Origin of the sequence: Qipengyuania sp. (genome assembly GCF_048550555.1) — a bacterium.
Classification (GTDB): Bacteria; Pseudomonadota; Alphaproteobacteria; order Sphingomonadales; family Sphingomonadaceae; genus Qipengyuania.
Window position 1 is genome coordinate 107,042 of the sequence record NZ_JBLYYF010000015.1, and the last position, 56,834, is coordinate 163,875.

A 56,834-nucleotide genomic window follows, 5' to 3' on the forward strand; every position below is an offset into this window, starting at 1 on the left:
CGCTGCTGTTCTCGGCCACCATGCCGCGCCCGATCGAGCGGCTGGCCGAACGCTACCAGCGCAATGCGCTGCGCCTCAGCCTCGTCGGCGAGACGCGGGGCCATGGCGACATCGCCTATCAGGCGATCACCGTCAGCCCGTCGGAAATCGAGAATGCGGTGGTCAACATGCTGCGCTTCCACGAGGCCGAGACCGCGATCTGCTTCTGCGCCACGCGCGAGAGCGTGCGGCGGCTGCACACCACGCTGCAGAACCGCGGCTTCGGCGTCGTGGCGCTGTCGGGCGAGCATTCGCAGAGCGAGCGCAACACCGCGCTGCAGGCGCTGCGTGACCGGCGCGCGCGCGTCTGTGTCGCCACCGATGTCGCCGCGCGCGGGATCGACCTGCCGACGCTGAGCCTCGTCATCCATGTCGAGATCCCGCGCGACGCCGAAACGCTGCAGCACCGGTCGGGCCGCACCGGGCGCGCGGGCAAGAAGGGCACCGCCGCGCTGGTGGTCCCCTACAACCGTCGTCGCCGGGTCGAGGGCATGCTGCGCGGCGCGCGGATCGAGGCCGAATGGCTCGATGCGCCGACCCCCGAGATGATCCGCGCCAAGGATCGCACGCGGCTGATCGAGAAGCTGACCGAGCCGCGCGAGATCGAGGATTACGACCGCGAGCTCGCCGCCGACATCATGGCGCGGATGGCGCCCGAGGATATCGCCGCCGCGCTGGTCCAGGCCTGCCGCGCCGAGATGCCCGAGCCCGAGGAACTGCTCGCCAACACGCCCGAGGCGCGCGAGCAGGCCAAGGCCGAGCGCCATCGTCCCGGCTTCGAGGACGTGGTGTGGTACAAGATGGACATCGGCCGCCGTCAGAATGCCGAACCGCGCTGGCTGCTGCCGCTGATCTGCCGTCGCGGGCACATCACCCGCAACGAGATCGGCGCGATCCGCATCGGCCAGCACGAGAGCTGGTTCCAGGTGCCGCGCGCGGTCGCCGCCAAGTTCGCCGATGCCGTGGCGCGCACCGCGAGTCCCGAGGACGAGCAGGACGCGATTGCCATCGTCGAGGCTCCCGAGGGCCCGCGCGTCGAGGCGCGCGAGAACCGCAAGCAAGGCGGCCCGCGCGTCCACGCCCGGCCGATGGGCAAGGGTCCCGGCGGCGGGTTCAAGGGCAAGGGCCCGGGCATGCGTCCCGGCGGCGACAAGCCGTTCAAGGGCAAGAAGTTCGCCGGCAAGCGCAAGCCGGGCGGGAAACCGCGCGACTGACAGCGCCCGCTTGGGTTTCCCCGCGAAAGCTTGCTAAGACGCGAGCCGAGAGGGGAAATCGGGCATGGCGAGAGAATTCGGCGCGCAGCGCGCGAGGTGGTGGCTTCTGGTAGCGGGACTGCTGCTGGCACTGGCGGGCGGCTTGCTGGCGCAGAGCGTGCGCACTGCGGGCGGGACCACCGTCACCGACGTGCGCTTCACCGGCGCGGGCGGCCAGCAGATGAGCGCGCTGCTCTACGTCCCCGCAGGCGCCACGCCCGAGACCAAGGCGCCGGGCATCCTCGCGGTCCACGGCTACATCAATTCGCGCGAGACGCAGGACGGCTTCGCGATCGAATTCGCGCGGCGCGGCTATGTCGTGCTCGCGCTCGACCAGACCGGGCACGGCTATAGCGACGGGCCGGCATTCGCGCATGGTTTCGGCGGGCCCGATGGCCTCGCCTACCTGCGTTCACTGCCGATGGTCGATACCGACAATATCGGGCTAGAGGGGCATTCGATGGGCGGCTGGACCGTCCTCGCGGCGGCCGCCGCCATGCCCGACGCCTACAAGGCTATGGTGCTCGAAGGCTCCTCCACCGGCGCGCCCTTCGCGCAGGAGGGCTCGCCCGAATGGCCGCGCAATCTCGGGCTCGTGTTCAGCACGCATGACGAATTCTCCGCGCTGATGTGGGGCACGCCCCGCGCGCTCGACGTGGCGCAAAGCACGAAGCTGCAGGCGGTCTTCGGCACCGACGAACCGGTGGTCGCGGGTCGGATCTATGGCGATATCGCCGCGGGCACCGCGCGGCGCCTCTACCAGCCGGTGACCACGCATCCGGGCGACCACTTCTCGCATGCCGCGATCGGCGATGCGACCGACTGGTTCGCGCGGACGCTGGAGGGCGGCAAGCCACGACCCGCCGGCGACCAGACCTGGCGGTGGAAGGAGATCGGCACCGGACTGGGCCTGGTCGGCTTCGTCATGGTGCTGCTCGGCGCCTTCGACCTGCTGCTCCGCCTGCAGACTTTCGCGGCATTGCGCGCTGCGCCCACCGCCGCCCGCGAGGTGCGCGACGGACGCTGGTGGCGCGATTTCGCGCTCGCCACGCTGGTCCCCGCGCTGCTGTTCTTTCCGGTCTTCGGCGCGGTCTACCTGCTCGTCCCCGTCTCCGCCGTGCTGCCGCAGCAGGTGACCACGCAGGTGGCCGCCTGGGCACTGCTGGTTGCTGCGATCGGGTTGGCCATCGCCCGCTTGACCGGCTCCAAACTCCCCGACAAGCGCCCCGACTGGCTGCGCGCGGCGCTGCTGGCGATCGCGAGCGTCGCGGCGGGCTACGCCGTGCTGTGGCTGGCCGATGCGCTGTTCCTCACCGACTTCCGCCTGTGGGTCGTGGCGATCAAGCTGCCCGCGGCGCACCACTGGGCCAGCGTGGCGATCTACCTCCTCCCGCTGACGCTCGCCATGCTCGCGATCATGCGCACGCTGGCGGGGCTGACGGTGGCGCGGGATGGGCCGGGCAAGCGGATGCTCGCCGCCGTGGGTGCGCTCGCCGGAGGAATGACGGCGATGCTCGCGGCGATCTATGGCATTTTCTTCGCCAGCGGCACGCTGGTCACCGCTTTCGACCCGCTGAGCACGGTGATCGCGATCCAGTTCGTACCCGTGCTGGCGGCGCTGGCGGTGATCGGTATCTTCGCCTGGCGGCGGACGGGCAGCTATCGCCCGGCGGGGCTGATGGCCGGGCTGCTGGTGACGCTCTATGTCGTGGCGGGGACCGCGACGCAGGCCTGAGTGGCGTAGCCGCCTCCTAATGCGTCATCAGCAGCGGCAGGCGGACATCGTTCAGCATGGCGCGCGTAACTCCGCCGAAGATCCGCTCGGCGAGGCGCGCGCGGCCATAGGCCCCCATCACCACCATGCCGCATTGGCGCAGTCCCGCGGCCTCGATGAGGGCGCCCGCGACGCCTTGCTTGCCCGGATCGGGAAGTTCGACCACTTCGCAGGCGATCCCGTGGCGCGCGAGATAGTCCGCCCCGTCCAGCGGGGGGAGATCGATGTGGATGGCTGCTTTCTCGGCCACGCTGGCGAGAAAGACGCTGTCCGCCCGCGCGAGGAAGGGGAGCGCGGCGCGCAGCGCATGGCTCGCCTCGGCCGATCCGTCCCACGCGACCAGCACGGGCGCCGCTACGTCGAACCGCTTGCAATTCTCGGGCAGGACCAGCACCGGGCAGCGCGCCGAGATGGCGAGTTCGCCGGCGGTCCACGAAGGCGCGCGGCCCAGATCGACGGGCTCGCGCGCGCCGAGCACGATCAAATCCATCAGCGAGGAATGCTGCAGGAGGCCGAGCGCGGGAGGGCCGAGCGCTTCCTGCCAGTCCCACGGCACGTCCTCGTTCGCCATGTCCGCCTCCACCTTGCTGCGTATCTCCGCAGCCTGCTCCTTCCAGACCGGTGCCATCGCGGCGAAGGCGGCGCCCTGGAGGTCGGTCATCGTCCCGACCGGATAGGCGAAGGTGTTAAGGATCGTCAGGTGCCCGTCGAAGGCTCGGGCGAGATCGAGCGCGACATCGAGCCGCCTGTCGAACGAGCCGTCGTCATCGGCGTGGAGGAGTATCGAGCGCATGGGGTCTCTCCTTGTAGGCAGGCCGCCGGGGCAGTTGCGGCCTTGCCGTATGGGAATCCGTAGCGCGGGCAATTGAGCGAGGTCATTGATCTGCGTCAATTCGCGGCAATTCTCGCCAGGCAGGTGCGGACCGTGTTCGGCGAGCGCGCGGAGCGAGGCAAGCCCCACCTTTGCAAGCACGGGCGCAGCCGGTTAGGGTCCCCCTCCCCCAACCGGAGATTTCCATGTTCCTTCGCAGCCTCGCCGCATCGACGGCGCTTTTCCTCGCGACATCCGCCATGGCGCAGGCGCAAGAGCCCGCGGATACGGCCATCGATACCGACCGGCTGGCGGAAACCGTGCGGACCATGGCATCGGACCAGTTCGAGGGCAGGGCGCCGGGGACGGTGGGCGAGGAGCGGACGATCGGCTACCTCATCGGACGCCTGCAGGGCCTCGGCCTCGAACCCGCCGGCGAGGACGGCACATGGACGCAGACGGTCCCGCTGCTCCACACGCGGATGGGCGAGCCGCAGACGCTCGCCTTCGCGCATGACGGTGCGACGACGACGCTGAGTTTTCCCGAGGACATTTATCTCTCGACGCTGCAGCCCTCAGACACCGCGCTGATCGACAAGGCGCCGCTGGTCTTCGTCGGCTACGGCGTCGATGCGCCCGAGCGCGGCTGGGACGATTTCAAGGGCGTCGACCTCAAGGGCAAGGTCGCGGTGTTCCTCGTCAACGATCCCGATTTCCACGCCGGCGATGACGAGCCGGTCGCCGGCAGTTTCGGCGGGCGCACGATGACCTATTACGGCCGCTGGACCTACAAGTTCGAGGAAGCCGCGCGGCAGGGCGCGGTGGGTGCGCTGATCGTCCACGAGACCGCGGGCGCGGGCTATGGCTGGAACGTGATCGAGAGCCCGGGAGGCGAGAATTACGACGTCGTCCGCCGACCCGAGGACATCACCAGCCTCGCGCTGCAGGGGTGGATTTCCGGCGCGACCGCGACGGCGCTGTTCGCCGCTGGCGGATACGACCTCGCCGAGCTGAGCAAGGCGGCGCGGCGCAAGGATTTCCAGCCGATCGACCTCGACACCACCCTCTCCGCCTCCTTCCCGGTGACGCAGGAAGTGGTCGACAGCCAGAATGTGCTGGCGAAGATACCGGGTAGAGAGCGCCCCGACGAGACCGTGATCTACGGCGCGCACTGGGATGCCTATGGCGAGGGCAAGCCCGATGAACAGGGCCGCATCTATCGCGCCGGCGCCAATGACGACGCGCTCGGCGTGGCCGGGCTGTTCGAGATCGCGCGCGCCTTCAAGGCGGCCCCCGCGCCCGAACGCAGCGTGGTCTTCGCCTTCTGGACCGCCGAGGAACGCGGGCTGCTCGGCTCCGAATATTACGCCGCCAATCCGCTCTTCCCGATCGAGAAGACCGTGGCCAATTTCGACCTCGACATCCTCCAGACCGCAGGGCTGGCGAAGGACGTGATCCTCGTCGGCAAGGGCCAGGGCACGCTCGAGGACGATCTCGCGCGCTTCGCCGCCGAGCAGGGCCGCACGGTGAGCGAGGAAAGCCTGCCCGAACGCGGGCTGTTCTTCCGCGCCGACCATTTCAGCCTCGCCAAGCGCGGCGTGCCGGTGATGCTGATGATGGGCATCGCGGGTGCCTCGGACCTGGTCGAGGGCGGCAAGGAGGCCGGGCAGGCCTGGGTCGATGCCTATACCGGCGATTGCTATCACGCCGCCTGCGACGCATGGAGCGAGGAGTGGAACCTCGCCGGCGCGGCGCAGGACATCGCCCTGTTCCGCGACATGGGCGCCGAACTGGCCAACAGCACCCGCTGGCCGGGATGGAAGGACGGCTCGGAATTCAAGGCTGTGCGCGAGGAGAGCGCGGCGGTGCGCAGCGGGCAGTGAACGCGGGGCCGGACGCAGCCCGCCCCGCCTTAGCCGACGAGTTCCATCAGCGCCGCGACCACATCGTCCGCGGGCCGCGGCTTGGCGATGATCCGCGCATCGATTTCGCGCAGATGCTCACCGACCCTGTTGAGGTCGCCCGTGTGGAGGATGAAGGGTATCGTCCTCTCCAGAAGCCTGTCAGCAGTCTCCCGGCAGGTCTCGCCGCCCCCCAGGCTCACGTCGAGGATGGCGCCCGCTATGGCGGAATTTTCGATCAGCGAGCGCGCCTCCCCGTTGTCGACGGCCGTGACCGCTTCGCAACCGGCATCTTCGAATGCGAATTTCAGATCCATCGCGATGAGCGGCTCGTCTTCGAGAATAAGGAACGTCTTCATGGGGCGACCTACTTGTTGGAAATCGGCACGGTGATCAGAGCGCGCAAGCCGTCGGGATGCCAGTCCCGCTCCAGTGTGCCGCGAGAATGAGCCAGCAACGTATCGGCGATGTCGAAGCCGGTGCCGGCGGACGCCGGCTCACCCGCGATCGCAGGCCCGCCCGACTCGATCCACTGGATCTGGAGGGAATTGCGGTCGAGCTTGTCCTTCTGGTGGGCCCAGGCCACCTCGACCGTCCCGCTATCATTGGACAGCGCACCGTATTTGGTCGCATTGGTCGCCAGTTCGTGAAGGGCGAGACCGATCGCGGAGATCGCGTTGGGTTCGGTGCGCGCGCCATTGCCGGTGAAGATGATCCGGTCTCCTTCCGGATCGTATGGCTCCAGGACCGAGCGAATGGCTTGCCCGACCTGGATCGTACCCAATACCGCATCGTCCAGCGTCGGCTCGTATGAACGGCCGAGCGCCTGCACGCGATCGTTGATCTTGCGCGCCACGTCTCTCGCATCCATCGACCGCCCGGTGATGTTCACGATGCCGCCGATCACGGCGAAGACGTTCTTCATCCGGTGCGATATCTCGCGCGCCAGGGCCTTGGCGTGGCTCTCTTCGGCGCGCGACTGGTGAATGTCGGTGACGTCCCACTGGCTGCCGAAGAAATAGGTCAACCGGCCATTCGCATCGTAGATCGGCCCGAGGTGGAGTGTGTTCCAGAAGCTCGACCCGTCTTTCCGGTAATTGAGGATCTCGACGACGACGACTTCCTCGGATTGGATCGCCTCGCGAATCCTGGCGACCTGTCGTTGATCGGTATCGGGTCCCTGAAGGAAACGGCAGTTGCGTCCGATTATCTGTTCCCTGCGATAGCCCGTGAGCTGTTCGAAGGCTTCGTTGCAGAAGATGATCGGGTCGTCCGGCTGGTGGGGATCGGTAAGACAGACCGCCATGCGTGTCTGTGCCATCGCCTGCTCGAAAAGGAGCCCGCTCGCCCCTTCGAAGCCCATTCTCGTGCTCTGGTTGGGATAGATCGGGCGGTGGGCCTGATCCGAGGATCGCAGACCCCGCCGTTCTTCGTCGCCCTTAGACATTGAGCCCCTTTCCTCGCAAATTCTATCGCAGGCAAGGTTCCAAACGAAAACAGCGCCAAGCGGGTCCGGAATTCCTTTTTGAACGGGTGTTTCCGGCATGATCGGGAGGGATTGGAGCTCGGCCTGACCGAGGCACCTGGATCATTTTGCGGTCCCGCAATCGCGGGTGGTCGGCGACGGCCTCGGCACCCTCACCCGCCCGCGTGGTAGAAGTCGTAGATCTGCTGCGCCACGCCCGCGCTGATGCCGGGCGCGCGCTTGAGGTCGTCGAGGGCCGCCGCCCGCACCTTCCCCGCGGTGCCGAAATGGAGCAACAGCGCGCGCTTGCGCGCCGGGCCGATGCCGGGGATTTCGTCCAGCGGCGAGGCGGTGATCGCGCGGCTGCGTTTCGCGCGGTGCGCGCCGATGGCGTAGCGGTGGACCTCGTCGCGCAGCGTCTGGAGGTAGAACAGCAGCGGCGAATTGACCGGCAGCGTCTTCTCGCGCCCGTCGGGGAAGTGGAACACCTCGCGCCCCTCGCGTCCGTGATGCGGGCCCTTGGCGATGGCGATGAGCGGGACATGCTCGATCCCCATCTCCTCGAGCGTGTCGCGCACCGACGACATCTGACCCTTGCCGCCGTCGATCAGGACGAGGTCGGGCCAGATATCGTGGTGGGTCTTGCCCACCCCGCTGCGACTAGGCTCGCTACGCTCGCCAAGTCTCGCCCCCCTCCCGCTTGCGGGAGGGGTCGGGGGTGGGTCTTCGCCATCGGGGTTCTCGGCGAGATTGCGGAAACGCCGCGCCATGACCTCGCGCATCATGCCGAAATCGTCGTTGGTCTGCGCGGTCTTGATGTTGAACTTGCGATACTGGCCCTTCTCGAAACCTTCGGGACTGGCGACGACCATCGCGCCGACCGCCTTGGTGCCCTGGATATGGCTGTTGTCGTAGACCTCGATCCGCTGCGGCGGCTCGTCGAGTTCGAGGAATTCGGCAAGCTCGCGCAGGATCTTCGCCTTGGTCCCGCTCTCGGCCAGCCGCCGGTCGAGCGCCTCCACCGCATTGCGCTGCGCCTGCTGCATCAGCTTGCGCCGCGCACCGCGCTGCGGGATCGAGATCGCGACCGCGTGCCCCGCCTTCTCCGCCAGCGCCTCGGCCACCAGCTCCTGCTCGGGCAATTCGCGATCGGTGAGAATGGTGCGCGGCGGCGGCACCTCCTCGTAGAATTGCAGCAGCACGTCGGACAGCACCTCGCCCAGCTCGAGATCGCCCGTGTTGCGCGGGTAGAAGGTGCGGTGGCCCCAGTTCTGCCCGCCGCGGATGAAGAAGGCCTGCACTCCGACCTGTCCTCCCTTGGCGGCCAGCGCGAAGACGTCGGCATCGCCCACGCCCTGCGCATTGATCGCCTGGCTGCCCTGGATGAAGGTCGCCGCGCGCAGCCGGTCGCGCAGGATCGCGGCGGTCTCGAAATCGAGATCCTCCGCCGCCTTCGCCATCTGCTTCTCGATCTGGGCCTGGACGGCGCCGGATTTGCCGCCGAGGAAATCCTGCGCCTCGCGCACCAGCGAGGCATAGCCCGCCTCGTCGATCCGCCCGACGCATGGGGCCGAGCAGCGCTTGATCTGGTAGAGCAGGCAGGGCCGGTCGCGATTGGCGAAGAAGCTGTCGGTGCAGCTGCGCAGCAGGAACAGTTTCTGCAGCGCGTTCAAGGTCTTGTTGACACTGCCCGCGCTCGCGAAGGGGCCGTAGTAATTGCCCTTCGCCCGCCGCGCGCCGCGATGCTTCTGGATGCGCGGGAAGGCGTGGTCGGCGCGCAGCAGGATGAAGGGGAAGCTCTTGTCGTCGCGCAGCAGCACGTTGAACGGCGGGCGATAGCGCTTGATCAGCTGCGCTTCGAGCAGCAGCGCCTCGGCCTCCGAATTGGTGGTGACGATCTCCAGCGCGCGGCACTGGCTAATCATCCGCTGAATGCGGTTCGAGAGCCCCTTGATCTGCGTGTAGTTCGCCACCCGCGCCTTGAGGCTCCGCGCCTTGCCGACATAGAGCACGTCGCCGCGCGTATCGAGCATGCGATAGACGCCGGGGCGCGGCTTGAGCGTCTTCACCGTTTCGCGGATCGCGGTGATCCCGGCTTCGAGATCGGGCTGCGCGCTGGCGACCGTGTAGGTCGCGCGTTCCTCGTGGAACCGCTCCTGGCCTCTCGGATCGTGCGGGGAACCTGCCTTGCTGCGCGACATGGCGGTGGAGATAGTGCGCCGCACCAGCTTGTGCAAAGCCGCGTTTGCCGCCATCCCCCGCACGATGGACGCAACCAAGATCGCGCCGCCGCGCACAGTCGGCTTCTGGGGCACATCGCTCTTTCCGCTCAACGGGATGATCGGCGCGGGGATTTTCGCGCTGCCCGCGGTCCTGGTGGCAGCCGTGGGCAGTTTCGCGCCGTGGATGATGCTGATCGGCGGGATCCTCTTCCTGCCGCTGGCGCTGTGCTACGCCTGGATGGCGAGCCGTTTCGAACACAGCGGCGGCTCGGTGCTCTATGGCGAGGCCGCCTTCGGGCGCTTCGTCGGCTTCCAGGCGGGCTGGGCGCGCTATGCCAGCGCGATCGTGACCGCGGCGGCGAACATGCATGTCATGGTCGCCTATCTCGCCGCGCTGTTCCCCGGGCTCGCCGGGCCGGTCGCCGCACCGGTGGCGGTGGCCATCGGCCTCGCGCTGATCACGCTGGTCAATCTCTACGGCATGCGCGCCTCGGTCGGCACTCTGGGGGTGATGACCGCGATCAAGCTGCTGCCGCTCGGCGCGCTGATCGTGGCCGCCCTCTTCGCCGATGGCGGGCTGGGCGCGGTCGCGCTGCCGCAGTTCAGCGCGGTCGAGAGCGTGGTGCTGCTGACCTTCTACGCCTTCATCGGCTTCGAGGGCGTGGTCGAGGCGGCGGGCGAGTTCAAGGACCCGAAGCGCGACGTACCGCTGTCGATCGTCACCATGGTGAGCGGGGTGACGCTGCTCTACATGGCGATCATCTGGGCCTTCATCGCCATCGGGCCGCAATTCGCGGGCGAGACCAATGCGCTGGCGGGCGTGGCCGAGGCTTCGATGGGCCAGCTCGGCTCGCTCGCCATCGTCGTTGCGGCGAGCTTCAGCATCGGGGCCAACAATTTCGCCAGCGGCGTCGCGCAGCCTAGGCTGATGTACGGCATGGCCGAGCGCGGCATGCTCCCGCGCTGGTTCGAATATGTCCACCCGCGTCTGCTCACCCCGTTCAACGCGATCCTGTTCTACGGCGTGGTCTCGATCCTGTTCGGCCTGTGGGAGGGCTTCGAGGTGTTGGCGATCGCGGGCACGCTGGTGAGGCTGGTGACCTATGTCGTGACCAGCTGCGCGCTGCCCGTCCTCGAGCATCGCGAGGGGCGGATCAATCCGTGGCACCTCGCCTGCGTGGTCTTCGCGGTGGCGAGTTCGCTCTACATCGCGCTGCAGGCGCAGGCGCAGGCCTGGCTGGTGCTGGCCGGCTTCGTCGCGGCGGGGACGCTGCTCTATTTCATCGCCGCGCGGCAGCCGCCCGAATACCCGCTCGACGAGGCGTAGATGTCCGACGGTTACGATGCGATCGTCCTCGGCGCCGGCGCCGCGGGCCTGATGTGCGCAGCACGTGCGGGCCAGCGCGGGCGGCGCGTGCTCGTGCTCGAAAGGGCCGAGAAGCCGGGCAAGAAGATCCTCATCTCGGGCGGCGGGCGCTGCAATTTCACCAATATCGGGGCCGGCCCGGCGAACTACCTCAGCGCCAATCCGCATTTCGCCAAATCCGCCCTCGCCCGTTACACGCCGCGCGATTTCCTCGAGCTGGTCGAGAGCTACGGCATCGCCTGGCACGAGAAGACGCTCGGCCAGCTGTTCTGCGACGGCTCGGCGAAGCAGATCGTCGACCTGCTGCTGGAGGAATGCGCGAAGGGCGATGTGACTTTGCGCTGCGGCGAAGAGATCGGCTCGGTCGAGCATGGCAAGGGTTTCACCGTCACGACGCAGTCGGGCAGCTACAGCGCCCCCGCCCTCGTTATCGCCACCGGCGGCCCCTCGATCCCCAAGATGGGCGCGACCGGTTTCGCCTACGAGCTCGCGCGGCAGTTCGGGCTCAAGCTGGTCGAGCCGCGCCCCGCGCTCGTACCGCTGACGCTGGGCGGCGAGGAAGTGCTGTTCCGCGAGATCTCGGGCGTCGCCGCCCCGGTGGTCGCCACCGCCGGCAAGACCGGCTTCGCCGAAGCCGCGCTGTTCACGCATCGCGGGCTCTCGGGTCCGGCGATCCTGCAGGCGAGTTCCTACTGGCGCCCGGGCGAGTCGCTGCTGGTCGATTTCGTGCCCCATCGCGATGGGGAGTGGCTGCTCGACGCCAAGCGCGACACGCCGCGCACGGGTTTCAGGGCGCTGCTTCGCGAGACGCTTCCAGCGCGCCTGGCCGACATTCTGGCGGAAAAGCTCGGTCTCGACGGCGACATGGGCAATCTGCCCGACAAGGCGCTGCGCGCCGCGGGCGAGCGGCTCAAGCGCTGGACCTTCCGGCCCAACGGAACCGAGGGCTTCGCCAAGGCGGAGGTCACGCTGGGCGGCATATCGACCGCCGGGCTTTCGTCCAAGACGATGGAAACCAAGCGTATTCCGGGCCTCTATGCCATTGGCGAGGCGGTCGACGTGACCGGCTGGCTGGGCGGCTACAACTTCCAGTGGGCCTGGGCGAGCGGCGTGGCTGCGGGCGAAGCGGTCTGACGAACGTGTCCTATCGATTCTCCCGCTAGATCCATAGAAACCCTCCCATTAGATGGTGGGGGGACCGGACATATGCCTAAGCCGATACTCGAGCTGGAGAACCAGACGCTCGACGCGCGATCCAACCAGGCAACTTGTACGCTGACCGTATCCGCAGGTCCACGCGACCATTTCCAGATTGAAACCATCTGTCCGCGACTTCAGAAGGGGTCGCGGATCGTCGAAACCGTCGATACGTCGATCGCGAATGTCGAGAGCAGGCGCCGCAAGCTGATCTCGCATCTCGATCGCATGTCGGAAATGAGCCAGCTCTCCAATTCCGAGGTCTTTCTCAAGCGCTACAGCGAGGCGCTTGGCAAGTTCATGCGCGAAGCCTTCAAGTTTCCCAATATCTTCCTGTGGTACTTCAGGATTTTCGCCGAAGCTTTCTCCCGAACCGGTGGGACCGACAATTGGGCCAGCAGCGCTCTCAAGTCGGCAAGGTTCGAAATCTTCGATCTCAAGGACGCTCAGTACGCGAGGGCGCGGTGGATAGAGAACGAAGAGGGCGACATCGCCGAGATCTTCGATGCAAAGCTCGCCCAGCTCGAAAAACTGGAGGAGGCCGGACGCGGTCTCCAAAACACCGGTGCGGGCGAAATCGACGCCGGGTCCGCGCTGACGACGACCTATGTTCTGCGTTTCGACCGCGCCTGGGTCAATCGCCGACGCTATCAGGTGGCATTCGATGTCGAGCACCGCGAGATCACTCCGGAACCCGGAGACATGTCCGAGCCCCCCGAGGCGGCCCGAAAGCGCGATCCCGACACTCGAGTCAGCACTGTCTCGACCACGATCGACGTCAGCCCCCGGCCCTTCATGTTGTCGATAGTGGCAGTGATCGGCGCCCTGCTCGGTGCGGGCATCCTCCTGCTGGTCGGCGACGGCGGCGTTATCCGCTTCGAAGACGTGATCAAGACACTGAACTCTGCTTCGCTGCTGGTTTCCACCGCGATCGCGGTGATCTTCTTCAACGTTTATGAGAACGTGAATATCGGCAAGGAGTTCAAGATGCCGGCCGACTGGCGCTCGGCGCTGTTTATCGGGGCGATCTGCGGTCTGGCGCAGGACCGCATCATCGAGGCGCTGCGCGCTCTGATCGGCATGGATCCGGGAGATAAGATTGACCACGCCGCCCAACTTGCTAGCCTGACCATCTAGGATCCGCACAAGCGGAACCAGAGGAGCAGGATCGCCCGCGACCGAGCGGCTTGCGGCGAGCGCGTGAAGGGAAGCCGATGCAGCAGCTCCAGGGCATGGATGCGAGTTTCGTCGCGCTCGAAACGCGCAATTCGCCGATGCACATCGGTTCGATCCTGATCTACAATCCCGCCACCGCGCCCGACGGCTTCGTGCGGTTCAAGGACATCCTCGCCTTTTTCGAGAGCCGCCTGCAGCTTTCCAAGACCATGCGCCAGCGGATGGTGCGCGTGCCCTTCGACCTCGATTATCCCTACTGGATCGAGGATCCCGACTTCGACCTCGAATACCATGTCCGCCACGTGGCGCTGCCCGCGCCGGGCGACTGGCGGCAATTGTGCATCCAGGCAGCGCGCATCTTCGCCCGCCCGCTCGACCTCGACCGCCCGCCGTGGGAATTCACCGTGGTCGAGGGGCTCGACAATGTCGAGGGCCTGCCCAAGGGCTGCTACGCCTATATCACCAAGGTCCACCATGCGGCGATCGACGGGATGAGCGGGATCGACCTGATGGAGGCGACGCACACGCTGCGGCCCGACGAGCCGCCCCCGCCCGGCCCCGACGAATGGAAGCCCGAAAAGGTCCCCAATCCGATCGAACTGCTCGGCAAGAGCTATTTCAACGCGATCGCCAATCCGCTCAAGCAGATCGAGGTCGCGGCCAAGGCGGCCCCCGGCCTGACCAAGGCGCTGAGAGGCCTCGCGGCGAAGGAATTCGACGTCTCGACCGAGATGATCGCGCCCAAGACGCGCTTCAACCGGAAGATTTCTCCGCACCGCGTGGTCGAGGGTGTGAGCGTCCCGCTGGCGGACATCAGGGCGATCCGTGGCGCGGCCGAGGGTGCCAAGGTCAACGATGTCTTCCTGACCATCATCGGCGGGGCGATGCGGCGCTATCTCGACAGCAAGGGCGAGCTGCCGAAGAAATCGCTCACCGCAATGGCGCCGATTTCGGTCCGCTCGACCGGCGAGAAGAATGCGATGGGCAACCAGGTGGCCGCGATGATCGCCCCGCTCGGTACGCAGATCGCCGATCCGCTCGAGCGGCTGGCCTGGGTTCACGACCGCACGACCAATTCCAAGGCCATGACCGACGCCATGGGCGCGCGCAACATGACCGAGATGAGCAAGGTCAGCCCGGCGCTGTGGATGAGCCTGGGCGCGCAGCTCTATACCCGCCTCAGCCTTGCCAATCGCGGCGTCGGACCGATCTTCACCACCGTGGTGACCAACGTGCCCGGCCCGCCGGTGCCGATCTATTCGGCCGGTGCGCGGCTCGAGAGCATGATGGGCCTGATCTGCCTGACCGACGGCATGGGCCTCGCCCATGTGGTGCAGAGCTACACCAAGGAAGCGACCATCGCCTTCACCGCCGACCGCGAGATGATGGACGATCCGGAATTCTACGCGGCCTGCATTCGCGAAAGTTTTGAGGAATTGCGCGATGCTGCGGCGGGAAATGCCGCGCCTGCGGAACAAAAACCTCCGGCGAAGAAGAGCTTAGCCAAATCTGCGCCCAAGAAGCCCGCCGCCAGGAAGCGGGCCGCACCGAGGAAAAAGCCGTCCGAACCCGCAAAAGGAGGCACAAAGACCTCCACGAGGCGTTCGAAGAAGCCTGCCCAGCCCCTGAAAGGTTCGACCACCGAATGACGACAACCACCACCGAAGCCCGCCCGCCCAACCGCCTGCTGACGCTGGCCGAACCGGGCCGCGCGTTGGGCGAACTGGCCAGCTTCTACGCGCTGCGGCCGCTGCTTTCGATGCTGCCGCGCGGTGACGGGCACGGCGTGCTGGTGCTGCCCGGCTTCATGGCATCGGATTATTCGACCGCGCCGCTGCGCTCGCTGCTGTCCGACCTCGGCTACGATGCGGTCGGCTGGAACCTCGGCCGCAACGTCCGCGTCGACAATGCGCGGATCGAGGCGATGATGGGCTGCGTCGAGGAACTGCACGAGCGCACGGGTGGGAAGGTCAGCATCGTCGGCTGGAGCCTCGGCGGCGTGTTCGCGCGCGAACTGGCCAAGCTTGCGCCCGACAAGGTGCGCGGGGTGATCAGCCTGGGCTCGCCGATCAGCGACGATCGCGGGCATACCAATGCCGCGCGCCTGTTCGAATATCTCAACGGCAAGGAGCCCGAGCCGATGCGGGGCGGCAATTTCCGCAAGCTGGCCGAAGCGCCGCCAGTGCCGACCACCTCGATCCTCACGCGGACCGACGGCGTCGTCCATTGGCGCGGATCGGTGCAATGCGGCGACCATGCCGAGTGCGAGAACATCGAGGTCCATGCGAGCCATTGCGGGCTCGGAGTGAACCCGGCGGCCGTCTATGCCATCGCAGACCGGCTAGCGCAGCCCGAAGGGGCCTGGAAGCCGTTCCGCGCGGCAGGCCTTGCGAGCCTGTTCTTCCCGCGCCGCGCGCTCGCCTGACCGGTCAGAACATCTTCCGCAGGTCGATGCCGAGATAACGGCCCACCGGATCGATCCGGCGCGGGTCGTAGGCATCGGGCACGTCGCCATTGGCGTCGACCACGCGGCGTTGGCCGTCGAAGATATTGTCGACCACGAAGGAGACGCGGAAGCCCTTGAAGAAGCCCTCCTCGCGCTTGAGTATCTGGCCGAGGTCGGCGAACAGCCGCAGGTCGAAGGTCACCAGATCGCCGAAGAAGAGATCGCTCGATCCGGGCAGCCCGCTCCCGCGCAGCACCGCCTCGCCGAGGTAATTGCCCGAGAGGCGCGCGCCGTAGCCGTCCATGAACATGCCGCCTTCGAGCCGTGTGCTGTGCCTGGGGATCGCCCCGCTGCCGAGTACATAGCCGTCGAGCTGATCGAACACCGGACCGCCCTGCGCCAGCGTGACCTCGTTCTGCAGGGCGATGGTGTGGTTGAGGTTGACGAAATAGCGCCCGCCACCACCACCGCCGCGCCGGGCGAAGGGGTTCATGGCCGCCCCGCCGCCACGCTGGCCGCCCTCGCCGCGCGGCGGTCCGCCGGTGCCCTCGACCGCGCAAATGCGGGCGCGGAACTGATTGAGCCGCTCCTGGTCGATCTCGCCATCCTCGCCGCGCAGCCGTTCGAGCATCTGCGGGGGCAGCGCATCGATCCGCGGCGGTTCGGCGCACAGCGCCTCGCGCAGGGCGGCGAAGCGGCCGACATCGGCTTCGCCATCGGCGCTGCACAGGCGCTGGCGCAACATTTCGACGCGTGCGGGATCGGGATTGCCGTCGGCATCGACCAGCCGCGCGCGCATGCCTTCGGGCAACTGCGAAAGGTCGGGCGTGCCTGTCGCGGGCGCGGCGCAGAACTGCTCGCGCATCTTGGCGAAGCGTTCGGGGTCGAAGCGCGGCGCCTCATTCTCGCCGCCGCCGCCGAACTCGCCCGGCGGGCCCCGGCGCGAACCGCCCGAGCGGCCCGAACGGCCGCCCCCGGATTCATCCGATCCGCCGATGCGTCCCCGCATCGACAGACCGAAGCTGAGCGTGCGGCTGCGCGTTTCGTAAAGCGTCACCGGGCGCCGGTCGATGGCCAGCAGTTCGCCGCCTGCATCGCGGGTTACCCGGTCCGGGAAGGCCTGCTCAAATGCGGCGGTGAAGGCGGGCGAGGACAGCGTGACGTCGCGCGAGCGGTTGATGCCGTAATCGACCTGCAACCGTGCGCCGTCGAGCGGCAGTTCCCAATTGGCCCCCAGCTTCCAGTCCGACTGCGTTTCCGCGCCGAGGTTGGGATTGCCGCCCGTGGTAACCGTGGCGAGCACGTCCTGCCCGGTCGCGAAATCGAACACGGGTACGTTGAATTCGTCGATCCGCGGATTGCCGAGCGCCGAGATCCCCGGCGCCGCCTCGCGCCAGATGCGCGTGACCTGGAGGTTGAGTTTCTCGACAGGCGACCAGTTGAGGCCCGCGGTCCAGTTGGTGAGGCTGCCGAAGTCGGACAGGTCCTCGGCCCCCGCGGACAGGTTGATGCTGGCGTTGCCGATCGCGCCCCAGGCCTCGCCGCGGCGAGCGATGGGAATGTTGAGATTGATCCCGCCATCGAAGCGACGACGCGTGATCGAGGCATCGCTCGCCGAGCGTGTGTCGCTGCTTTCGAGGCGCTTCCAGTCGAAACCGAGATCGAGCGTGGCCGACACTTCGCCGGCCGGCAGTTCGACCGGATAGCCGGTCAAGGTCGCCTTGTTGACCACCGTCCGGGTGCGCGTTTCGGCGGTGTCGAACCCGGCCGCGTTTCGGCGATCGATCTCGGTGTCGCCATTGGCGAGCACCGCGTCGCTGGTGAAGGTCGCCTTCCACGAGCCGATGCTGCGGTTGTAGGCCGCGCCCAGCGAGAGCGTGTCGGTCCGGCGGCGGCGCTCGATCGGCTCGACCGCGCTGCCCGTGTCGCGCAGACCCGAGAGGCCCGTGCTCTCTTCGCGCGAGGCGGTGGCGTTGAGGCTGAGCGAGGAGCCGCTGTCGATGAAGGCGCGCGCGTAATTGGCGGTCCCTTCGACTTGCCAGCTGTCCGAAACCAGGCTGCGGAAGGGCGCTTCGTCGGCGACGCCGGGAATGGCGGAGGGCACGGTGAAGCCGCGCTCCGCCTCGGTCAGCAGGCTGGTATCCTCGAAATCGAGATTGAAATTGAGTCGCGCGCCGTCGGCGATCCTCAGATAGGTCGCCTCCTCCTCGTTGCGCCAGTAGCCGCCGCGTGCGGGCGCCTCGAGCTCACCTTCTAACGTGAGCGCCGAATAGTCGTTCTTGAGGACGATGTTCACGACGCGCTGGTCGGGATCGTAGCCGAAGCGCTGCGCGACCTCCTCGGCGAAGACCTCGATCTTGGCGATGCTCTCGGGCGGGTAGGAGCGGAATTCGCGCGGGCTCGACACGCGGATGCCGTTGACGAGGAATACCGGTCCGCCGCCGCCACGGCCGCCGCGCGCGCCGCCGGTCGAAGGTTCGATCGCGGCAATGATGTCGGCGATCGAACTGCCCCCGAAGGCGGAAATGTCCTCGCTGTCGTATTCGGCGACCGGCGGCTGGTCGACGATCAGCTGCCCGCGGATCCGCTCGCCCGAGACGACGATGGTGCCGGGGCCGGTGAGGTCCTCCTCGCCGGTTTCGGAAGCGGCATCGGCCGCCTGCGCCACATCCTGTGCCTGGGCACCGGTAGCCCAGCCTAGGGCGACCAGCGAAACTGCTGCGATCCTTATCGAATTCAAGAAACGGGCCTTCCTATGGACGATGTCGAGCCGCCCCCGAAGGAAGGCTATGTGGCCAAGAATGCCCCGCGGCAACCCCGGTTTCCGTATCGCATTGTCGCTGGTCGGTGGCCATGGGCGGTCCGTAGATAGGTGTCGCGTATCGCCAAGGCTTCCCTTTTAGCGCCTGCGCCGCTAAAGGCCGCCGCTCGTATTGCACACTCGAACGGACACGACAGACTAGATGGCCAAAGAAGAACTTCTCGAAATGCGCGGCAAGGTGGTGGAACTGCTGCCCAATGCGATGTTCCGCGTCGAGCTCGAGAACGGCCATGAAGTGCTCGGCCACACCGCCGGCAAGATGCGCAAGAACCGCATCCGCGTGCTGGTGGGCGACGAGGTCCTGTGCGAGCTGACGCCCTACGATCTGACCAAGGCGCGGATCACCTACCGCTTCATGCCCGGTCGCGGCGGCCCCGGCCCGCAATAAGCGCCCGTGGGCCAGCCCACTCTCATTCTAGCATCGGCCAGTCCCCGGAGGCGCGAGTTGCTCGCCCGCCTCGGCGCGACTCCTGCCGCCGTCGCACCCGCCGATATCGACGAGACGCCGCGCAAGGACGAACTGCCACGCGACTACGCCCGCCGCATGGCGCGCGAGAAGGCCGAGGCGGCGGGATCGAGCGAGGGCTTCGTGCTCGCGGGCGACACGGTGGTCGCCGCCGGGCGCCGCATCCTGCCCAAGGCCGAGGACGAGCCCACCGCACGCCAATGCCTCGAGCTGCTCTCCGGCCGCCGTCACCGCGTGCTTTCCGCAATTGCGCTGCGCGCGCCCGACGGGACACTGCGCGAGCGACTGAGCGAAACGGTGGTGATCTTCAAGCGGCTCTCGTCCGACGAGATCGACGCTTACATCGCCAGCGGCGAATGGCACGGCAAGGCCGGCGGCTATGCGATCCAGGGCATGGCCGAGGGTCTGGTCCGCCGCATCCAGGGCAGCCACTCGGGCGTCGTCGGCCTGCCGCTCTACGAAACGCGCACGCTGCTGAAGGCGGCAGGGTTCGACCTTGCCTGAGTGGCTGATCGAGGAGGGCATCGGCGAGTGCCGCGCCCTGCTGATCGAAGGCGACGACGTCCTGGCCGCCAGGCTGCGCTGGCCCGGCGAACTTGCGGCGGGCGACGGGTTCGAGGGAAGGCTGCTGCGCAAGAACGGCACGCGCGGCGTGGCCGAACACCCTTCGGGTCGCGAGGTACTGATCGACAGACTGCCCCGCAATGCGAGCGAGGGGGCGAGCTATCACTTCGTCGTGACCCGCGCAGCCATGACCGAACGCGGGCGCTTCAAGCTTCCCGCCGCTCGCCCGGCGGACCAGGCCGGCCCGATTGCCGAGGATGTCTTCGAGACCGGCAAACCAGTCCGTCGCCTGCCCTCCGGTGCGTGGGAAGAGGTCTGGCATGCTGCATCCTCAGGCGGGGTCGCATTCGCCGGCGGGTCGATGCTCTTCGCCGTCACCCCCGCGATGACGCTGATCGACATCGACGGCGACCTTGCCCCGCGCGAGCTGGCCCTGGCCGCCGTTCCCGAAATCGCGCGCTGGCTGCCCTTGTTCGGTCTCGGTGGTTCGATCGGGATCGATTTCCCCACCCTCCAGGTCAAGGCAGACCGCAAGGCAGTCGACGCGGCGCTGGAGGAGGCGCTGGCCGACTGGCCGCACGAGCGCACCGCGATGAACGGCTTCGGCTTCGTCCAGATCGTCGCGCGGCTCGAAGGGCCCTCGCTGCTCCATCGCTTCGCTACCTCGCGGGTGGGACTGGCGGCGCGCATGGCCTTGCGGCGCGCCGACATGGTCGAGGGGCCGGGCGTGACGCTGTTGACCCTGCATCCCGCGCTCAAGGCCAGGCTCAAGCCCGAATGGCTCGCCGAACTCGAGCGGCGCACCGCGCGCCCGGTGCGGATAGAAATCGATCCGGGCCTTGCGATCGAGGCCGCCGCGGCCCAGATCGTCGCGCATGACGACTAAGTCCCGCCCCTGCCCGATCTGCAAGAAACCGCGCAGCGAGGAATACGCCCCCTTCTGCTCGAGCCGCTGCCGCGACCGCGACCTCTCGCAATGGTTCGGTGACGGCTATGCGGTGCCCGGACGGCCCGCGCTGCCCGAAGAAATCGCCGCCGAGGTCATTCGGGGGAAAGAGGACTAAATACCCCCTTGCCAAGGCGGTCCGGCTTCGCCATAGGCGCGCTCTCATTGCTCGCGGGGCCGCACCGGCCCCCTCGCCGAAGCAGTGTGCCCGGGTAGCTCAGTGGTAGAGCAGACGATTGAAAATCGTCGTGTCGGTGGTTCGACTCCGCCCCTGGGCACCACTTCGCTGCCCCGGCTTTTCCTGCATCGCCGCCCGCGCTAGGCATCGGTCATGCACGAAACCACCAGCACCGCGCTATCCGCTTTCGACATCGCTGCCCTGCTCGTCGTCGCTTCGGCGCTGCTGGGGTGGTTCAACCATCATTTCGTCAAGCTGCCGCATGTCATCGGGCTGACCGTGATGGGCGCGCTGAGCGCGATCGGGCTGATGGTCGCCAATGCCTTCATCCCCGCCATCACGGTCGACGACTGGGTCGCGGAGACGCTGCAGCGGCTCGATTTCACCGAGACGCTGCTGCAGGGCATGCTCAGCTTCCTGCTCTTCGCGGGCGCGCTGCATGTCGATCTCGACCGGCTCAAGAGCGCCTGGCTGCCGGTGCTGCTGCTGTCGACCTTCGGCGTGATGGTCTCGACCGTGCTCGTCGGCCTCGCCATGTGGGGCGTCGGATCGGTGCTCGGACTGCCGGTGGCGCCGATCTGGTATTTCGTCTTCGGTGCGCTGATCGCCCCCACCGACCCGGTCTCGGTGCTCGGCGTGCTCAAGGAAGAAAAGGTCCCGCAATCGCTGCAGAGCGCGGTCGCGGGAGAGAGCCTGTTCAACGACGGGGTCGGCATCGTCGTCTTCACCATCCTGCTCGGCGCCGCGCTGACCGGCGCCGATTTCTCGCTCGCCGAGGGCGCGCGGCTGTTCGCGTTCGAGGCGGGTGGCGGTGTGCTGGTCGGCCTCGTGTTCGGCTGGATCGGCTATCGCGCGCTCGCCAGCATGGACGAATATACGCTCGAGGTGCTGATCACGCTGGCGATCGTCATGGGCGGCTATGCGCTGTGCTCCTCGCTCCACGTCTCCGGCCCGCTGGCGATGGCGGTCGCCGGCCTGCTGATCGGCAACCAGGGGGTTACCTACGCGATGAGCGACGTGACCCGCGACTATGTGATCAAGTTCTGGGAGCTGGTCGACGAGCTGCTCAACTCGGTGCTGTTCCTGCTGATCGGGCTCGAGATGATCGCGCTCGCCGCCGGGGTGGACGACCTGCTCTTCGGCCTCGCCGCGATCCCGCTGACGCTCGTCGCGCGCGCAATCGCCGTGACGCTTTCGACGAAGGCGATCCCGGCGGCACGGCTATCGGACAAGGGCGCGGGCCGGGTGCTGTGGTGGGGCGGCCTGCGCGGCGGCATCTCGATCGCGCTGGCGCTGTCGCTACCGCCCGGCGAGACGCGCGAACTCATCCTCGCGGCCACCTTTGCCGCCGTGCTGTTCAGCGTGCTGGTCCAGCGCGCGACGCTCGGCAGGCTGATCGAGAAGCTCAAGGACGACCATGCCCCGGCGGTCGAGGATACCCCCTCGACGGCGGTCCACTAGAGCGCGCCGATCCAGAACTGCATGGTATGCGGGATTTCGCCGACGCTGCCTCGCGTCTTCCAGTCGAGCACGGTGGTGAGCCCTTCGGCCTTCTCGTAGCCGCGGCCGCGCCAGAAGTCGTCGAGCGGGCGGTAGCCTTCCGGCCGGTGCGGATCATCCTCCGCCCGGCCCACGGCGCAGAAGCAGGCATGGCTCGCCCCGGCCGCGCGCGCCGCCTCTTCGCGCCGGTCGAAGAAAGCGTGGCCGATGCCCTGCCCGCGAAAGGCGGGCAGCAGCACGCTCTCCCCGAAATAGAACAGGCGCGCGATGGCGTGACCGTGCTCTTCGAAAGGGCGGCGGAATTCCGCCTTCTGCCCCGCCATGGGCGAGGCGGTCGCGGCCCCGACGATCCGCTCGCCATCCATGGCGGCGATCAGCACCGATCCCGGCTCCGCGGCGAATTCGCGCAGATAGTCACGCTCGTATCCGGCATCGCCGTCATAGAGATAGGGGAAGTCGGCGAAGACTGCGATTCGCAGCGCCGCGAGCGCATCGAGCGCGCCGGTCAGCGCGCTCCCCTGCAACCGTTCGACCGATACCCCATGGCCCCCGGCTACTGGTCGCAACCCTGCCGCGCAATTGCTTTCGCGCACCTGCTTCTGTATGGGGCTTCGCACACGCCCCGGCAGTCGCAATCGCCCGTCGATTGAGCGCCGGGGCGGCTGTCTTTTACGCGCGAAGGAATGCACGCCCATGGCTCGTCGCCGCCAGATCTACGAAGGCAAGGCCAAGATCCTCTACGAAGGCCCCGAACCGGGCACGATCATCCAGTATTTCAAGGATGATGCGACCGCGTTCAACGCCCAGAAGAAGGGCACGATCAACGGCAAGGGCGTGATCAACAACCGCATCAGCGAGTATGTCTTCACCCGCCTCAGCCACATCGGCATCCCGACTCATTTCATCCGCCGCCTCAACATGCGCGAGCAGCTGGTCCGCCAGGTCGAGATCATCCCGCTGGAGGTGGTCGTGCGCAATGTCGCGGCGGGCACGCTGTCCAAGCGCCTCGGGATCGAGGAAGGCGAACTGCTGCCGCACACGCTGATCGAATATTGCCTCAAGGACGACAGCCTCGGCGATCCCAAGGTCTCCGAAGAGGAAATCGCCTGCTTCAATTGGTGCAGCCATGAAGAGCTGCAGGACATGTCGTCGATGGCGATCCGCATCAACGATTTCCTGTGCGGCATGTTCAGCGCGATCGACATCCGCCTGGTCGATTTCAAGCTCGAATTCGGCCGCATCTGGGACGGCGATTACAGCCGCGTGATCCTGGCCGACGAGATCAGCCCCGACGGCTGCCGCCTGTGGGACATCAACACCGGCGAGAAGCTCGACAAGGACCGCTTCCGTCGCGATCTGGGCGGCGAGAGCGAGGCCTATCAGGAAGTCGCGCGCCGGCTCGGCCTGCTACAGAACGACGACAGCGGCCCGGGCGAAGTGCTCGACATGAGCGCCCATCGCGGGCGCCTGCGCACTCCGAGCAAGCCCAAGAAATAGGCGTTCCGCAGCTTGCGGCGCATGTGGCGCCGAGTAGTGCGGGAAAGCTTGGCTTAAGCCTGGCGATTGCATAGCGTCGGACCACGTCCGGCCTCGGCCGCAATCGCACAGGTTCTCGTGTCCGCATTCTCCACCAGCCGCATGCTCGCGGCGCTCCCGCTTCTCGCCCTCGCCCACCCGCTGATTGCGGGCGACGCGCCCGTTGTCCCGCCTGTAGAAGCCGTCCAGACGAGGACCGGCTGGGGCCATCCCGTCTACGACATCGCCCCCGATCCCGCGGTCCGTTTCGGCATGCTGGCCAACGGCCTGCGCTACGCTATCCTAAAGAACGGCACGCCCGAGAACACGGCGGCGGTGCGCTTCGGCTTCGACGTCGGCTACATCGACGAGAGCGAGGAGGAACTGGGTCTCGCGCACATGCTCGAGCACATGGCCTTCAACGGCTCGAAACAGGTGCCCGAGGGCGAGATGGTCAAGCTGCTCGAGCGGCTCGGGCTCGCCTTCGGTGCGGATACCAATGCCTCGACCGGCTTCGAGGACACGATCTACAAGCTCGATCTCCCCCGCACCGACGAGGCGCTGCTCGACACCGCGCTGATGCTGATGCGCCAGACCGCGAGCGAACTGACGATCGCCGACGATGCGGTCGATCGCGAGCGCGGGGTGATCCAGTCCGAAACGCGCACGCGCAACAGCTATTCGCTGCGGCGCTTCAAGAACTGGTTCGATTTCGTCGCACCCACCACGCTCTATTCGCAGCGCTTCCGCGCCAAGGGGACCGAGGAAATCATCGATTCCGCACCGGGCCAGGTACTGCGCGATCTCTACCGGCGCTACTATCGGCCCGACAACGCGGCGCTGGTGGTGGTCGGCGACATCGATCCCGATACGGTCGAGGCGAAAATCCGGGCCACATTCGGCGACTGGACGGCGCCCGCGACGGCGCGGGTCGAGGTTGACAAGGGCGCGCTCGACCTCGCACGCGGGCCGGCGGCGGCCAATTTCGTCGACCCCGATGTCCAGACACTGGTCACGATCGACCGCTTCGCCCCCTATGTCGAACGCCGGCCGACCGTGGCGGAAAGCGCCCAAACCCGGCTGATCGCGCTCGGCACCGCCATTCTCGACCGCCGCCTGCAGAAGATCGCCAATGCGTCCGATTCGCCGATCATCAGCGGCAACGCCTCGGCTTCGGACTTCTTCGACATCCAGCGCGAGGCGCAGGTCGCGATCGAGGCGCGCGAGGGCGAATGGCAGCGCGCGCTGGAAGTCGGCGAGCAGGAATGGCGCCGCGCGGTCGAACATGGCTTCACCGAGGCCGAACTGGCCGAGCAACTCGCCAATTTCGAGCAGCGCTATCGCGATGCGGCGCGCCAGCAGGACACGCGGCGCAATACGCAGCTCGCCGACGGGATCCTCTCGACCGCACGCCACGAGCGGATCTTCGTCACCCCGCAGACGACCTACGAGCTGTTCCTCGCACAGAAGCCCGCGATCACCGCAGAGGCGGTGTCGCAGGCCTTCGCGCGTCACTTCGCGCTGTCGGACCCGCTGATCCACGTCTCGACCAAGCAGCCGATCGCCGATGCGCAGGCGGCCATTCTCGACGCCTGGCGCGCCTCCGCCGCCGAACCGGTCGATCCGCCTGCGGATACCAGCGGGCAGGCCTTCGCCTATGACGATTTCGGCACACCCGGGACGGTGGCCGAAGACGGCATGGTCGAAGACCTCGGCGTCCGCACGATCCGCTTCGCCAACAATGTCCGGCTCAATCTCAAGCCCACGCCATTCGAGAAGGACCGGGTGCGCTTCGCGATCCGTCTCGGTTCGGGCCAGCTGGCACTGCCGCGCGACCAGATGGCGCAGGCGGTCTTCCTTTCCTCGGTCAGCGCGCTCGGCGGGCTCGGGCAGCAGGGCTATGACGAGCTGCGCCAGGTACTCGCCGGGCGCCAGGTGACCTACGGCTTCGACGCGGGCGAGGACAGGTTCACGGTGCGCGGAAGCACCACGATGGCCGACCTGCCGCTGCAGCTCCGCCTCAGCGCCGCCTATTTCAGCGATCCCGGCTTGCGGCCCGAAATGCTCACGCGCTGGCAGGCGGTGATCCCGCCTTATGTCGCGCAGCTCGACGCGACCCCGCAGGCGGTGGCGCGCGCGCAGGTTCCGCGAATTCTCGCCGACGGCAATCCGCGCTTCGGCCTGCCCTCCGAAGAAGAGCTTACGTCGGTCACGCTCGAGCAGGCCCGCGCGCTGGTGGCCGAGCAGTTCGCCCGGGCACCGATCGAAATCTCCGTCGTCGGCGATTTCGACGGCGACGCGGTGATCGCCGCAGTCGCCGCGAGCTTCGGCGCCCTGCCCCAGCGCGCGCCGACGCTGGAGAGCTGGGACAGCGAGCGCGTGGCACAGTTCGCGAGCGATCGCAGCGAGCGTGTCCTTACGCATGCCGGCGCGAGCGACCAGGCGCTGGCGCTGACCTATTGGCCGACCACCGACGACGGCGACGCGCAGGAAGCGGCGACCATGCAGATGCTTGCGCTCGCCATGCGGCTCGAACTGCTCGACCGCATTCGCGAACAGCTCGGCGCCTCCTACTCGCCCGGCGCGGGATCGAGCATGTCGAGCATCTATCGCGGATACGGGACCTTCTCGACCTCGGTCGTGGTCAAGCCCGAGCAGGCCGACGAGGTGTTTGCGGCGGTCGATGCGATCGTCGAGGATTTCCGCCAGGCGCCGATCGATGCCGACCTGCTCGAGCGTGCGCGGACCCCGCTGCTCGAGCAGATCGCGCTGAGCCGGCGGGAGAACGGCTGGTGGCTTGCCGTCATCGACGAAGCGCAGCTGCGCGCCGAGCGGCTCGACCGCGTGCGCAGTTATGAGGACCGCATCCGCGCGGTCACGCCCGAAATGCTGCAGGCCGCGGCGCAGCGCTATCTCGATCCGGCGCAGGAACTCCGCATCCGCGTGGTCCCTGCCGAGCCTGTCACGCAGCCCTGAAAAAAGGGGCCGGAGGGATCGCCCCCCCGGCCCCGATTTCCTGACGCGGTCCCGCCTTAGTAGCTGACGCGCGCCGAGATGCCGAACACGCGCGGATCGTTGACGAAGGCGGTGTTGTTGTTGAAGTCGATACCGCCCTTCACATTGTCGGCATCGGTGATGTTGCGCACGAAGGCCGCGACCTCGAACGTGCCGTCGGTGCGGGCGTAGCCCACGCGCAGCCCGCCTTCGATCTGGTTGTTCGCGCTGAACTCCTCGCTTTCGTAGAGGAAGAAGTTGGTCTTCCCCTGATAGGCCCAGTCGGTGAAGAAGAACACTTCACCGGCGTTGCCGACCGGGAAGGCGTACCGCGCGGTGACGTCGGCGATCCATTCGGGAGCATTGGGGAACGGGTTGCCGTCGACGAGCGCGCGGTCGGTCCCCGACAGGGTCACGATCGGATCGGTCACGGTGCACTGCGCACAGATACCTACTGCCAGATTCTCGTCCTGAATCTTGGTGTTGTTCCAGCTCAGGCCTGCAGTGAGCAGGAAGTCCGGGGTCACCTGGAAGGCGCTGTCGAGTTCGAAACCATAGCCGCGACCCTTGTCGGCATTGACCAGCTGGACGAGGTTGTTGACGCCGCCAACAGCGGTGAACTGCGGATCCTCGATCGTGTAATAGTAAACCGCGCCGTTGAGGCGGACACGGCGACCGGCCAGTTCCGACTTGAAGCCGGCTTCGTAGCTCATGATCTTTTCCGACGTCGCGATCGACGGCGGCGAACCGAAGGCCACGTCGCGGCCCTGGATGGTCGGAGCGCGGAAGCCGTTGGCGAGGCGCGCATAGACGCTGGCATCGTCGCTCACGTCGAGGAAGGCCGACAGGTCCCAGCTCAGGCGCTCGTCCTTGACGATGCGGTACTGCGTGCCCGGGCCGGAGATGAACGACGTCTGGGTGACGTCGAATTCCTTCATGTCGTCGGTCCAGCGCAGGCCGCCGGTAAGCTTGAGCACATCGCTTGCCCGCACCGACACTTGGCCGAAGGTCGCCCAGCTGTCGTTGGTGTGGCGCACAGTGACCGGCGGCGGGAAGCCGAAGCCGACCGTGGTGACGTCGAAATCGCTCTTGAAGACGAACATGCCGACCTGCCAGTCGATCACGCCGCCAGGGTTCGATGCGAGGCGAACCTCGTGGGTGAACTGCTCGAGATCGATCGAGTCCTGCGTATCCGATTCGAACGGAATGAAGCCCGGGCCGGTCTCGATCACGATATCGGGGTCGGTCGCATCGCGGATGACGAAGCCGCCATCGATGTCGCCGCGGCTCGAACCTTCGCTGCTGGCCCAGGAGGTGATGCTGGTCAACGTCGCGAAATCGGCATCATAATCGAGCTTGAAGCTGCCGACGAAGGCATTGTACTTCGCCACATTGCCGCCGCCGGCGTCGTAGAACACCGTGTCGCGGTCGTAGTTGGCGTTGAGATCGTTGTTGCCGGGGCCGAGGATATTGGCACGGAACAGCGTCGAGGTCCCGTCGAGATCGCGAAAGGCAACCGAGCCGAGCAGCGACAGGCGGCTGTCGGGGGTGATCAGCAGCTGCGCGCGACCGGCAAGCTCGTCATAACCGCCGAGCACGTCGTCCTGGCCGGTGAAGCCGTTGTCGACCCAGTCGTCGCGGTGCTGGTAAAGACCCGACACGCGCAGCGAGGCGACGCCCGGCGCGATCGGAACGGTCACGCCGCCATCGAGCGAGAGCGAATTGAAGCTGCCGTAGCTCGCCGAAACCTGCGCGGCGAACTGGTCGCCCGGCTTGGCGGTGTCGATCTTGACGATACCGGCCGGCGTGTTGCGCCCGAACAGCGTGCCCTGCGGGCCGCGCAGCACTTCGATGCGCTCGACGTCGAAGATGGGGAAGCTCTTCAGCGTGACGTTTTCCATCACGATGTCGTCCATGACGACCGAGACCGGCTGCGAGGCGGCGAGATCGAAATCGGTGTTGCCGAGGCCGCGGATGTAGAAGCGCGGCGCGGCGCGGCCGTTCGAGCTTTCGACGAACAGGCCGGGGACGCGCGCGGCGAGCGCGGTCACCTCGGCCCCGGCGTCGAAGATGGTCTTTACCATGCTCGAATTGAGCGTGGCGGCCGAAACGGCGACGTCCTGGAGGTTTTCCTCGCGCCGGTTGGCGGTGACGATGATCGTGTTGAGCTGGCCTTGGGTCGCTTCCGCGTCGGCGGGAGTTTGGGCTTCCTGGGCGAAGGCCGGCTGCGCAGCGAAAGCCGCGAGCGCGAGAGTGCTTGCCCCGAGGAGATGGGCAGCGGTCGAACGGATGGTCATGGCGGGGAGAGTTCCTGCTTGAGCTCGCATCGTATCACGCGGGCATTTGGAGGTGTGCGGCAATATCGCCGTCCGCGCCCGATAGCATGACGGCCCGGTTTTTGGGGCGCGACACGCGGTTCGGCGTCAGTTTCGTGTCAATTGTTGCAATCGCGCTACACGCGTTTCGATTATGTCACGCATGCGACCGGGGGTGCGATCCGCGTCCGACGCTTGAATGCACGCGGCGGCTGCGCCATAGGCGCGGCAAACGAAAGGCCTTGCCCGATGAAGATCCGCGTCCACGTCTCTCTCAAGCCCGGCGTCCTCGATCCGCAGGGTCGTGCCGTCCACCATGCGCTCGAAGGTCTCGGCTTCGCCGGGGTGGAAGATGTCCGGGTCGGTCGGATGATCGAGCTCGACGTGGCCAACGATACGAGCGACGATGCCCTCACCGAAATGTGCGAGAAGCTGCTCGCCAACACGGTGATCGAAAACTACCGCATCGAGAAGGTCGGCTGATGTCGTTCCGCGCCGCCGTTATCACCTTCCCCGGATCGAACTGCGACCGCGACATGGCTGTGGCGCTCGAACAGGTCTCGGGCGCCGCGCCGCTGCGCGTTTGGCATGGCGATGCCGACCTGCCCGAGCGGCTCGATTTCATCGCCCTTCCCGGCGGTTTTTCCTATGGCGACTACCTCCGCTCGGGCGCGATGGCGGCGAACAGCCCGATCATGCGCAGCGTCAAGCAGCAGGCCGAGCGGGGCGTCCCCGTGCTGGGCATTTGCAACGGCTTCCAGGTGCTGACCGAAGCGGGGCTGCTGCCCGGCGCGCTGATGCGCAATGCCGGCCAGACCTTCATCTGCCGCACCGTGGCGCTGACTGTCGAGAACAGCCAGACGCTGTTCACCGGCGGCTACGACAACGGCCAGACGATCCGCATTCCGGTGGCCCATCACGACGGCAACTACTTCGCCGACGAGGACACGCTCGACCGGCTCGAGGGCGAAGGCCGCATCGCCTTCCGCTATGCCGAGACCTGCAACGGCTCGCGCCGCGACATCGCCGGCGTGCTCAACGCCGCGGGCAACGTGCTCGGCATGATGCCGCACCCCGAACGCGCCGTCGATGCGGCGCATGGCGGGACCGACGGCCTCGCCCTGTTCGAGAATGCGGTGAAGGCCCTCGCCGAGGCCTGATCAGGCGCTCTTGAGGCGCCACTCCTCGGCCTGACGGTTGAGGAGCGAGCGGACATCGCCCGCGGGCATCGGCCGCCCGAAGTGGAAGCCCTGGATCTTGGTGCAGTGGAGGCCGCGGATCATCGCCGCCTCTTCCTCGTTTTCGACCCCTTCGGCGGTGGTGGTCATGCCGAGGCTGTCGGCCATGGCGACCACGGCGCGGATGATCGCGATCGATTCGGGGCTCTGCTGCGCCGCGCCCTGCACGAAGGTCCGATCGACCTTGATGGTCGAGAACTTGAGCTTGCGCAGATAGCCGAGCGAGGAATAGCCGGTCCCGAAATCGTCGAGCGCGATCGAGCAGCCGATCGCCATGCATTCCTCGAGCGCTTTTCGCGCGACGCTGGCGTCGCGCAGGAAGATGCTCTCGGTGACCTCGATCTCGAGCCGCTTGGGATCGAGCCCGCTTTCGCTCAGTGCGCGCACGACGGTGGCCACGAAATCGGGCTCGAGCAGCTGCTCGGGCGAGACGTTGACGTTGACGCGCACATTGGCCGGCCAGTGCGTGGCGGCCTCGCGGCACGCCTCCTCCATGACCCAGGTCCCGATCGGCACGATCAGGCGGGTGTCCTCCGCCAGGGGCACGAACTTGCCAGGGCTGACGAAGCCGTGTTCGGCGCTGTTCCAGCGGATCAACGCCTCGAAGCTGACCACGCCCTCGGTCCGGGCGTCGACTACTGGCTGGTAGTGCAGCACCAGTTCGTCGCGCTCGAGCGCATGGCGGAGCGAGTGTTCGAGCTGTCGGCGCTCTTCGGCATTGGCATGCAGCGAGGGTTCGTATTCGCGATGCGCCCCGCCGCCTTCGTCCTTGGCGCGATAGAGCGCCAGGTCGGCGTTGCGCAGCAATTCCTCGACCGTGCGCCCGTCGCGCGGACCCAGCGCCGAACCGACGCTGGCACCGACGTAGAGGACGTGGTTTTCGATCTCGTAGGGCTCGGACAGGCGCTCGATGATCTCGCGCGCGAGGCTCTCGATCCGGTCGCGTTTCGCCGCATCGCGAATGACCACCGCGAATTCGTCGCCGCCCAGCCTTCCACAGACCTCGTCATCGGTCATGAGGCTCTTCAACCGCCCGGCGACTTCCGCAAGCATACGGTCGCCGACAAGATGGCCGAGCGAATCGTTGATCGCCTTGAAGCGGTCGAGGTCGATCATCATGAAGGCGCAGCGCGAGCGCCACTGGGCGGCGTATTGCAGCGCCTCGCCCAGCGCCTCGTTGAGCATCCGCCGGTTGGGCAGATGGGTCAGCGTGTCGTAGCGCGCCAGATATTCGATCTTTTCGGAGGATTCACGCTGCTCGGTGACGTCCGAACCGACGCCGCGGAAGCCGTGGTAACTGCCGAATTCGTCGATAATCGGCGTACCCGACAGCTCCCACCAGCGATCCTGCCCGTCGATCGAAACCTTGACCAAAAGATTGGAGAAATTCTCCTTGCGCTTCAGCCGGTCGGCCAGCTCGTGCAGGCTTTGCGGGAAACGCCCGGTCTTCCAGCCATTGCCCGAGATGAGCTGGAGGAAGGACTGCCCTTCGACCTGGGTCGATTCCTGCCCCAGCGCGAAGGCGAAGCGGGGCGAGACGGACTTGAGGCGGCGCCGCGTATCGATCTGCCAAAGCCAGTCGGCCTTGCCTTCCTCGAACTCGCGCAAGAGCATCGAAACGACTTCGCTCTTTTCCTGCATCGCCGATTCGGTGAGGCGCACGGCCACCGCCACACGCGCGCTCTCGATGACGCCGAAAACGGACATCAGCGTCGACAGGAGCACCACTGCCGCCAGAATGAACTGCCCGGCAATCAGCGCGGCGAGCAGCCCACCCACACCCACGGCGAGCGTGAAACTGATCGAGGAAAGCGAGGCGCCGAAGCGGCTGGCGCTGCTCGCCAGTACCATCATCGCAGCGATGCTCCACACCAGAACCGTCTCGGCCGGGTGGGCGAATAGGGCGCTCAGGATCATCCCCACGCCCCACATCGCGCCCTTGCCGGCGGCCGTCATGGCATGCGTCTTGATTTCGCCAAGCGAGATGCTGCGCGTGTCCGCGTCGCTCAAACGGCGATCGGCACGGGCCGAGAACCCGACGGCGAACAGCAAGCCCACTCCCCAGAACCCCAGCAGGGGCAGCGGAACCGTATTGCGAAGCGTCGCTGCGGCAAGGAAAAAACCGAGCACGTGAAGCGCTGCGCGCACGCCCATCCGCTGCTTGAGCAGGGCATATTGATGCCCGTGGACCTGCGCCCAGTCCCCGCCCTCGGGCGCATCCATCCCGATGACCTGTCCGATCGACAGCGAGGTCGCCTTCGCCTTGAGAGTGGGTGCCTGTTCGCTCACGGTGGCACCGTTAACCGGAAAACCTTATCTCCGGGTAAAGGCCTACCACACCGTACAGCGCCGCCTGCGCAGCCTGCGCAGCCTATTCCACGGTTACCGATTTCGCCAGATTGCGCGGCTGGTCGACATCGGTGCCTTTGACGCAAGCGACGTGATAGGCGAGCAATTGCACCGGAATGGCATAGACCAGCGGCGCGATCAGCGGGTGGACGCGCGGCATCTCGATCGTTGCCAGGCATCCCTCGCCCGCCTGCTCCAGACCCTCGGCATCCGAGATAAGGACGATCTGTCCGCCGCGCGCGCGTACCTCTTCCATGTTCGAGACGGTCTTCTCGAACAGCGGCCCCGAGGGCGCCAGGACGATCACCGGGACCGCGTCGTCGATCAGCGCGATGGGCCCATGCTTCATCTCGCCGCTGGCATAGCCTTCGGCATGGATGTAGCTGATTTCCTTGAGCTTCAGCGCCCCTTCCAGCGCCAGCGGGAAATCCGGACCGCGGCCGAGATAGAGCACGTCGCGCGCCGGGGCGATGAGATGCGCCATGCTGGCGATGTCGTCGTCATGGTCGAGCGCGGCATTGAGCGCGGCGGGAGCCTCGAGCAGGTGGGCGACTACCTCCTGCTCCTCCGCGCGGCTCATCAGCCCCTTCTTCACCGCCATATGCGCGGCCAGCGCGGCGAGCACCGCCAGCTGGCAGCTGAATGCCTTGGTCGAGGCGACCCCGATTTCGGGGCCCGCATGCGTCGGCAGCAGCAGATCGGCCTCGCGCGCCATCGAACTGGTCGGCACGTTGACGATCACGCCGATCGTCTGGCCGTGCTGCTTGCAGTGGCGCAGCGCCGCCAGCGTATCGGCGGTCTCGCCGCTCTGCGAGATGAACAGCGCGAGCCCGCCCTGCTCCAGCACCGGTTCGCGATAGCGGAATTCGGAGGCGACATCGATGTCGACGGGTACGCGGGCAAACTGCTCGAACCAGTATTTCGCCACCATGCCGGCATAGAAGGAGGTCCCGCAGGCGACGATGGTGACGCGCCGGACGCTGGAGAGGTCGAAATCGAATTGCGGCAGCGCGACCGAATTGTCCGCCTGGCGCAGGTAGGAGCCGAGTGTCTGCGCGACCACGGTGGGCTGCTCGAAAATCTCCTTCTGCATGAAGTGGCGGTAATTGCCCTTCTCCACCGCCGCCGCGGAAGCGCCCGAGGTGCGCACCTCGCGCTCGACCTGGGTATTTTCGGCATCGTAGATCGTCGCGCCTTCGCGCGTCACCACCACCCAGTCGCCTTCTTCGAGATAGCTGATCTGCTGCGTCAGCGGAGCGAGCGCGAGTGCATCGGAGCCGATGTAAGTCTCCCCTTCGCCATAGCCGACGACCAGCGGCGACCCCCGCCGCGCCCCGATCAGCAGTTCGGGATGGTCGCGAAAGGCGATCGCCAGAGCGAAGGCGCCACGCAGCCGTGGCAGCACGCCGGCCAAGGCTTCCTGTGGGCTCCTGCCCTGCTCGACCAGCCACGAAATATGCTGCAGCACGACCTCGGTATCGGTGTCGCTTTCGAGCGTGCGGCCCGCCTCGCGCAGTTCGGCACGCAGTTCCTTGTAGTTTTCGATAATGCCATTGTGCACCAGCGCTACATGTTCGGTCGCATGGGGGTGCGCGTTCTTGGCCGTCGGCGCGCCATGGGTCGCCCAGCGGGTATGCGCAATACCGACTTCGCCAGGAGCGGGATTGGCGGCGAGTTCGGTCACCAGATTGGCGAGCTTGCCCTCTGCGCGGCGCCGGATCAGCCGGCCTTCGTCCAAGGTGCAGACACCGGCACTGTCATAGCCGCGGTATTCCATCCGTCGCAGCCCGTCGACCAGTCGATCGGCCACGGCCTCCGCACCAACGATACCGATAATTCCGCACATGAGGCCCGTACTCCGAATAGCTGTGGCAGCCGACTTAGCCATTCCTCGCCGGCAATCAATCGGTGCTTGGAATTGTCGGTACGTCGACCCTGTGGCGCGGCCTGTCCCCACCCGCACCATTAGGGAAAAATCAAGGTTTCCTTTCTATTCACCACAACCCGTGAGACGGGCTTTGCCACTGTAGGGCACGGTCCGTCCGACGAATCAGTATTTTCCTCGGGGGTGACCGGAATGAGCGCATTCGGACGGAAGAACGGACCGGCAGGGATCAGTGCCGGTACGCGTCCGCAATTCGGGGTGGCCAAGCCCATGCGGGGCGGTACGCCGACCCCGGCGCAGAGCCGCGTCGACCGCGAAAGCGACGGCTCGCGCAGCGGCCAGCAATTCCCGCCCCTGCCCGACACCGATTCCGCCGTTCCCGCTCCCGTCGGGTCCTCGAACGGCGACGCCATGTCGCGCCTCGAAGAGCGGATGAACTCCACGCATTCGGGACAGAGCGAGGTCGGCGGGTTCGAAGCGAGCGTCCACAAGATCAAGGAACAGGTGCTGCCGCGCCTGCTCGAGCGCGTCGATCCCGAAGCGGCGGCGACGCTGACCAAGGACGAGCTGTCGGAAGAGTTCCGCCCGATCATCATGGAAGTGCTGGCCGAGTTGAAGGTCACGCTCAACCGGCGCGAACAGTTCGCGCTGGAAAAGGTGCTGGTCGACGAACTGCTCGGCTTCGGGCCGCTCGAGGAACTGCTCAACGATCCCGACGTCTCGGACATCATGGTCAATGGCCCCGACCAGACCTATATCGAAAAGAAGGGCAAGCTGGTCATCGCGCCGATCAAGTTCCGCGACGAGACCCACCTGTTTCAGATCGCCCAGCGGATCGTCAATCAGGTCGGCCGCCGAGTCGACCAGACCACCCCGCTGGCCGACGCGCGCCTCAAAGACGGCAGCCGCGTCAACGTGATCGTGCCGCCGCTCAGCCTGCGCGGCACCGCGCTGTCGATTCGTAAGTTTTCGGAAAAGCCGATCACGCTCGACATGCTCAAGGACTTCGGTTCGATGAGCGACAAGATGTGCACCGCGCTGAAGATCGCGGGCGCCTGCCGGATGAACATCGTCATCTCGGGCGGTACCGGCTCGGGCAAGACGACGATGCTCAACGCGATGTCGAAGATGATCGATCCGGGGGAGCGCGTGCTGACGATCGAGGACGCGGCCGAACTGCGCCTGCAGCAGCCGCACTGGCTGCCGCTCGAAACACGTCCGCCCAACCTCGAAGGCCAGGGTGCGATCACCATCGGCGACCTCGTCAAGAACGCCCTGCGTATGCGCCCCGACCGCATCATCCTGGGCGAAATTCGTGGCGCGGAGTGTTTCGACCTTCTCGCCGCAATGAACACCGGTCACGACGGGTCGATGTGCACGCTGCACGCCAACTCGCCGCGCGAGGCGCTCGGGCGTATGGAAAACATGATCCTGATGGGCGACATCAAGATCCCGAAGGAAGCCATCAGCCGTCAGATCGCCGAATCGGTCGACCTGATCGTGCAAGTAAAGCGCTTGCGCGACGGTTCGCGTCGCACCACCAACATCACCGAGGTGATCGGGATGGAAGGCGACGTGATCGTGACGCAGGAACTGTTCAAGTTCGAGTATCTGGACGAGAGCGAGGACGGCAAGATCCTCGGCGAATTCCGCAGCTCGGGCCTGCGCCCCTACACGCTCGAAAAGGCGCGCATGTTCGGCTTCGACCAGGCCTATCTCGAAGCCTGCTTGTAAGTACGCGCCGCATTACGTCGGCTTCATACAATCAGTCCGGCGCATGGCGGCGTATACCTTGGTCCAAGGTAGGACGACGCAATGCTCGACAAATTGTTTTTCCTCGGTGACCGCAAGCCGACGCGCAGGCAAACGCTGCGCGATCTCGATCGCGAGCGGCACTTCGAAGCACTCTACATGCAGAGCTTCACCGAGATGCGTGCTCGCAGCTCGAAGCCCCAGGTGCGCTAGCTCCCCAAGATAACGGGAACCGCCATGGCGAGGAGCCCTCCGCCAATCACCGCAAAGGTCAAGAACAGGCCGGTCCAGGGCATCCAGCCGACCCGGTTGATCTCGGCGCGCCTCATTCGCCGTCGCTCCATCACCAGGCAGGCCAGCGCCACGAGGACGCAGGCCGCGCCCCAATAAGCGGCCAGTTCGGCATCGCTGGCGAAAAGCAGGAATTCGGGCTCGGTCACGGCGCAGCCATATGGGCACGGCCCGTGGCCCGCGCAATCTCCGGCTTGCACTGCGATGAGGGTGGTCTAACCGCCAAGGCGATGCAGGCCGAGAGCGACCATCCCCACCACCGGCCCCTGCTCGCGCTGGGGCTGCGGCTCGCCGCCGCCTTCGTGCTCGCCGGGCTGCTCGCCTGCGTGAAGCTGGCCAGCAACAGAGGCATCCACCTCGCCGAGATCATGTTCTGGCGCCAGCTGCCGACGATCCCGATCCTGTTCGGCTGGTTTGCCCTACGCGACCGCCTCAAGCTGCTGCACACCCGACGCACCGCATCGCACCTGCGCCGCTCGGGCTTCGGCCTGATCGGCATGGCGATGAATTTCGGCGCAGCGACGCTGTTGCCGCTCGCGGTTGCGACCACGCTCAACTACAGCTCGGCGATCTTCGCGGTGCTGCTTTCCGCACTGGTCCTGCGCGAGCCGACGGGGCCCTGGCGCTGGAGCGCGGTGGCGATGGGATTCGCCGGCGTCGTGCTGATCGCCCAACCCTGGGGCAACGACCTGCCGCTGCTGGGGGCGGCGATCGCGCTGGGGGCGGCGCTGATGATCGCGCTGATCTCGGTCCAGTTGCGCGATCTCGGGAGGACCGAGCACCCGCTTACCATCGTGTTCTACTTCTCGCTTTTCACCGTGCCCTTCCTCGCGCTGGCGATGCCCTTCGTCGCGACGACGCACACGCCGGGCGAATGGTTGCTGCTGCTCGCCTGCGGGATCATCGGGCTGCTCGGGCAGGCGCTGCTGACCGCTGCGCTGCGCTATGGCGCGGTCGCGAATGTCATCGTGATGGATTACTCGGGCCTGGTGTGGGCGACGCTGTTCGGCTGGCTGGTGTTCGACAATCTGCCACCCTGGTCGACCTTGCTCGGCGCCCCGCTGGTGGTTGCCGCGGGCTTGCTCATCGCATGGCGCGCACACAGGCTCGGTCTGGAGCGTCGGGCAATCGCGGAACCGATCCAGGCATGACCCGTTCCAATTCGCGGAGCCAAACTACTGAGCCCTTCGGCAAGGAGATCACAATGATCAAGAAGATCCTGCTCGCATTCGGCATCACCGCGATGTCCCTCTCGGCCGCCGCCTGCAACACCGTCCGCGGCGCCGGTTCCGACCTGCAGTCAGCCGCCAACGCCGTCGACGAGGAAACCTGAGCCCACGGCATAGGAAAAAGAAAGCGCCCGCCCCGAACGGCGGGCGCTTTCTTTTGGGCCGCAGATCGCCGGGCGACTAGTTCACCTGCCGGTCGCGCCCTTCCCAATAGGGCGCGCGCAGCTCGCGGCGCAGGATCTTGCCGCTGGCGTTACGCGGCATTTCCGGGATCACGTCGATGGTCTTGGGGACCTTGAACCCCGCCAGCCGCTCGCGCGTGAAGGCGATGATGTCCTCGGGATCGATCTTGCTGCCGGGCTTGGCCACGACGCAGGCCTTGACTGCCTCGCCCCAGGTGTCGTCGGGCACGCCGATCACCGCCACCTCGCCCACCGCCGGGTGGCCGTAGATCGCGCTTTCGACTTGGGCGGGATAGACGTTCTCACCGCCCGAGATGATCATGTCCTTGATCCGGTCCTGAATGTAAACGTAGCCGTCCTCGTCCATATAGGCGGCGTCGCCGGTGTACATCCAGCCGTCCTTCAGCGCGCCTTTGGTCGCATCGGGCAGGTTCCAGTAGCCCTGCATGTTCGACGGGCTCTTGCAGATCAGTTCTCCGACCTCGCCGCGCGGTAGTTCCGCGCCATCGTCGCCCACCACCTTGAGCTCGGCTCCGGGCACCGCCCTGCCCGCCGATTTCATCCGCTGGTTGCCTTCGAGCGTATGGTCGTCGGGCGGCAGCATGGCGATCGTGCCGGTGGTCTCGGTCATGCCGTAGCACTGGAGGAAGCCCGCCCCGGGGATCGTCTGCACCGCCTCGCGCAGCAGGTCGAGCGGGATCGGTGCGGCGCCGTACATCACGTACTTCACGGCGGAGAAGTCGGTGTCCTTCGCGCGCGGATGCTGGATCACCATCTGCAGCGCCGCGGGGACGATGAACAGCCGCGTGATCCCCTGCTCGAAACCGTCGAGCACGCCGTCGGGGGTGAATTCGGACTGGACGATCGCGCGGATGCCCGCGGCAATCGCCATGATGCCGAGCCCGGTCCCGCCGATATGGGCGCAGGGCATGCAGACGAGGATCGCCTCGTTCTCGTCCCATTTCGACCATGGCTGGGCCGCTTCCTCGGCCGGGAGGCGCAGCGAAAAGAGATTGCCATTGGTCAGCACCGCACCCTTGGGATTGCCCGTGGTGCCCGAGGTATAGAGCTGGAGCACGGCGTCGTCGGGTCCTGCCCCTTTGAAATCGTCGGCCGGAGCGGCAGCGATCTCGGCCTTGGCGGTGGGTGTGTCGACGATCTCGGGCGGATCGTCCATCTCGCCGCAGGCCTTGGCCGCGAGCTCGTCGAACCCCTCGTCGAGGAACAGCAGCCTCGCGCCGGTATCGCCGAGGATAAAGGCGATCTCGGGCGCGGCGAGACGCCAGCCGATCGGGACCATGACCACGCCCATCCGCGCCGCCGAATAGAACAGCTCGAAATAGTGCCGTGCGTTCTTGCCTAGCCAGGCGACGCGATCGCCCTTGGCGAGGCCGTGCGCGCCCAGCATCGCGACTATTTGCCTCGAGCGTTCCTCCAACTCGGCGAAGGTCAGCGCGTCGCCGTCCTGCTCGATCGCCACCTGGTCGGGTTTTTCGCTGGCCCAATGCCTGATGAGCTCATCGAAAGTGAGCTTCTGCATGCCGGTCATCCATCCTCTCCGCTGTTATCAGCCTTGAGAGCATCATGACATGTCAGTTGCGCCGTGCAACCCGATTCGCACTAGCGCCAGCGGCCGCCCGCGCGGGCGCGTCTCTCGCGAATGCCGAGCCACAGCAGCAGGCCGAGCGGCCCGGCGAGGAAGGTTGCCAGCAGGACAGGCGCCTGGACCAGCCGCGAGAACGTCTTGGCATCGGCATCGCGCGCGATCCACAGGCCGGTGAAGAGGTCGAAGGCGAGATAGTGGATCCAGCCGATGGTCGCCCCGCCGTCGCTGGCGAAGATCGCGCGAACCCCGGCGATGGTCGAGAAGTCGACCGGTGCCCGCGCCCCTCCGGGATCGAACCCGCCAGAGAGGATGCCGATGATCCCCGTGGCATAGGCAAGGCAGAGCAGGCCCACCCCGAGATAAAGTATTGCCGAAAGCAGGGCCGGCCAGCGCGGCAGCAGCACCAGTGCCGCCCACATCACCAGCGCAAGCAGATTGGCCGCGCCGAAGACCGTGTCCCACATCACGCCGGTTCCGGTGCGATCTGCGGCAGCGTCCTGGCCGCGCGATGGATCGCGTCATTGTCGTGGACGAAACGCCCGCGCGCCGCGCGCTTGGCCAGCGCCAGCGCCGCCTGTGCGACCAGTTGGGCCGGGATTGCGCGGTACTGGCGATACTTGCCGTGCAACAGCAGATTGCCGAGCGGCGCCGCGGCCATGCCCAGCCGCTCGGCGGGGCGATGGTCCTCCTCGCGCTTGCCGCGCAGCAGCCCGGGGCGGAGGATGTCGAGCCGGTCGAAGCGCAGCCTGGTCACCTCGCGTTCGGTCTCCCCCTTCACGCGCAGGTAGAAGGTCCTGGCGAGCGGATCGGCCCCGACCGAACTGACGAGGATGAAGCGCTCGACCCCGAATTGCTTCGCCGTCCTGGCGGTCGCGAGCACGAGTTCCTGGTCGACCGCGCGGAAGGCGGCCTCATTCTCGCCCGCCTTCTTCCACGTGGTGCCGAGCGCACAGATCATCGCCAGCGGCCGTACCGCCTCGATCACTTCGCCCCACTTGGCGGGGTCGGCGACGAACAGTTCCATGCGGATGCCGTGCGGCAGTTTCGCCTCGCGCCGCGCGATGCCGGTCAGCCGCACATCCTCGCGTCCGACGCATTGCGCCATCACCTCCGAACCGATCAGTCCGGTGGCACCGACCAGCGCCATGCGCACCGGGTCAGACATTGCTCAGCCCCTCGGGCATACGGCCGTAGATGCGCGCGCATTGTGTGATGGCATAGCGATCGGTCATGCCGGCAATGAAGTCGGCGATGTGGCGGCTGCGCTGCGGTTCGGCCGCGGGAAGGCTGGCGAGCCAGTCGGCGGGCATAGCGGTGGGATCCCGGTGATAGGCGGCGAAGAGCTTCGCGATCACGTCATGCGCGCGCTTGGCCGTGGCGAGCTGCTCCTCGTGATAGTAGAGCCGGTCGTACATGAAGCGCTTGAGCGCGCGTTCCTGCTCGCGCATCGTCGGCGAGAAACCGGCGAGCGGGCGGCCCGCGCCGCGCACTTCCTCGACGCTGCGAATACCTTCGACCTGTTCGCGCGTGTGCGAGAGCATATCGTTGACCATCAGCCCGATCTGGGTGCGGATCAGCTCGCGCAGCTGGCGGTCGCGCGGAGCGTGTGGAAAGCGCTTCTCGACCGCCCGCCACTGGTCGGCGAGAGAGTCGAGCACCAGGAGATCGTCGAGATCAAGAAAGCCCGCCCGCAGGCCGTCGTCGATGTCGTGATTGTCGTAGGCGATGTCGTCGGCGAGCGCGGCGACCTGCGCCTCGAGCGAGGGCCAGCTGTGAAGGTCGAGCGGAAAGGCCTCGTCGATCTCGGCCAGCGCCCAGCCAGGTTCGGCGACCGGGCCATTGTGCTTGGCCAAGCCTTCGAGCGTTTCCCAGGTGAGGTTGAGCCCCTCGTGATCGCAATAGGGGCTTTCGATCCGCGCCAGCGTGCGCAGTCCCTGCGCGTTGTGATCGTAGCCGCCAGCCCCGGCCATGGCCTCTTCGAGCGCCTGTTCGCCGGCGTGACCGAAGGGCGGATGGCCGATGTCGTGGCCAAGGCACAGGGCCTCGGTCAGGTCCTCGTCGAGCCCCAGTTCGCGGGCGAGGACGCGGCCGATCTGGGCCACCTCGATGCTGTGGGTCAGGCGGGTGCGATAGTGGTCGCCGTCGGGGGAGACGAACACCTGCGTCTTCGAACGCAGCCGGCGGAAGGCGATCGAATGGACGATGCGGTCGCGGTCGCGCTGGAACTCGCTGCGCGGCCCGCGCGATCCTTCGCGTTCTTCGCCGAATTCGCGCCCGCGGCTGGCGGCAGGATCGGAGGCGTAGGGAGCTCTGTGCATGCGCGGGGAGACTTAGGTTAGCGCGCCCGTGACCTCAACGTGAACGAAAGGCGAACCCGACCGCTTTCCGGCAGAACGTGCGCAGCCCCCGCCGGGGCACCTTCAACCCAGAATCCAGTCCGACGCTGCACGGCAGTGGATGTCGGTCGAATCGAACACCGGCAGCACATTGGCATCGGTATCGACCACCAGTTCGAGCTCGGTGCAGGCCAGCACGATCGCCTCCGCGCCCTCTTTTTCCTTCATCGTGATGATCGTCTTGAGCGCCCGTTCGGCACCGCGGGTGACGCGGCCGAGCATCAGTTCCTTGTAGATGATCCCGTCGACCATCTCGACTTCGTCGGGATTGGGCGGGAGCAGGTTGACGCCATGCGCGACGAGGCGTTGGCGATAGAAGCTCTCGGTCATCACGAAGCGCGTTCCGAGCAGTGCGGCGCTCTTGCATTCGGCCTCTTCCATCGCCGCGCCGACGCTGTCCGCGATGTGGAGCACGGGGATCGACACCGCCTCGGTCAGCCGCTCGTGAACCTTGTGCATGGCGTTGGCGGCGATCACCAGCCCTTCGGCCCCGGCGGTTTCGAGGCGACGAGCGGAATCGACGAGCGTGGCGGCGATCGCGTCCCAGTCGTCCGCCTGCTTGGCCGCGGCGATGGGCGCATAGTCGAGGCTTTCGATGAGCAGCGGCGGGCTCGCCATCGGGGCGGCGCGCTTCTGCACGAATTTGTTGATCCGTTCGTAATAGGCGCGGGTCGAGATCCAGCTCATCCCCCCAATAATGCCGAGCTTGCGCAAGCCTTGATCCCTCTTCTTCCGCCCTGTCGTCCAGTCGATCGCGGTTGGCCCGCGTGTCAGTGTTTTGCAACGGCTGGGTTACGAGGCGGTTCCATCTGCGGTGCTATCCTGCGAGGCGAGCACCTCGGCGAGCCAGACCTCGAGGTCGGTAACGCTGCGTTCGGGCGCCTCCTCCATCGGGATATGTCCGATGCCCGGATAGCTGGCGAGCGTCGCATTGGGCAGCTGGGCCATGTACCAGCGCGCAGCGTCGAATGGGATCAGCGCATCCTCCTCGCCCCACATCACCAGGGTCGGCACTTGGACATTGGCGACGGCTTCGGCGGCGAAGTCCTTGCGCGGCGTGGAAAAGCGCTCGCGCGTCGCCACGCGATTGCCCGGATAGCGGGCCAGTTCCCAATAGCGATCGACTGCCTCGGGGGTGACCACGGCCTGGTTGGAGACGCTCTGCGAGAGGCTCTTTGCGACCAGCGAGCGCGGGAGGAGCTGGCTCAGGGCATCGCCGATCACCGGCATGCCGGCGAGCCGGAACGCAAGGTTGCCGCTTCCTTCGCGCTCGATCGGCGCACCGCCCGCATCGACCAGCACCAGCCCGTCGAGCCGCTCGGGATGAGCGATCGCGTAGCCCGTGGCGATCGCCCCGCCCATCGAATTGCCCACCAGCGTGAAGCGGTCGACTTTGAGGGCCTCGGTGACCGCATCGATATCCGCCATGAAGCCCTCGAGCGCATAATTGCCGTCGGGGGCTGGCCCGGTGAGTCCGTGCCCGCGCTGGTCGTAGCGGATCACGCGATAGTCGATCTTCAACGCGTCGACCCACTTCTGCCAGGTGTGCAGATCAGCGTTCGAACCGTGAAGCAGGATGATGACCGGCGCATCGCGCGGCCCCTCGTCGCGGACATGGATGCGGCGGTCGCCGTCGATCGCGAGCATGCGCGAAGGCGGGGCGCCGTATTTGGCGTACATGGCATCGGGATCGGTATCGGGCACGCGCAGGACGAAGAACGCGACCACCAGCGCGAGCAGCAGCCCGCCGAGAATGCGCCAGAACCATTTCACGGCGCCATCTCCTCGATCCAGCGGCGGACGATGCTCAGCCCTTCCTCGTCGACGGTGCCCTTGCCCAGTTCGGGCATGGCGACACCGGGTTCGGAGCTGCCCATGCGATAGGGCAGGATCGAGGCATCGGGCGCGCCCGGGACAATGTCGAACAGGTGCCCCCCGGCCCCGCGTCCTGCGGCGACGGGCCGCTTGCCGATCCCCACCGCGTCGGGCGATTGCTGCTCCCACCGGAGATCGAGCCCGCTGTTCGATGCGGTCGCACCGGGACGGTGGCAATGCGCGCAGTTGACGTCGAGATAACCGCGCGCGGCGGCGGTGAGGTTGGCGCTTGCGCGGTCCTCCCACAGCGGCAGCTGGTCGGCATCGGCAGGGACGGCATCTAGGCGGCCCGCCGCGACCATTTCGTCCAGCCATTCGTGCGACAAATTGCGCGCCTTGGGGCCGATTGGGGTCACGACGCCGTCGAGCCCGTGGCACTCCTTGCACTGGTTCTTGTTCGGCACGCGGTAGCTGATCGCCTCGCCGCGCGGGGTCACGACCGGGACCCGTGCGCCCGCAATCGCCAGTTGCGCATCGGTCTGCTCGTCGTTCCACAGATAGGGCAGCGCAAGCCAGCCGTCGGCGCGGTGGAGCAGCACTCGGGTTTCGATCAGGCGCCGCTCGCCATCGACCGGGAAGGCGAAGGTCTTGATCAGCGCACCTCCGACCGGAATGTCGAGCAGCCCCTCGCCCTGCCCGGTCATCCGCGCGCCCTCGGGCAGATAGACGAAGCGCAGCTTCTCGGCGCCGTCCGAATAGAGCGGCGTGTTGAGGCGATAGGGTGTGACCGAACCCGCCGGAATCTGCCCTGCCGGATCGCGGAAGAAGCCGTAGTCCGACAGCAGCCGCGGCATGCCCTGCAACACGGCGGCGTCGCTCACCGGCTCAACGACGGCCTGCGACTCCCCGACCGCCGCACGCGCGACCACGGACCCGGCCAGCACGAGGCCGGCAGCGGCGAGCAAGGCGGTGGCGCGCGTCATCCGCCCAGACGTTCCTCCAGCGCCGCGGGCGCACCGATGCCGCTGCGATCGAACTCGCCAGCGGGTGGAGAGGCGGCGAGCGGCCCCGGTTGCGCCGCTTCGAGGCCCTTGCCCTGTTCCGTCAGGTTGAGGCTCCAGCCCGAGGTCCCCTCGACCGCCGACAGGCTGCCGAGCCCGTCCCACAGCACCGGTGGCAACTCGCCCCCGAAGGCGGCGAGAAGCATGTCCGCCGCGTCGAGCTGCGGATCGTAGCCGCCCCCGTCATAGAGGTTGTCACCCACCACCACATCGCGCGGGAGCGGGTTGTAGCGCTCGTCGTCGAAGCTCTGCGTATAGGCGATCACCATCACCGGCGCGGTCGGATTCTGCGAGAGTATGTTGTTCTCGATCAGCACCTTGTCGTTGGCCATGACCAGGATGCCGGTGCCGCGCCGCACGCCGGCAACGATATTGCCCGGAGGGGCGAAGTTGGGCGTGTCGTTGGCGACGACGAGGTTGTTGGCGACGATCACGTTGCCGCCGCCCATCACCGGCAGCGCGGGCAGGTCGAAGACCAGGATTCCGCCGGTGTTGCGCGTGGCGACATTGTGCTCGACCAGCGCGTTGCGGCTGTTCTCGATCTCGATCCCGGCGACATTCGCCTCTGCGATCGAATTGCGCACGGTGATGTGGTTCGACTGGCCGACATAGATGCCCGCGTCGGAGGCGCCGGTGACCTTGGCCCCGTCGACGAGGACACCATCGCTCTCGACCGGATAGATGCCGTAGGCGCCGTTTTCGGGATGCGGCCCGCGCGTCCAGGTCACGCGGATACGGTGGTAGACGATATTGTCGGCACCCTTGGACTTGATCCCGTCGCCCTTGGGGTTCTCGAGCGCGAAATCGCGCAGAGTGATATTGTCGCTCGTGACCAGCAGTCCCTCGCCCGATCCGGCCTGGGTGGTGAAATCGAGCACGGTGCCCTCCATCCCGGCTCCGCGCAGCGTCACTCCGTCGACATCGAGGCTGAGCCCGTCGGTGAGCACGTAGCGTCCCGCGGCCAGCACGATCTCGTCGCCCGGCTCCGCGAGGATCAGCGCCTCCTGCAAGGCCTCCTGCGCGCCCTCGCCCGGCGCAACATCATGCGTGGCGGCAAGGGCTGGCGCGGCGGTGGCGAGCAGCGCGGCGGCAAACGTCAGTCTGATGGTCATGAGTCTCTCCCTTGCAACCTATTGTGCCGCAAGGGCGAGTGATTGCAAGCGCGTCAGCGCTGCGCGAAGGCGCAGACCGCTGCCGAGCCGGCGGCCACTTCGAGCACTTCGGGATCGTCGACCCGGCGGACGCGCTCGAGGAACTCGGCCACGTTCAGCGGAATATCCGCCTCGCCCTCTTCGGGTGCCAGCTTCATGAGCTTGCGGATCTGCGTGACCGACAAGCGTTCGGCCATTCGCCCGGCCATGCATTCGGCAATCGGCTGCGGCAGGCCGCGTGCGACGAATTCGCTCTCGAGCCGGTCCTCGACGCTCCCCTGCAGGCCGCCGCCCACGGTCGCCCAGAGGATCGCCCCGGCGACTGCCAGCAGGGCAAGTACGATCACAAGCCGTTTCACGTCAGTCGAGCGCCTTGACGATTTCCTCGACCATCTTCTTCGCGTCGGACAGCAGCATCATGGTCTGGTCCATGTAGAAGACATCGTTGTCGACCCCGGCATAGCCCACGCCGCCCATGCTGCGCTTGATGAAGAAGACCTGCTTGGCCTTGTCGACATCGAACACGGGCATGCCGTAGATCGGTGACGATTTGTCGGTCTTGGCCGCCGGATTGACCACGTCGTTGGCGCCGATGATGAAGGCGACGTCGGCCTGCGCGAACTCGGAATTGATGTCCTCGAGCTCGAAGACCTTGTCGTAATCGACGCTGGCTTCGGCGAGCAGCACGTTCATGTGCCCCGGCATGCGCCCCGCCACCGGGTGGATGGCGAATTTCACCTCGACGCCCTTTTCCTCGAGCACGTCGGCCATCTCGCGCAGCGCGTGCTGCGCCTGGGCCACCGCCATGCCGTAGCCGGGGATGATGATGACCTTCTCGGCCTGTTCGAGCATGAAGGCGGCGTCTTCTGCACTGCCCTGCTTGTAGGGGCGCTGCTCCTTCGCCTCGCCCCCGCCTGCGCTCTCGTCGGCGCCGAAGCCGCCGGCGATGACGCTGATGAAGCTGCGGTTCATCGCGCGGCACATGATGTAGCTGAGGATCGCACCCGAAGAGCCGACCAGCGCGCCGGTGATGATCATCGCGGTGTTCCCGAGCGTGAAGCCCATCGCCGCCGCGGCCCAGCCCGAATAGGAATTGAGCATCGAGACCACGACCGGCATGTCCGCCCCGCCGATGGGGATGATCAGCAGGAAACCGATGAGGAAGGCGAGCACGGTCAGCCCGATGATCAGCGGCATGGTCTCGGCAGGGCCGGCCATGGCGAACAGCGCGGTCAGCACGATGATCGCGGCCAGCGTGCCGAGATTGATGACATGGCGCGCGGGCAGCAAGATCGGCGAGCCGCTCATCCGGCCCGAAAGCTTGGCAAAGGCGATGACCGAGCCGGAGAAGGTGATCGCACCGATGGCAATACCGAGGCCCATTTCGACCTTGCTGACCGGCGCGATACCGTCGGCGGCGAGAATGCCGAACGCGCCCGGATTGAGATAGGCCGCCCAGCCGACGAGGACCGCGGCGAGGCCGACGAGCGAGTGGAAGGCCGCCACCAACTCGGGCATCGAGGTCATGGCGATGCGCCGCGCGATGGTGATGCCGATGATCGCGCCGATGGCGATGGCGATGAAGATTTCACCGAATGAGAAAAGGTCGGGCCATCCCTCATCGACCGGCAGCGCACTTTCAGGTGAGCCGGTCGTTGGGAAATGCGTAATCAGCGTCGTCACCACCGCGATCAGCATGCCGATCATGCCGAACCGGTTACCCGTCCGGCTCGTCGCCGGCGAGGACAGGCCGCGCAACGCGAGGATGAAGAACACGCCGGCGGCGAGATAGGCAAGAGCGACCCACGGGTTCACCGGCGCGCCGGTCGAAGCCGAGGCTGGGGTTGCGAAGAAGATCGTCATTGCGAGCGCAGCGAAGCAATCCAGCTTCCGCCCAATCTGGATTGCCGCGTCGCCTGCGGCTCCTCGCAATGACGGAGAAAGGAGACCGAAGCCCATCACTTCTTCTCCCTCTTCTTGTACATCGCGAGCATGCGCGCCGTCACCGCGAAGCCGCCGAAGATGTTCACGGATGCGAGCACGATACCGAGCAGCCCCAGCCACTTCGCCCCCGGCACATCCGCCGCCGCCGCCGCGATCAGCGCGCCGACGATGATCACGCTGGAGATCGCATTGGTCACCGCCATCAGCGGCGTGTGCAGCGCGGGCGTGACCGACCAGACCACGTAGTAGCCGACAAAACACGCCAGCACGAAGATCGACAGGATCGAAATGAAGTCCATGCCTATTGCCCCCCATTCCCGCCAGATTGGACGCGTGGAAAGCGACCGGACGGATTTGTCTCGTAAGTGCTGAAGTTGACTACCCAAAAAAGGATTGCGCCGACCAAGAGAACGAGCGCGCCAAGATCGACGGCGGAAAACTTCAACCCGCCAGCCTCTCGTTGACGACTTTTCCGCCCTGCGTCAGCCGGACGGCGTCGCCGATCTCCTCGTCGAGCACGGGCTTGCCCGCGTCCTTGTCCCAGAAGGCGGAGAGGAAGTTGTAGAGATTGCGTGCGAACAGCGCCGAGGCATCGGCAGCGAGATGGCCCGCGGTGTTGGTGTAACCGACGATGGTGACGCCGTGCCTGACGACCGCCTCGTCGGGCTTCGATCCCTCGACATTGCCGCCCTGCGCCACCGCGAGATCAAAGATCACGCTGCCCGGCTTCATGCTGGCTATCTGCGCGTCGGAGATCAGCCGCGGCGCAGGCTTGCCCGGGATCAGCGCGGTGGTGATCACGATATCCTGCTTCGCGATGTGCGAGGAGACGAGCTCGGCCTGCGCCTGCTGGTATTCCTCGGACATTTCGGTGGCATAGCCACCCGAGCCTTCGCCCTCGATCCCCGCGACATTCTCGACGAAGACCGGCTTGGCGCCGAGCGACTGGATCTGTTCCTTCGTCGCCGAGCGGACATCGGTCGCGCTGACCTGCGCGCCCAGCCGCTTGGCGGTAGCAATCGCCTGCAGTCCAGCAACGCCCACGCCCATCACGAAGACCTTGGCCGCCTGCACCGTGCCGGCAGCGGTCATCATCATCGGGAAGGCGCGGCCATAGGTATTGGCGGCGACCAGCACCGCCTTGTAGCCGGCGAGGTTCGACTGGCTCGACAGCACGTCCATGCTCTGCGCACGCGTGATGCGCGGCATGAATTCCATGGCTAACGCTTCGAGCCCGGCCTTGGCATAGGCCTCGACCAGATCGCCATTGCGGAACGGATCGAAGCTCGCGGCGACCCAGGCGCCGGGTTTAGCGCCCGCCAGAGCGGCGACGTCGGGTGCCTGCACGCCGAGCACGATGTCGGCGTCCTTGACCACAGCGGCGCCGCTGCCGAGTTCGGCCCCTGCCTCGCGATAGGCCTCGTCGATCACGGCGGCGCCCATTCCGGCGCCCTCCTCGACCGCGACAGTGGCCCCGAGGGCGACGAATTTCTTCGCCGTTTCGGGCGTCAGCGCGACCCGGTTTTCACCGGGTGCGCGCTCCTTCAGCACCGCTATGCGCACAGGCGGCGCTTAGTCCGAAATCAGGATGACGACGAGCAGGGTGATCAGGGCGATCAGCGGGACCGCCCATTTGAGCATGCCGATGAAGGAGCCGTAGGTCCTGGAGTGCGCCTTCATGTCGTTGGCGGATTGCATGGCGAAAAGTCCCCGTGTGATAGTTGTGTTGCGCCCGGGTCTATCGCGGAGGGCGGCGGCGCTCAAGCCCCGCTTTCGCGGCTTCCCCGGCGCCCCGCGCTTAATCCGCTCTTTACCCTATTGCGATAGAGACAGGACACGGGCGCGGTCTGGCGTCCGCGGGGCATAAGGGAGCACGGCAAATCCAATGGCGACACGGCAATCGCGCCTGTTGATGCTGATCGACGACGAACCGGCCCAGAGCCGGCTCGTGGCCGCGTTGGCCGCGCGCGAAGGCTGGCGCACGCTGACCGTCGCCAGCGGCGAGGACGCCCTCGCCACGCTCGCCTCTCCCGAAGGTGCCGATGTCCAGGCGATCCTGCTCGACCAGTGGGTTCCGGGCGATGGCGCCTGCGACCTCATTCGCGAGTTGCGTGCGGCGCGGCCGCAGGCCCCGCTGCTGATGCTTACCGCCAGCACCTCGCCGCTGCTCGCGGTCGAGGCGATACGTGCAGGCGCGACCGATTATCTGGTCAAGCCGGTCGGCCCCGACCGGCTGCTCCAGGCGCTCGCCAGCGCGAGAAGCGTAGCCCGCCCTCGCGCGGAGCTCCAGCCGCTGACCGAGAAGCTGCCGCATCCGATCGATTTCGACGGCATGGTCGGCACCGCCGCACCCTTCCGCACCGCGCTGGCCAAGGCGGCGACCGCCGCGCGCAGCCATGCGCATGTGCTGGTCGAAGGCGAGAGCGGCACGGGCAAGGACATGCTCACCCGCGCGATGCATGCCGCCAGCACCCGCGCCAAGGCACCGATGCACATCGTCCATTGCGGCGGCATGGCGCCCGCCTCGCTCGAGTCGCTGCTGTTCGGCCACGAAAAGGGCGCCATCACCGGGGCTTTCGACCGCCAGACGGGGCTGATCGAGCAATGCGACGGCGGTACGCTGATCCTCGACGAGGTCGACCGCATTCCCTTCGACCAGCAGGAGCGCCTCGCCGAGTGCCTCGCCAGCGGCATCGTCCGCCCCACCGGTGCCTCGCACGGCTTCCGCATCGACCTGCGCGTCTTCGCCGCAAGCGATTGCGCGCTCGACGAACTGGTCGCGGCAGGCGGCTTCTCGCAGGCACTGCTCGAGCAATTGACCGCCACCCGCATCCGCCTGCCCGCGCTGCGCGAACGGCTGGGCGACGTTCCCGCGCTGACGCGCTATTTCCTCAGCCGCATCGGCGAGCAGCCGGGGCTCAAGCATCATTCGATCGCCGACAGCGCGCTGTCGCTGCTCGAGGCCTACGACTGGCCGGGCAACGTCCGCCAGCTGCAGGCGGTGCTGTTCCGCGCCTGCGTGTTCGAGCAGCGCGAGGCGCTGACCGCGCACAGCTTCCCGCAACTCGCCGAGCTGCTCGGCGACAATCCCGATCGCGGCGAGAGCCGCGCGCGCGGGCTCGGCGTGCTGCTCTATACCGACGACGGCAATGTCCGACCGCTCGAGGAGATCGAGGCCGACATCATCCGTCTCGCCATCGGCCACTATCGCGGGCGGATGACCGAAGTCGCCCGCCGCCTCGGCATCGGCCGCTCGACGCTCTACCGCAAGCTCAGCGAGCTCGGGATCGACAACGCCGCGTGACCTGCGGTACCCCGAAGGGGTCATGAACAAACTCGACAATCTGCTCTGCGTCGTCACCGGCGGCGCGCGCGGCATCGGCAAGGCCGTGTGCGAAGCCTTCCTGGCCAAGGGCGCGCGCGTCGTGCTCACCGATATCGACGAGGAGGCAGGTAGGAAAGCCGCGTCGGACCTCGGCTGCGAGTGGCACAGGCTAGACGTATCCAGCGAGTCCGGTTGGGACGCGCTCGCCGAGGCCTTCCCCGCGGTGGACGTGCTGGTCAACAATGCCGGCATCACCGGGTTCGAGGACGGCCCCGCGGCGCACGACCCGGAGAACGCCAGTCTCGCCGAATGGCACCGGGTCCATGCGGTCAACACCGACGGCTGCTTCCTCGGCTGCCGCTATGCCCTGCGCGCCATGAAGGCCAAGGGGACCGGCTCGATCGTCAACATGTCCTCGCGCTCGGGCCTTGTCGGCATTCCCGGCGCGGCGGCCTATGCCGCGAGCAAGGCGGCGATGCGCAACCACAGCAAGTCGGTCGCGCTCTACGCCGCGCAGCAGGGCTGGCAGATCCGCTGCAACTCGATCCACCCCGCGGCCATCCTGACCGACATCTGGGAGCCCATGCTGGGCGACGGGCCCGACCGCGAGGCCAAGATGGCCAGGCTGGTCGCCGACACCCCGCTCAAGCGCTTCGGCACGGTCGAGGAGGTCGCCGCGCTGTGCGTCTACCTCGCCAGCCCCGAGAGCGCCTATATGACCGGCGCCGAACTCACGCTCGACGGCGGGCTGCTCGCAGGCAGCGCCGCCTCGCCCGGGGACTAGCCCGGCAGGTCGCCGAAATCGGTCAGCGCCGCGTCGCGCAATCCGCGCCAGACATTGCGCGCCTGGACGGTTTCGGGAACGTCGTGGACGCGGTGAAGCTGGACGCCCGCGCGCATGCCCTCGAGCGCCAGCGCGAGGCTGCCGCCGAGCCGCTCGCCCGCCTCCGCCTCGTTCGACAGCGCGCCCACCATCCGCTTGCGGCTCGCGCCGAGCAGCAGCGGGTGGCCGAGCGCGTGGAACAGCGGCAGCGCATTGATCAGCGCGAGATTGTCGGCCAGGCTCTTGCCGAAGCCGATGCCCGGATCGAGCAGGATGTTACGCGCCGCAATCCCCGCCTCGAGCGCGGCGTCGCGCCGGGCGCGCAGCGCCTCGAAGACGTCGAACACGACGTTGGTGTAGCGCCCGCCCTCGTGGAGGTCCTCGCCCCCCGCGCCCGGCGCGTGCATCAACACCACCGGGCAACCGGCGCGCGCGACCACCTCGGCGCTGCGCGGATCGTGGGCGAGGCCCGAAACGTCGTTGACCAGATGCGCGCCCGCCGCGAGCGCGGCCTCCATCACCGCGGCCTTGCGCGTGTCCACGCTGATCGCGGCGCCCATTCCGGCGCAGGCCTCGATCGCGGGGACGACGCGCGCGATCTCGTCGCCTTCCCACAGCGGCTTGGCGCCGGGTCGCGTGCTCTCGCCGCCCACGTCGATGATCGCCGCCCCCGCCTCGAGCATCGTCGCGGCATGGGCGCGGGCGCCGTCGGGCCCGTCATGCGCGCCGCCATCGCTGAAGCTGTCGGGGGTGACGTTGAGGATGCCCATCACCTGCGGCTGGTCGAGCCGCACGGTCCGCGCGCCGAGTTCGAGCGGCGGATGCGCGAGCGTGAGATTGGACCATTGCGCCTCGGCATCGGCGCCGCAGCCATCGGGCAATTGCCCGAGCACCCCGGCCATGGTGTCGGGTGCGGCGAGCCAGCGTTCGGCGACCTCGCCATCGCGGCGCAGGATCACTGCGAAGCGGCTGGCATAGGCCATCCCGCCGGCGAGGCGGACGGCATTGCCGTGCTCGCTCTGCGGGCCGGGCACAAAGCCGATCGGGCGGATATAGGCGTGCTGGATCATTGTTGGAGCGCCCCGGGGCAAGTCCCGTCACATGGACCGGGTGTTACACGGTCCAGGCGGACAAAAGCCGGGGGCCGAATTCCGGCCGTCCGGAGATGCGGGCTGGTGGCGGGCGAGCGCGAGGTCATGCGCACAGGTGTAGCGCCGCAGGGCCGTGTAGGACAGCGGCTCAGGCCGGTTTTTCCTCGCCCTTCTCGGGCGGCAGGAAACCGCGCGAGAGCACGAGGTAGAGCTTGTCGCGGCAGACCATGCTGCCCGCCCAGTCGCCGATCAGCGCGGTGGCGAAGAGCGGCAGGATCACATGGCTCGATCCGGTCGCCTCGCTTAGGATGATGACGGCAGTCAGCGGCGCGCGGACCACGCCGGTGAAATAGCCCGCCATGCCGAGCAGCACGATCACGCCTGCCTGTTCGGCCGGGAACAGCGGGGTGAGCAATTGGCCGAAGCCCGCCCCCGCGGCCAGCGAGGGCGCGAAGATGCCGCCGGGAATGCCGCTGGCGCTGGTCGCCAGCGCGGCGACGAATTTGGCCGGGCCGAACCAGTAATCGCCCTTTTCGCCTTCGAGCAGTGCGGTGGTCGCCTCGTAGCCGGTGCCCGCGGCATTGCCGTCGGTGAGGTAGATCAGCAGGCCGACCAGCGAACCGCAGGCCAGCGCGGTGACCATCGGCCAGCGATCGAGCAGCGGCGCCCAGCGCCCGTCGGGCCCGCGCAGCATCAGGAACAGGCGTGAAAACAGCCCGCCCAGCACCCCGCCGATGAGCCCCGCCAGCGGCGCCGCCACGAGCACGCTGGTAATCGGGAGGCTGCCGTCGAGCAGGCCGAAATAGACATAGTCGCCCGCCAGCCCCTGCGCGGTCAGGCCGGCGATCATCACCGCGCCCATCACCAGCACCGCGAGCCGCTGTTCATAGGCGACCGCGAGTTCCTCGATCGCGAAGGCGATCCCCGCGAGCGGGGTGTTGAAGGCCGCCGCGACGCCCGCCGCGCCGCCGGCGATGACCACGCCCGGCGTCACGCGCAGGCGGAACAGCCGGTGGACCTGGACCATGATCGCGCCGGCGAGCTGCACCGTCGGCCCCTCGCGCCCGACCGAGGCCCCGCCGAGCAGCGCGACCACGGTGAGGACGATCTTGGCGATCGCCGCGCGCAGCGACAGCAGCGCCCGCGCGGTGCGCCCCATCGGCTTGCGGCTCGCCGCCATCACCTGCGGAATGCCCGAGCCGCGCGCCTCGCGAGCGAAGCGCCGGGTGAGGACGGAGACCACCAGGAAGGTCAGCGGGGTGAGCACCAGCGGCAGGTAGACATAGTCCTGCCGCACCGAGAGGAAGAGCGCCTGCGCCGCATCGCCGAGCCGGGCGAAAAACAGCGCGGCGAGCCCGATCAGCACCGCCGACACCAGCATGGCGATGCGGCGATGCCAGTCGTCCGCCCTGACCAGTTCCTGCGGCATCTTGCCGGAGAGGAAGTCGGGTCTGCGGGGAAGGAGCGCCATCGCGGCGCTCTCTATGGCGATGGCGATGGGGAGTCGAGGGGAGAGTGCGGGTTAGAGGTGGCGATCGAAATCCATGCGATGATGCAGCACGCGGACGATCAGCACCGCGTCCTCACTGGCGAGGTAGAACACGACATGCGCCTGCTGCCGGATGCGGCGCAGGCCCGGCGCGAGTTCCTCGGCGCTGCGGCCGAGCAGCGGGTTGGCGAGAAGCGAGTCGAAACAGCGTTGGAACTGGTCGCGATATTCCCTCGCCTGCTCCACGCCGAAAGCAGCAATGGTGAAATCGGCTATCTCGGAAATATCGTCTACTGCCTTCCCACTGAGACGAAGCCTACGCATCGACTGCGTCAGCACGACCTTCCGCCTCGGCCCAGATCGCATCGAGCGACCGATCCGCAACCCCGCTTTCCAGCCCCTCGGCAATAGCCTGTTTCAACCCGGCAAGCTTCGCCTGCGCCTCCTGATCGCGGCGCACGAGGTCGCGGATATACTCGCTGTCGTTGGTGAAGGCCCCGCGCCTGATTTGCGCCTTGATCCAGGCATCCTGCGTATCGCTGAGCGTGATGGTCTTGCGGATGGTGGGCATGGGTGACTCCTTTGCGGAGCGGGTATCATACTATTGGTGCGGGCAGCAATGTCCGGTACCTTAGTCAAGCTGAGCCACCTGCCCGCGCCGCCCCCTGAGCAGGCAGGCTCATTCATTTCCCTCCCACATTCCGCATAGCTCGGAATCAACTCCGGAGTGACGAGAGAGAGTGCAGGTTCGGTTGCGGGGGCCTCAATCCTCCACCGCCAGCAGATAGAGCTGCCGCGCGGCGTCGATCGGCTTGATCTCGCCGCCGTTCTCGTAGTGCCAGAAGGTCCAGCCGTTGCAGCTCGGCGCGCCTTGCAGGTCCTTGCCGAGGCCGTGGATGCTGCCGGTCTGCTTCTCATGCGCGAGCGAGCCGTCGGCGCGCACGGTGGCGACCCAGCGGCGCTTCTTGTCGAACACCTGCGTGCCCGGCGCGATATAGCCGTTTTCGACCAGCGAGCCGAAGGCGACCTTGGGCGCGGCCCTCTTGCTCTGCATTGTGGTGAGTGCGCTTTCGTCGAGCGGAAGTTCCTTCTCGATCCGCTTGTAGGCGGCATCGCGATAGTTGGTCTCGCGTTCGCAGCCGATCCATTCGCGGCCCAGGCGCTTGGCCACCGCGCCGGTGGTGCCGGTGCCGAAGAAGGGATCGAGCACCACGTCGCCGCGCTCGGTGGTGGAGAGCAGCACGCGGTAGAGCAGTGCCTCGGGCTTCTGCGTCGGGTGGACCTTGTGGCCGCCCTCCTTGAGCCGCTCGCCGCCGTTGCAGATCGGCAGGACCCAGTCGCTGCGCATCTGCAATTCGTCGTTCAATGTCTTCATCGCGCGATAGTTGAACTGGTATTTCGCCTTCTCGCCCTGCGAGCACCACAGCAGCGTCTCGTGCGCATTGGTGAAGCGCGTGCCCTTGAAATTGGGCATCGGGTTCGACTTGCGCCAGACGATGTCGTTGAGGATCCAGAAACCGAGGTCCTGCAGGATCGCGCCGACGCGGTAGATGTTGTGGTAGCTGCCGATGACCCACAGCGCGCCGTCGGGCTTGAGCACGCGCTTGGCCTCGGTCAGCCAGTCGCGGGTGAAGCTGTCGTAGAGCGCGAAGCTGTCGAACTGGTCCCAGTGGTCGGTCACCGCGTCGACATGGCTGCCGTCGGGCCGGTTGAGATCGCCGCCGAGCTGGAGGTTGTAGGGCGGGTCGGCGAAGACGAGATCGACGCTGGCATCGGGCAGCGAGCGCATCGCCGCGACGCAGTCGCCGTCGAGGATGCGGCCGAGCGGCAGCAGTTCCTTCGGCGTTTCCGCCGGTTTTACAGTCGCTTTCGCGCGACTCTTCGTGGTCGTGATGACCCCCATCATATGCTTCCCTGTCCTGAGTTATCCACAGGGTGAGTCCAAACCGAGTCGGGGTCAAGCAGGAAAATCTCCGGGCCGTCCGGCGGCTTGCCGCAACGCAGAGAGAACAGAAGGTGTCCGCTACAAGATATTGAGTCCGTGGCGAATCCCGGGACTCAAGATCGTGCGGTGTGGCGTGGAGGACTCTATCGCGCGGCGATTGCAGGCAGGATTAGGTGCCGCTGGCGATCCATGCTATCTACGCGTCGCTATCTGTCGCAATCGATGGCTCTGGGGATCCGCTAGCACCGGATACCTGCTCCCTCCTTTCCGCCTCCTAGCCGCATCCGGCGCCGTACGGGCGCGGTTGCTCCGC

At 67.0% G+C, this 56,834-nt stretch carries 51 protein-coding genes and 1 tRNA gene (1 of these 52 cut by a window edge); 24 read left to right on the forward strand and 28 right to left on the reverse strand.

The annotated features are described in order from the left end of the window. Both ACN4E0_RS03085 and ACN4E0_RS03090 read left to right on the forward strand, forming a co-directional pair. A protein-coding gene (locus ACN4E0_RS03085; RefSeq protein ID WP_419565441.1) for a DEAD/DEAH box helicase crosses the window boundary here: on the forward strand, positions 1–1,253 show its 3' portion. It extends 541 nt beyond the left edge of the window; 1,253 of the gene's 1,794 nt are visible here — the last part of the coding sequence; its start codon lies off the left edge, out of view; the stop codon is at positions 1,251–1,253. 64 nt (positions 1,254–1,317) lie between these two features. After that, a complete protein-coding gene (locus tag ACN4E0_RS03090) occupies positions 1,318–3,027 on the forward strand; it encodes an alpha/beta hydrolase family protein (protein WP_419565443.1) in 1,710 nt (569 codons plus the stop codon). 16 nt (positions 3,028–3,043) lie between these two features. Here ACN4E0_RS03090 and ACN4E0_RS03095 read toward each other — a convergent pair whose 3' ends face one another. Beyond that, positions 3,044–3,859, reverse strand: a complete 816-nt coding sequence (locus ACN4E0_RS03095) for a universal stress protein (protein WP_419565444.1) — start codon at positions 3,857–3,859, stop codon at positions 3,044–3,046. Positions 3,860–4,083: 224 nt separating this feature from the next. On the opposite strand from ACN4E0_RS03095, the gene ACN4E0_RS03100 reads away from it, so the two are divergent. Next, positions 4,084–5,760 carry a M20/M25/M40 family metallo-hydrolase gene (locus tag ACN4E0_RS03100; RefSeq protein ID WP_419565447.1) on the forward strand — a complete coding sequence of 559 codons (1,677 nt, stop codon included), beginning with the start codon at positions 4,084–4,086 and terminating at the stop codon, positions 5,758–5,760. 29 nt (positions 5,761–5,789) lie between these two features. On the opposite strand, the gene ACN4E0_RS03105 is transcribed toward ACN4E0_RS03100, so the two are convergent. The 3 genes from ACN4E0_RS03105 to uvrC all read right to left on the reverse strand — a co-directional run bounded on the left by ACN4E0_RS03105 (position 5,790) and on the right by uvrC (position 9,444). Next, positions 5,790–6,137: a response regulator gene (locus ACN4E0_RS03105; protein ID WP_419565449.1), complete on the reverse strand. Its 348-nt coding sequence runs from the start codon at positions 6,135–6,137 to the stop codon at positions 5,790–5,792. Positions 6,138–6,145: 8 nt separating this feature from the next. Next, positions 6,146–7,225 carry a PAS domain-containing protein gene (locus ACN4E0_RS03110; protein ID WP_419565451.1) on the reverse strand — a complete coding sequence of 360 codons (1,080 nt, stop codon included), beginning with the start codon at positions 7,223–7,225 and terminating at the stop codon, positions 6,146–6,148. 191 nt (positions 7,226–7,416) lie between these two features. Further along, positions 7,417–9,444: an excinuclease ABC subunit UvrC gene (gene uvrC, locus ACN4E0_RS03115; protein WP_419565454.1), complete on the reverse strand. Its 2,028-nt coding sequence runs from the start codon at positions 9,442–9,444 to the stop codon at positions 7,417–7,419. Positions 9,445–9,508: 64 nt separating this feature from the next. On the opposite strand from uvrC, the gene ACN4E0_RS03120 reads away from it, so the two are divergent. From ACN4E0_RS03120 to ACN4E0_RS03140, 5 genes are all read left to right on the forward strand, one after another. Continuing rightward, on the forward strand, positions 9,509–10,792 hold the full coding sequence (locus tag ACN4E0_RS03120; protein WP_419565457.1) for an APC family permease: 1,284 nt from the start codon (positions 9,509–9,511) through the stop codon (positions 10,790–10,792). After that, complete coding sequence (locus ACN4E0_RS03125; protein ID WP_419565460.1) at positions 10,793–11,965, forward strand: NAD(P)/FAD-dependent oxidoreductase; 1,173 nt, start codon at positions 10,793–10,795, stop codon at positions 11,963–11,965. 300 nt (positions 11,966–12,265) lie between these two features. After that, on the forward strand, positions 12,266–13,165 hold the full coding sequence (locus tag ACN4E0_RS03130; protein ID WP_419565462.1) for a hypothetical protein: 900 nt from the start codon (positions 12,266–12,268) through the stop codon (positions 13,163–13,165). A gap of 77 nt (positions 13,166–13,242) precedes the next feature. Next, complete coding sequence (locus ACN4E0_RS03135; protein WP_419565465.1) at positions 13,243–14,853, forward strand: wax ester/triacylglycerol synthase family O-acyltransferase; 1,611 nt, start codon at positions 13,243–13,245, stop codon at positions 14,851–14,853. Then, positions 14,850–15,629 (forward strand): esterase/lipase family protein, encoded by a 780-nt coding sequence (locus ACN4E0_RS03140; protein WP_419565468.1) that lies wholly within the window; start codon positions 14,850–14,852, stop codon positions 15,627–15,629. Before ACN4E0_RS03135 ends, ACN4E0_RS03140 begins: the two co-directional genes overlap by 4 nt. Before the next feature lie 4 nt (positions 15,630–15,633). On the opposite strand, the gene ACN4E0_RS03145 is transcribed toward ACN4E0_RS03140, so the two are convergent. Then, positions 15,634–18,390 (reverse strand): hypothetical protein, encoded by a 2,757-nt coding sequence (locus tag ACN4E0_RS03145; protein WP_419565471.1) that lies wholly within the window; start codon positions 18,388–18,390, stop codon positions 15,634–15,636. A 223-nt stretch (positions 18,391–18,613) separates the two neighbouring features. Between ACN4E0_RS03145 and infA the strand changes: the two genes are divergently transcribed. From infA to ACN4E0_RS03175, 6 genes are all read left to right on the forward strand, one after another. Further along, positions 18,614–18,859: a translation initiation factor IF-1 gene (infA, locus tag ACN4E0_RS03150; RefSeq protein WP_047806247.1), complete on the forward strand. Its 246-nt coding sequence runs from the start codon at positions 18,614–18,616 to the stop codon at positions 18,857–18,859. 57 nt (positions 18,860–18,916) lie between these two features. Continuing rightward, positions 18,917–19,441: a Maf family protein gene (locus ACN4E0_RS03155; protein ID WP_419565475.1), complete on the forward strand. Its 525-nt coding sequence runs from the start codon at positions 18,917–18,919 to the stop codon at positions 19,439–19,441. Beyond that, a complete protein-coding gene (locus ACN4E0_RS03160; RefSeq protein WP_419565476.1) occupies positions 19,434–20,387 on the forward strand; it encodes a ribonuclease in 954 nt (317 codons plus the stop codon). Before ACN4E0_RS03155 ends, ACN4E0_RS03160 begins: the two co-directional genes overlap by 8 nt. Further along, complete coding sequence (locus tag ACN4E0_RS03165) at positions 20,377–20,565, forward strand: DNA gyrase inhibitor YacG (protein ID WP_419565479.1); 189 nt, start codon at positions 20,377–20,379, stop codon at positions 20,563–20,565. The genes ACN4E0_RS03160 and ACN4E0_RS03165 overlap by 11 nt, the downstream gene beginning before the upstream one ends. A gap of 88 nt (positions 20,566–20,653) precedes the next feature. Continuing rightward, a tRNA-Phe gene (locus ACN4E0_RS03170) sits at positions 20,654–20,728 on the forward strand. A 50-nt stretch (positions 20,729–20,778) separates the two neighbouring features. Further along, on the forward strand, positions 20,779–22,086 hold the full coding sequence (locus tag ACN4E0_RS03175; RefSeq protein ID WP_419565481.1) for a cation:proton antiporter: 1,308 nt from the start codon (positions 20,779–20,781) through the stop codon (positions 22,084–22,086). Here ACN4E0_RS03175 and ACN4E0_RS03180 read toward each other — a convergent pair. Beyond that, positions 22,083–22,649, reverse strand: coding sequence for a GNAT family N-acetyltransferase (locus tag ACN4E0_RS03180; protein WP_419565643.1), 567 nt, complete (start codon positions 22,647–22,649; stop codon positions 22,083–22,085). The genes ACN4E0_RS03175 and ACN4E0_RS03180 overlap by 4 nt on opposite strands. Positions 22,650–22,818: 169 nt before the next feature. Between ACN4E0_RS03180 and purC the strand changes: the two genes are divergently transcribed. Beyond that, on the forward strand, positions 22,819–23,622 hold the full coding sequence (purC, locus tag ACN4E0_RS03185; RefSeq protein WP_221603091.1) for a phosphoribosylaminoimidazolesuccinocarboxamide synthase: 804 nt from the start codon (positions 22,819–22,821) through the stop codon (positions 23,620–23,622). Positions 23,623–23,739: 117 nt separating this feature from the next. Beyond that, positions 23,740–26,616, forward strand: coding sequence for a M16 family metallopeptidase (locus ACN4E0_RS03190; protein WP_419565484.1), 2,877 nt, complete (start codon positions 23,740–23,742; stop codon positions 26,614–26,616). A 56-nt stretch (positions 26,617–26,672) separates the two neighbouring features. Here ACN4E0_RS03190 and ACN4E0_RS03195 read toward each other — a convergent pair whose 3' ends face one another. Beyond that, positions 26,673–28,931 (reverse strand): TonB-dependent receptor, encoded by a 2,259-nt coding sequence (locus ACN4E0_RS03195; protein WP_419565486.1) that lies wholly within the window; start codon positions 28,929–28,931, stop codon positions 26,673–26,675. A 267-nt stretch (positions 28,932–29,198) separates the two neighbouring features. Between ACN4E0_RS03195 and purS the strand changes: the two genes are divergently transcribed. Beyond that, positions 29,199–29,432: a phosphoribosylformylglycinamidine synthase subunit PurS gene (gene purS, locus ACN4E0_RS03200; RefSeq protein ID WP_419565487.1), complete on the forward strand. Its 234-nt coding sequence runs from the start codon at positions 29,199–29,201 to the stop codon at positions 29,430–29,432. Next, positions 29,432–30,109, forward strand: coding sequence for a phosphoribosylformylglycinamidine synthase subunit PurQ (gene purQ, locus ACN4E0_RS03205; protein ID WP_419565490.1), 678 nt, complete (start codon positions 29,432–29,434; stop codon positions 30,107–30,109). The genes purS and purQ overlap by 1 nt, the downstream gene beginning before the upstream one ends. On the opposite strand, the gene ACN4E0_RS03210 is transcribed toward purQ, so the two are convergent. Both ACN4E0_RS03210 and glmS read right to left on the reverse strand, forming a co-directional pair. Continuing rightward, the gene (locus tag ACN4E0_RS03210) at positions 30,110–32,476 is read right to left on the reverse strand and encodes a putative bifunctional diguanylate cyclase/phosphodiesterase (protein WP_419565493.1); all 2,367 of its coding nucleotides are present in this window, start codon (positions 32,474–32,476) and stop codon (positions 30,110–30,112) included. A gap of 82 nt (positions 32,477–32,558) precedes the next feature. Continuing rightward, positions 32,559–34,382: a glutamine--fructose-6-phosphate transaminase (isomerizing) gene (glmS, locus tag ACN4E0_RS03215; protein WP_419565495.1), complete on the reverse strand. Its 1,824-nt coding sequence runs from the start codon at positions 34,380–34,382 to the stop codon at positions 32,559–32,561. 231 nt (positions 34,383–34,613) lie between these two features. Between glmS and ACN4E0_RS03220 the strand changes: the two genes are divergently transcribed. Beyond that, on the forward strand, positions 34,614–36,155 hold the full coding sequence (locus ACN4E0_RS03220; protein WP_419565498.1) for a CpaF family protein: 1,542 nt from the start codon (positions 34,614–34,616) through the stop codon (positions 36,153–36,155). A gap of 81 nt (positions 36,156–36,236) precedes the next feature. Beyond that, positions 36,237–36,386: a hypothetical protein gene (locus ACN4E0_RS03225; protein WP_419565500.1), complete on the forward strand. Its 150-nt coding sequence runs from the start codon at positions 36,237–36,239 to the stop codon at positions 36,384–36,386. Here ACN4E0_RS03225 and ACN4E0_RS03230 read toward each other — a convergent pair. Beyond that, positions 36,383–36,613 carry a hypothetical protein gene (locus tag ACN4E0_RS03230; RefSeq protein ID WP_419565503.1) on the reverse strand — a complete coding sequence of 77 codons (231 nt, stop codon included), beginning with the start codon at positions 36,611–36,613 and terminating at the stop codon, positions 36,383–36,385. The two genes, ACN4E0_RS03225 and ACN4E0_RS03230, sit on opposite strands and share 4 nt — an antisense overlap. An 81-nt stretch (positions 36,614–36,694) precedes the next feature. On the opposite strand from ACN4E0_RS03230, the gene ACN4E0_RS03235 reads away from it, so the two are divergent. Beyond that, on the forward strand, positions 36,695–37,615 hold the full coding sequence (locus ACN4E0_RS03235) for a DMT family transporter (protein WP_419565506.1): 921 nt from the start codon (positions 36,695–36,697) through the stop codon (positions 37,613–37,615). A 53-nt stretch (positions 37,616–37,668) separates the two neighbouring features. Next, positions 37,669–37,797: a hypothetical protein gene (locus ACN4E0_RS03240; RefSeq protein WP_419565508.1), complete on the forward strand. Its 129-nt coding sequence runs from the start codon at positions 37,669–37,671 to the stop codon at positions 37,795–37,797. A 76-nt stretch (positions 37,798–37,873) separates the two neighbouring features. Here the strand turns inward: ACN4E0_RS03240 and ACN4E0_RS03245 are convergent, their stop codons facing one another. From ACN4E0_RS03245 to ACN4E0_RS03305, 13 genes are all read right to left on the reverse strand, one after another. Beyond that, positions 37,874–39,415, reverse strand: a complete 1,542-nt coding sequence (locus tag ACN4E0_RS03245) for a fatty acid--CoA ligase (protein WP_419565510.1) — start codon at positions 39,413–39,415, stop codon at positions 37,874–37,876. Between the two features lie 80 nt (positions 39,416–39,495). Continuing rightward, entirely contained in the window at positions 39,496–39,945 is a 450-nt protein-coding gene (locus ACN4E0_RS03250; protein ID WP_419565512.1) for an ABA4-like family protein, read from the reverse strand. Next, on the reverse strand, positions 39,945–40,646 hold the full coding sequence (locus tag ACN4E0_RS03255) for an NAD(P)H-binding protein (RefSeq protein ID WP_419565514.1): 702 nt from the start codon (positions 40,644–40,646) through the stop codon (positions 39,945–39,947). The genes ACN4E0_RS03250 and ACN4E0_RS03255 overlap by 1 nt, the downstream gene beginning before the upstream one ends. After that, positions 40,639–41,799, reverse strand: coding sequence for a deoxyguanosinetriphosphate triphosphohydrolase (locus ACN4E0_RS03260; protein WP_419565516.1), 1,161 nt, complete (start codon positions 41,797–41,799; stop codon positions 40,639–40,641). The genes ACN4E0_RS03255 and ACN4E0_RS03260 overlap by 8 nt, the downstream gene beginning before the upstream one ends. A 102-nt stretch (positions 41,800–41,901) precedes the next feature. Further along, positions 41,902–42,591: an aspartate/glutamate racemase family protein gene (locus ACN4E0_RS03265; RefSeq protein ID WP_419565518.1), complete on the reverse strand. Its 690-nt coding sequence runs from the start codon at positions 42,589–42,591 to the stop codon at positions 41,902–41,904. 78 nt (positions 42,592–42,669) lie between these two features. Then, positions 42,670–43,650, reverse strand: a complete 981-nt coding sequence (locus tag ACN4E0_RS03270; protein ID WP_419565520.1) for an alpha/beta fold hydrolase — start codon at positions 43,648–43,650, stop codon at positions 42,670–42,672. Next, positions 43,647–44,675 (reverse strand): SO2930 family diheme c-type cytochrome, encoded by a 1,029-nt coding sequence (locus tag ACN4E0_RS03275; RefSeq protein WP_419565523.1) that lies wholly within the window; start codon positions 44,673–44,675, stop codon positions 43,647–43,649. Before ACN4E0_RS03275 ends, ACN4E0_RS03270 begins: the two co-directional genes overlap by 4 nt. After that, entirely contained in the window at positions 44,672–45,865 is a 1,194-nt protein-coding gene (locus tag ACN4E0_RS03280; RefSeq protein ID WP_419565526.1) for a parallel beta-helix domain-containing protein, read from the reverse strand. The genes ACN4E0_RS03275 and ACN4E0_RS03280 overlap by 4 nt, the downstream gene beginning before the upstream one ends. A 53-nt stretch (positions 45,866–45,918) precedes the next feature. Then, entirely contained in the window at positions 45,919–46,263 is a 345-nt protein-coding gene (locus ACN4E0_RS03285) for a hypothetical protein (RefSeq protein ID WP_419565529.1), read from the reverse strand. Position 46,264: 1 nt separating this feature from the next. Further along, positions 46,265–47,767 (reverse strand): NAD(P)(+) transhydrogenase (Re/Si-specific) subunit beta, encoded by a 1,503-nt coding sequence (locus ACN4E0_RS03290; RefSeq protein ID WP_419565531.1) that lies wholly within the window; start codon positions 47,765–47,767, stop codon positions 46,265–46,267. Between the two features lie 95 nt (positions 47,768–47,862). Then, positions 47,863–48,147, reverse strand: a complete 285-nt coding sequence (locus ACN4E0_RS03295) for an NAD(P) transhydrogenase subunit alpha (RefSeq protein ID WP_419565533.1) — start codon at positions 48,145–48,147, stop codon at positions 47,863–47,865. Positions 48,148–48,289: 142 nt separating this feature from the next. Next, positions 48,290–49,411 (reverse strand): Re/Si-specific NAD(P)(+) transhydrogenase subunit alpha, encoded by a 1,122-nt coding sequence (locus ACN4E0_RS03300; protein WP_419565535.1) that lies wholly within the window; start codon positions 49,409–49,411, stop codon positions 48,290–48,292. Between the two features lie 9 nt (positions 49,412–49,420). Beyond that, positions 49,421–49,546, reverse strand: coding sequence for an aa3-type cytochrome c oxidase subunit IV (locus tag ACN4E0_RS03305; protein WP_419565537.1), 126 nt, complete (start codon positions 49,544–49,546; stop codon positions 49,421–49,423). A 187-nt stretch (positions 49,547–49,733) separates the two neighbouring features. Here ACN4E0_RS03305 and ACN4E0_RS03310 point away from each other — a divergent pair, with 187 nt between their 5' ends. After that, a complete protein-coding gene (locus ACN4E0_RS03310) occupies positions 49,734–51,152 on the forward strand; it encodes a sigma-54-dependent transcriptional regulator (protein WP_419565540.1) in 1,419 nt (472 codons plus the stop codon). A gap of 22 nt (positions 51,153–51,174) precedes the next feature. Continuing rightward, entirely contained in the window at positions 51,175–51,957 is a 783-nt protein-coding gene (locus ACN4E0_RS03315) for an SDR family oxidoreductase (protein WP_419565542.1), read from the forward strand. Here the strand turns inward: ACN4E0_RS03315 and folP are convergent. The 5 genes from folP to ACN4E0_RS03340 form a co-directional block, all read right to left on the reverse strand. Further along, entirely contained in the window at positions 51,954–53,066 is a 1,113-nt protein-coding gene (gene folP, locus ACN4E0_RS03320; RefSeq protein WP_419565543.1) for a dihydropteroate synthase, read from the reverse strand. The two genes, ACN4E0_RS03315 and folP, sit on opposite strands and share 4 nt — an antisense overlap. 169 nt (positions 53,067–53,235) lie before the next feature. After that, on the reverse strand, positions 53,236–54,558 hold the full coding sequence (locus tag ACN4E0_RS03325; RefSeq protein WP_419565545.1) for a chloride channel protein: 1,323 nt from the start codon (positions 54,556–54,558) through the stop codon (positions 53,236–53,238). A 51-nt stretch (positions 54,559–54,609) separates the two neighbouring features. Continuing rightward, complete coding sequence (locus ACN4E0_RS03330; RefSeq protein WP_419565547.1) at positions 54,610–54,900, reverse strand: type II toxin-antitoxin system RelE/ParE family toxin; 291 nt, start codon at positions 54,898–54,900, stop codon at positions 54,610–54,612. Continuing rightward, a complete protein-coding gene (locus tag ACN4E0_RS03335) occupies positions 54,893–55,147 on the reverse strand; it encodes a type II toxin-antitoxin system ParD family antitoxin (RefSeq protein WP_419565549.1) in 255 nt (84 codons plus the stop codon). The genes ACN4E0_RS03330 and ACN4E0_RS03335 overlap by 8 nt, the downstream gene beginning before the upstream one ends. 192 nt (positions 55,148–55,339) lie before the next feature. Further along, on the reverse strand, positions 55,340–56,479 hold the full coding sequence (locus ACN4E0_RS03340; RefSeq protein ID WP_419565551.1) for a site-specific DNA-methyltransferase: 1,140 nt from the start codon (positions 56,477–56,479) through the stop codon (positions 55,340–55,342). Positions 56,480–56,834: the final 355 nt, after the last annotated feature.

Excerpts from the sequence above, each read along its gene's own strand:
- ACN4E0_RS03090 (WP_419565443.1), top strand. The coding sequence starts at position 1,318 with ATGGCGAGAGAATTCGGCGCGCAGCGCGCGAGGTGGTGGCTTCTGGTA.
- ACN4E0_RS03095 (WP_419565444.1), bottom strand. The coding sequence starts at position 3,859 with ATGCGCTCGATACTCCTCCACGCCGATGACGACGGCTCGTTCGACAGG.
- ACN4E0_RS03100 (WP_419565447.1), top strand. The coding sequence starts at position 4,084 with ATGTTCCTTCGCAGCCTCGCCGCATCGACGGCGCTTTTCCTCGCGACA.
- ACN4E0_RS03105 (WP_419565449.1), bottom strand. The coding sequence starts at position 6,137 with ATGAAGACGTTCCTTATTCTCGAAGACGAGCCGCTCATCGCGATGGAT.
- ACN4E0_RS03110 (WP_419565451.1), bottom strand. The coding sequence starts at position 7,225 with ATGTCTAAGGGCGACGAAGAACGGCGGGGTCTGCGATCCTCGGATCAG.
- uvrC (WP_419565454.1), bottom strand. The coding sequence starts at position 9,444 with ATGTCGCGCAGCAAGGCAGGTTCCCCGCACGATCCGAGAGGCCAGGAG.
- ACN4E0_RS03120 (WP_419565457.1), top strand. The coding sequence starts at position 9,509 with ATGGACGCAACCAAGATCGCGCCGCCGCGCACAGTCGGCTTCTGGGGC.
- ACN4E0_RS03125 (WP_419565460.1), top strand. The coding sequence starts at position 10,793 with ATGTCCGACGGTTACGATGCGATCGTCCTCGGCGCCGGCGCCGCGGGC.
- ACN4E0_RS03130 (WP_419565462.1), top strand. The coding sequence starts at position 12,266 with ATGAGCCAGCTCTCCAATTCCGAGGTCTTTCTCAAGCGCTACAGCGAG.
- ACN4E0_RS03135 (WP_419565465.1), top strand. The coding sequence starts at position 13,243 with ATGCAGCAGCTCCAGGGCATGGATGCGAGTTTCGTCGCGCTCGAAACG.
- ACN4E0_RS03140 (WP_419565468.1), top strand. The coding sequence starts at position 14,850 with ATGACGACAACCACCACCGAAGCCCGCCCGCCCAACCGCCTGCTGACG.
- infA (WP_047806247.1), top strand. The coding sequence starts at position 18,614 with ATGGCCAAAGAAGAACTTCTCGAAATGCGCGGCAAGGTGGTGGAACTG.
- ACN4E0_RS03165 (WP_419565479.1), top strand. The coding sequence starts at position 20,377 with ATGACGACTAAGTCCCGCCCCTGCCCGATCTGCAAGAAACCGCGCAGC.
- ACN4E0_RS03175 (WP_419565481.1), top strand. The coding sequence starts at position 20,779 with ATGCACGAAACCACCAGCACCGCGCTATCCGCTTTCGACATCGCTGCC.
- purC (WP_221603091.1), top strand. The coding sequence starts at position 22,819 with ATGGCTCGTCGCCGCCAGATCTACGAAGGCAAGGCCAAGATCCTCTAC.
- ACN4E0_RS03195 (WP_419565486.1), bottom strand. The coding sequence starts at position 28,931 with ATGACCATCCGTTCGACCGCTGCCCATCTCCTCGGGGCAAGCACTCTC.
- purS (WP_419565487.1), top strand. The coding sequence starts at position 29,199 with ATGAAGATCCGCGTCCACGTCTCTCTCAAGCCCGGCGTCCTCGATCCG.
- purQ (WP_419565490.1), top strand. The coding sequence starts at position 29,432 with ATGTCGTTCCGCGCCGCCGTTATCACCTTCCCCGGATCGAACTGCGAC.
- glmS (WP_419565495.1), bottom strand. The coding sequence starts at position 34,382 with ATGTGCGGAATTATCGGTATCGTTGGTGCGGAGGCCGTGGCCGATCGA.
- ACN4E0_RS03220 (WP_419565498.1), top strand. The coding sequence starts at position 34,614 with ATGAGCGCATTCGGACGGAAGAACGGACCGGCAGGGATCAGTGCCGGT.
- ACN4E0_RS03225 (WP_419565500.1), top strand. The coding sequence starts at position 36,237 with ATGCTCGACAAATTGTTTTTCCTCGGTGACCGCAAGCCGACGCGCAGG.
- ACN4E0_RS03235 (WP_419565506.1), top strand. The coding sequence starts at position 36,695 with ATGCAGGCCGAGAGCGACCATCCCCACCACCGGCCCCTGCTCGCGCTG.
- ACN4E0_RS03240 (WP_419565508.1), top strand. The coding sequence starts at position 37,669 with ATGATCAAGAAGATCCTGCTCGCATTCGGCATCACCGCGATGTCCCTC.
- ACN4E0_RS03245 (WP_419565510.1), bottom strand. The coding sequence starts at position 39,415 with ATGCAGAAGCTCACTTTCGATGAGCTCATCAGGCATTGGGCCAGCGAA.
- ACN4E0_RS03250 (WP_419565512.1), bottom strand. The coding sequence starts at position 39,945 with ATGTGGGACACGGTCTTCGGCGCGGCCAATCTGCTTGCGCTGGTGATG.
- ACN4E0_RS03255 (WP_419565514.1), bottom strand. The coding sequence starts at position 40,646 with ATGTCTGACCCGGTGCGCATGGCGCTGGTCGGTGCCACCGGACTGATC.
- ACN4E0_RS03260 (WP_419565516.1), bottom strand. The coding sequence starts at position 41,799 with ATGCACAGAGCTCCCTACGCCTCCGATCCTGCCGCCAGCCGCGGGCGC.
- ACN4E0_RS03275 (WP_419565523.1), bottom strand. The coding sequence starts at position 44,675 with ATGACGCGCGCCACCGCCTTGCTCGCCGCTGCCGGCCTCGTGCTGGCC.
- ACN4E0_RS03280 (WP_419565526.1), bottom strand. The coding sequence starts at position 45,865 with ATGACCATCAGACTGACGTTTGCCGCCGCGCTGCTCGCCACCGCCGCG.
- ACN4E0_RS03290 (WP_419565531.1), bottom strand. The coding sequence starts at position 47,767 with ATGACGATCTTCTTCGCAACCCCAGCCTCGGCTTCGACCGGCGCGCCG.
- ACN4E0_RS03295 (WP_419565533.1), bottom strand. The coding sequence starts at position 48,147 with ATGGACTTCATTTCGATCCTGTCGATCTTCGTGCTGGCGTGTTTTGTC.
- ACN4E0_RS03305 (WP_419565537.1), bottom strand. The coding sequence starts at position 49,546 with ATGCAATCCGCCAACGACATGAAGGCGCACTCCAGGACCTACGGCTCC.
- ACN4E0_RS03310 (WP_419565540.1), top strand. The coding sequence starts at position 49,734 with ATGGCGACACGGCAATCGCGCCTGTTGATGCTGATCGACGACGAACCG.
- ACN4E0_RS03315 (WP_419565542.1), top strand. The coding sequence starts at position 51,175 with ATGAACAAACTCGACAATCTGCTCTGCGTCGTCACCGGCGGCGCGCGC.
- folP (WP_419565543.1), bottom strand. The coding sequence starts at position 53,066 with ATGATCCAGCACGCCTATATCCGCCCGATCGGCTTTGTGCCCGGCCCG.
- ACN4E0_RS03325 (WP_419565545.1), bottom strand. The coding sequence starts at position 54,558 with ATGGCGCTCCTTCCCCGCAGACCCGACTTCCTCTCCGGCAAGATGCCG.
- ACN4E0_RS03330 (WP_419565547.1), bottom strand. The coding sequence starts at position 54,900 with ATGCGTAGGCTTCGTCTCAGTGGGAAGGCAGTAGACGATATTTCCGAG.
- ACN4E0_RS03335 (WP_419565549.1), bottom strand. The coding sequence starts at position 55,147 with ATGCCCACCATCCGCAAGACCATCACGCTCAGCGATACGCAGGATGCC.
- ACN4E0_RS03340 (WP_419565551.1), bottom strand. The coding sequence starts at position 56,479 with ATGGGGGTCATCACGACCACGAAGAGTCGCGCGAAAGCGACTGTAAAA.